46 protein-coding genes and 1 tRNA gene are annotated in these 44,102 nt (G+C 28.6%); 8 read left to right on the top strand and 39 right to left on the bottom strand.

What is annotated here, in order from left to right; genetic code table 11:
* Window positions 1–18: 18 nt before the first annotated feature.
* From A9758_RS01450 to A9758_RS01415, 8 genes are all read right to left on the bottom strand, one after another.
* On the bottom strand, window positions 19–564 hold the full coding sequence (locus A9758_RS01450) for an adenylate kinase family protein (protein WP_069776318.1): 546 nt from the start codon (window positions 562–564) through the stop codon (window positions 19–21).
* A 51-nt stretch (window positions 565–615) separates the two neighbouring features.
* On the bottom strand, window positions 616–1,812 hold the full coding sequence (gene thrC, locus A9758_RS01445) for a threonine synthase (protein ID WP_011406186.1): 1,197 nt from the start codon (window positions 1,810–1,812) through the stop codon (window positions 616–618).
* Between the two features lie 420 nt (window positions 1,813–2,232).
* Window positions 2,233–3,042 (bottom strand): DUF4064 domain-containing protein, encoded by an 810-nt coding sequence (locus A9758_RS01440; RefSeq protein WP_011406185.1) that lies wholly within the window; start codon window positions 3,040–3,042, stop codon window positions 2,233–2,235.
* Window positions 3,043–3,155: 113 nt separating this feature from the next.
* Entirely contained in the window at window positions 3,156–3,359 is a 204-nt protein-coding gene (locus tag A9758_RS01435) for a hypothetical protein (protein ID WP_011406184.1), read from the bottom strand.
* 14 nt (window positions 3,360–3,373) lie between these two features.
* Window positions 3,374–3,961: a TIGR00267 family protein gene (locus A9758_RS01430; RefSeq protein WP_011406183.1), complete on the bottom strand. Its 588-nt coding sequence runs from the start codon at window positions 3,959–3,961 to the stop codon at window positions 3,374–3,376.
* 36 nt (window positions 3,962–3,997) lie between these two features.
* The gene (gene hmgA / locus A9758_RS01425) at window positions 3,998–5,206 is read right to left on the bottom strand and encodes a hydroxymethylglutaryl-CoA reductase (NADPH) (RefSeq protein ID WP_011406182.1); all 1,209 of its coding nucleotides are present in this window, start codon (window positions 5,204–5,206) and stop codon (window positions 3,998–4,000) included.
* A 191-nt stretch (window positions 5,207–5,397) separates the two neighbouring features.
* Window positions 5,398–6,264, bottom strand: coding sequence for a succinate--CoA ligase subunit alpha (gene sucD, locus A9758_RS01420; RefSeq protein WP_011406181.1), 867 nt, complete (start codon window positions 6,262–6,264; stop codon window positions 5,398–5,400).
* 249 nt (window positions 6,265–6,513) lie between these two features.
* Complete coding sequence (locus A9758_RS01415; protein ID WP_011406180.1) at window positions 6,514–7,239, bottom strand: hypothetical protein; 726 nt, start codon at window positions 7,237–7,239, stop codon at window positions 6,514–6,516.
* Window positions 7,240–7,424: 185 nt separating this feature from the next.
* On the opposite strand from A9758_RS01415, the gene A9758_RS01410 reads away from it, so the two are divergent.
* Both A9758_RS01410 and A9758_RS01405 read left to right on the top strand, forming a co-directional pair.
* The gene (locus tag A9758_RS01410) at window positions 7,425–8,768 is read left to right on the top strand and encodes a Mur ligase family protein (RefSeq protein WP_011406179.1); all 1,344 of its coding nucleotides are present in this window, start codon (window positions 7,425–7,427) and stop codon (window positions 8,766–8,768) included.
* The gene (locus tag A9758_RS01405; RefSeq protein ID WP_197735079.1) at window positions 8,764–9,492 is read left to right on the top strand and encodes a type 1 glutamine amidotransferase; all 729 of its coding nucleotides are present in this window, start codon (window positions 8,764–8,766) and stop codon (window positions 9,490–9,492) included. Before A9758_RS01410 ends, A9758_RS01405 begins: the two co-directional genes overlap by 5 nt.
* A gap of 47 nt (window positions 9,493–9,539) precedes the next feature.
* Here A9758_RS01405 and aroC read toward each other — a convergent pair whose 3' ends face one another.
* From aroC to uvrB, 7 genes are all read right to left on the bottom strand, one after another.
* On the bottom strand, window positions 9,540–10,637 hold the full coding sequence (aroC, locus tag A9758_RS01400) for a chorismate synthase (RefSeq protein WP_011406177.1): 1,098 nt from the start codon (window positions 10,635–10,637) through the stop codon (window positions 9,540–9,542).
* A 16-nt stretch (window positions 10,638–10,653) separates the two neighbouring features.
* Complete coding sequence (locus A9758_RS01395) at window positions 10,654–11,307, bottom strand: hypothetical protein (protein WP_011406176.1); 654 nt, start codon at window positions 11,305–11,307, stop codon at window positions 10,654–10,656.
* Between the two features lie 11 nt (window positions 11,308–11,318).
* Window positions 11,319–12,026 (bottom strand): type I 3-dehydroquinate dehydratase, encoded by a 708-nt coding sequence (gene aroD / locus A9758_RS01390; RefSeq protein ID WP_011406175.1) that lies wholly within the window; start codon window positions 12,024–12,026, stop codon window positions 11,319–11,321.
* Window positions 12,027–12,264: 238 nt separating this feature from the next.
* Window positions 12,265–12,338, bottom strand: a tRNA-Thr gene (locus tag A9758_RS01385).
* 21 nt (window positions 12,339–12,359) lie between these two features.
* The gene (locus A9758_RS01380; protein ID WP_011406174.1) at window positions 12,360–13,139 is read right to left on the bottom strand and encodes an MBL fold metallo-hydrolase; all 780 of its coding nucleotides are present in this window, start codon (window positions 13,137–13,139) and stop codon (window positions 12,360–12,362) included.
* 180 nt (window positions 13,140–13,319) lie between these two features.
* Window positions 13,320–16,187: an excinuclease ABC subunit UvrA gene (gene uvrA / locus A9758_RS01375; protein WP_011406173.1), complete on the bottom strand. Its 2,868-nt coding sequence runs from the start codon at window positions 16,185–16,187 to the stop codon at window positions 13,320–13,322.
* Window positions 16,188–16,190: 3 nt separating this feature from the next.
* Window positions 16,191–18,140, bottom strand: a complete 1,950-nt coding sequence (gene uvrB, locus A9758_RS01370) for an excinuclease ABC subunit UvrB (RefSeq protein ID WP_011406172.1) — start codon at window positions 18,138–18,140, stop codon at window positions 16,191–16,193.
* A 156-nt stretch (window positions 18,141–18,296) separates the two neighbouring features.
* Here uvrB and uvrC point away from each other — a divergent pair, with 156 nt between their 5' ends.
* Entirely contained in the window at window positions 18,297–20,099 is a 1,803-nt protein-coding gene (gene uvrC / locus A9758_RS01365; RefSeq protein ID WP_048059711.1) for an excinuclease ABC subunit UvrC, read from the top strand.
* A gap of 5 nt (window positions 20,100–20,104) precedes the next feature.
* Here the strand turns inward: uvrC and A9758_RS01360 are convergent, their stop codons facing one another.
* From A9758_RS01360 to A9758_RS01345, 4 genes are read right to left on the bottom strand one after another with little or no spacing between them, the layout of a single operon-like run.
* Complete coding sequence (locus A9758_RS01360) at window positions 20,105–20,782, bottom strand: 4Fe-4S double cluster binding domain-containing protein (RefSeq protein WP_011406170.1); 678 nt, start codon at window positions 20,780–20,782, stop codon at window positions 20,105–20,107.
* Between the two features lie 3 nt (window positions 20,783–20,785).
* Window positions 20,786–21,358 carry a hypothetical protein gene (locus tag A9758_RS01355; protein ID WP_011406169.1) on the bottom strand — a complete coding sequence of 191 codons (573 nt, stop codon included), beginning with the start codon at window positions 21,356–21,358 and terminating at the stop codon, window positions 20,786–20,788.
* 11 nt (window positions 21,359–21,369) lie between these two features.
* Window positions 21,370–21,930 (bottom strand): hypothetical protein, encoded by a 561-nt coding sequence (locus tag A9758_RS01350; protein ID WP_011406168.1) that lies wholly within the window; start codon window positions 21,928–21,930, stop codon window positions 21,370–21,372.
* A gap of 19 nt (window positions 21,931–21,949) precedes the next feature.
* Entirely contained in the window at window positions 21,950–22,495 is a 546-nt protein-coding gene (locus A9758_RS01345; RefSeq protein WP_011406167.1) for a flavodoxin family protein, read from the bottom strand.
* A gap of 197 nt (window positions 22,496–22,692) precedes the next feature.
* On the opposite strand from A9758_RS01345, the gene A9758_RS01340 reads away from it, so the two are divergent.
* Window positions 22,693–23,217: a YIP1 family protein gene (locus A9758_RS01340; protein WP_011406166.1), complete on the top strand. Its 525-nt coding sequence runs from the start codon at window positions 22,693–22,695 to the stop codon at window positions 23,215–23,217.
* Window positions 23,217–24,026 (top strand): hypothetical protein, encoded by an 810-nt coding sequence (locus A9758_RS01335; RefSeq protein ID WP_011406165.1) that lies wholly within the window; start codon window positions 23,217–23,219, stop codon window positions 24,024–24,026. The genes A9758_RS01340 and A9758_RS01335 overlap by 1 nt, the downstream gene beginning before the upstream one ends.
* Window positions 24,027–24,114: 88 nt before the next feature.
* Here A9758_RS01335 and A9758_RS01330 read toward each other — a convergent pair whose 3' ends face one another.
* Window positions 24,115–25,143, bottom strand: a complete 1,029-nt coding sequence (locus A9758_RS01330; protein ID WP_011406164.1) for a M42 family metallopeptidase — start codon at window positions 25,141–25,143, stop codon at window positions 24,115–24,117.
* Between the two features lie 232 nt (window positions 25,144–25,375).
* Here A9758_RS01330 and A9758_RS01325 point away from each other — a divergent pair, with 232 nt between their 5' ends.
* Both A9758_RS01325 and A9758_RS01320 read left to right on the top strand, forming a co-directional pair.
* Complete coding sequence (locus tag A9758_RS01325) at window positions 25,376–26,482, top strand: hypothetical protein (RefSeq protein ID WP_069776316.1); 1,107 nt, start codon at window positions 25,376–25,378, stop codon at window positions 26,480–26,482.
* A gap of 162 nt (window positions 26,483–26,644) precedes the next feature.
* Complete coding sequence (locus A9758_RS01320; protein ID WP_011406162.1) at window positions 26,645–27,340, top strand: diphthine--ammonia ligase; 696 nt, start codon at window positions 26,645–26,647, stop codon at window positions 27,338–27,340.
* Window positions 27,341–27,362: 22 nt separating this feature from the next.
* Here A9758_RS01320 and A9758_RS07625 read toward each other — a convergent pair whose 3' ends face one another.
* The 5 genes from A9758_RS07625 to A9758_RS01295 form a co-directional block, all read right to left on the bottom strand.
* Window positions 27,363–27,668: a hypothetical protein gene (locus A9758_RS07625; protein ID WP_232048231.1), complete on the bottom strand. Its 306-nt coding sequence runs from the start codon at window positions 27,666–27,668 to the stop codon at window positions 27,363–27,365.
* Window positions 27,607–28,365: an AAA family ATPase gene (locus A9758_RS01310; RefSeq protein ID WP_011406160.1), complete on the bottom strand. Its 759-nt coding sequence runs from the start codon at window positions 28,363–28,365 to the stop codon at window positions 27,607–27,609. The genes A9758_RS07625 and A9758_RS01310 overlap by 62 nt, the downstream gene beginning before the upstream one ends.
* A gap of 20 nt (window positions 28,366–28,385) precedes the next feature.
* Window positions 28,386–29,126: a phosphopantothenate/pantothenate synthetase gene (locus A9758_RS01305; RefSeq protein ID WP_011406159.1), complete on the bottom strand. Its 741-nt coding sequence runs from the start codon at window positions 29,124–29,126 to the stop codon at window positions 28,386–28,388.
* A 129-nt stretch (window positions 29,127–29,255) separates the two neighbouring features.
* Window positions 29,256–30,587 carry a preprotein translocase subunit SecD gene (locus A9758_RS01300; RefSeq protein WP_011406158.1) on the bottom strand — a complete coding sequence of 444 codons (1,332 nt, stop codon included), beginning with the start codon at window positions 30,585–30,587 and terminating at the stop codon, window positions 29,256–29,258.
* The gene (locus A9758_RS01295; protein WP_011406157.1) at window positions 30,574–31,425 is read right to left on the bottom strand and encodes a protein translocase subunit SecF; all 852 of its coding nucleotides are present in this window, start codon (window positions 31,423–31,425) and stop codon (window positions 30,574–30,576) included. Before A9758_RS01295 ends, A9758_RS01300 begins: the two co-directional genes overlap by 14 nt.
* Window positions 31,426–31,848: 423 nt before the next feature.
* On the opposite strand from A9758_RS01295, the gene A9758_RS01290 reads away from it, so the two are divergent.
* Window positions 31,849–33,273, top strand: a complete 1,425-nt coding sequence (locus A9758_RS01290; protein ID WP_011406156.1) for a Mur ligase family protein — start codon at window positions 31,849–31,851, stop codon at window positions 33,271–33,273.
* A 13-nt stretch (window positions 33,274–33,286) separates the two neighbouring features.
* On the opposite strand, the gene A9758_RS01285 is transcribed toward A9758_RS01290, so the two are convergent.
* From A9758_RS01285 to A9758_RS01220, 14 genes are all read right to left on the bottom strand, one after another.
* Window positions 33,287–33,775, bottom strand: a complete 489-nt coding sequence (locus A9758_RS01285; RefSeq protein WP_011406155.1) for a hypothetical protein — start codon at window positions 33,773–33,775, stop codon at window positions 33,287–33,289.
* 14 nt (window positions 33,776–33,789) lie between these two features.
* Window positions 33,790–34,257, bottom strand: coding sequence for a flavodoxin (locus A9758_RS01280; protein WP_011406154.1), 468 nt, complete (start codon window positions 34,255–34,257; stop codon window positions 33,790–33,792).
* A 1-nt stretch (window position 34,258) separates the two neighbouring features.
* Window positions 34,259–34,729 (bottom strand): flavodoxin, encoded by a 471-nt coding sequence (locus A9758_RS01275; RefSeq protein WP_011406153.1) that lies wholly within the window; start codon window positions 34,727–34,729, stop codon window positions 34,259–34,261.
* 320 nt (window positions 34,730–35,049) lie between these two features.
* Complete coding sequence (locus tag A9758_RS01270) at window positions 35,050–35,511, bottom strand: flavodoxin (RefSeq protein WP_011406152.1); 462 nt, start codon at window positions 35,509–35,511, stop codon at window positions 35,050–35,052.
* Window positions 35,512–35,519: 8 nt separating this feature from the next.
* Window positions 35,520–36,548 (bottom strand): N-acetyl-gamma-glutamyl-phosphate reductase, encoded by a 1,029-nt coding sequence (gene argC, locus A9758_RS01265; RefSeq protein WP_011406151.1) that lies wholly within the window; start codon window positions 36,546–36,548, stop codon window positions 35,520–35,522.
* Window positions 36,549–36,575: 27 nt separating this feature from the next.
* Complete coding sequence (locus A9758_RS01260) at window positions 36,576–37,457, bottom strand: ribonuclease HIII (protein ID WP_048059708.1); 882 nt, start codon at window positions 37,455–37,457, stop codon at window positions 36,576–36,578.
* 40 nt (window positions 37,458–37,497) lie between these two features.
* Entirely contained in the window at window positions 37,498–38,394 is an 897-nt protein-coding gene (gene argB, locus A9758_RS01255; protein WP_011406149.1) for an acetylglutamate kinase, read from the bottom strand.
* A gap of 22 nt (window positions 38,395–38,416) precedes the next feature.
* A complete protein-coding gene (gene argJ, locus A9758_RS01250; protein WP_011406148.1) occupies window positions 38,417–39,613 on the bottom strand; it encodes a bifunctional ornithine acetyltransferase/N-acetylglutamate synthase in 1,197 nt (398 codons plus the stop codon).
* 104 nt (window positions 39,614–39,717) lie between these two features.
* The gene (locus tag A9758_RS01245; RefSeq protein ID WP_011406147.1) at window positions 39,718–40,101 is read right to left on the bottom strand and encodes a hypothetical protein; all 384 of its coding nucleotides are present in this window, start codon (window positions 40,099–40,101) and stop codon (window positions 39,718–39,720) included.
* Between the two features lie 17 nt (window positions 40,102–40,118).
* On the bottom strand, window positions 40,119–40,538 hold the full coding sequence (locus A9758_RS01240) for a hypothetical protein (RefSeq protein ID WP_011406146.1): 420 nt from the start codon (window positions 40,536–40,538) through the stop codon (window positions 40,119–40,121).
* A 16-nt stretch (window positions 40,539–40,554) separates the two neighbouring features.
* Window positions 40,555–41,769 carry a hypothetical protein gene (locus tag A9758_RS01235; RefSeq protein WP_011406145.1) on the bottom strand — a complete coding sequence of 405 codons (1,215 nt, stop codon included), beginning with the start codon at window positions 41,767–41,769 and terminating at the stop codon, window positions 40,555–40,557.
* Complete coding sequence (locus tag A9758_RS01230) at window positions 41,770–42,810, bottom strand: hypothetical protein (RefSeq protein ID WP_011406144.1); 1,041 nt, start codon at window positions 42,808–42,810, stop codon at window positions 41,770–41,772. It abuts the gene before it with no gap.
* Between the two features lie 108 nt (window positions 42,811–42,918).
* Window positions 42,919–43,650 (bottom strand): metallophosphoesterase, encoded by a 732-nt coding sequence (locus tag A9758_RS01225; RefSeq protein ID WP_011406143.1) that lies wholly within the window; start codon window positions 43,648–43,650, stop codon window positions 42,919–42,921.
* A 1-nt stretch (window position 43,651) separates the two neighbouring features.
* Entirely contained in the window at window positions 43,652–44,029 is a 378-nt protein-coding gene (locus A9758_RS01220; protein WP_011406142.1) for a nascent polypeptide-associated complex protein, read from the bottom strand.
* Window positions 44,030–44,102 lie beyond the last annotated feature (73 nt).

Below are 44,102 nucleotides of genomic sequence, written 5' to 3'. Positions count from 1 at the left end.
TATTAAAAAAATAAAAAATTAATCAAGATATGTGAAGTAATCTCCAAGAAAATCAATAATACCTAAAGGATATTCTATCTTTTTATTAATGATATCTATCAATATATCTGCAACCTCATCTGGTGTTAAATTAGATGTTTCCACTTCTTGAACAATATCTCCATAAGTTTCATAACTTTCACTTGTACAAACACCTAAAATCTCAGCACTAACATTCTCTTTAACCTTTTTTTCAGGCCAATTACGACTATCTAATCGTTTTTTAAGAATATCAGGATTACATCTTAAAACAACAACCATATCACTACTTGGATAGTCTTGTGCTAAATGTCCTTCAAATATAAGAAGATTATCACCACATTCTTTTCTGATTTTATTAACAATAGGAATCATTTCAATAGTATCAACTATTTTATATCCTCGTACTTCATCAGTACCTAAAGTTAAATCATAACTCTCAAGTAAACTATTAATACTAATTAATTTAGCATTAATTTTATTCTTTAATATTTTTGTTACAGTAGTTTTACCTGTACCTGGAGTACCTGTAATTATAATCATCATAATAATCAAAAGATTTTTTTTTTAATAAAAAAAAGTGGAAGTTATATGAACTTATAATGTTCTTATAACATTTCTTATTTCATTAGGATCTGATGATACAGGTGTTGGATCTTCACATGCATCTATTGCTACATTAGGATCTTTTAATACATGTCCTGTTACAATACATACAACACGTTCACCTTTATCAACATCACCATTTTCAACTAATTTTTTAAGTCCTGCAATACTTGCAGCAGATGCTGGTTCTACACCAATACCCTCTGTTCTTGCAAGATATTTTTGTGCATCTAATATTTCATCATCAGTTACTGTTTCTGCAGTACCATTAGATTCTTTTATTGCTCTCATAGCTTTTACTGAACTTACAGGCGCTCCTATTCTTATAGCTGTTGCAATAGTATCTGGATTTTCTACAGGAGTTACTGTGTCTTCTCCTGCTTTTACTGCATTTGCTATTGGTGCACTGTTAACTGCCTGAATACCTGTCATCATAGGAGTATCTTTAATGTATCCTGCATCTCTAAATTCAGTTATACCTTTCCATATTGCAGATATGTTTCCTGCATTACCTACAGGTAATATTACTCTGTCTGGTGATTCCCATCCAAGATCATGTACTAATTCAAATCCAATAGTTTTTTGTCCTTCTAAACGGAATGGATTTATTGAATTTAGAAGATATAATTCACCATCTAATGCTAATTCTGTTATGGTTTTTAATGCATCATCAAAGTTTCCATCAATTGCAAATACTTTTGCTCCATGGAACATTGCTTGAGCTAATTTTCCTAAAGCTACTTTTCCTGATGGTAATACTACTGCACATTTAAGTCCAGCACGTGCAGCATATGCTGATAGTGAAGCTGAAGTGTTTCCTGTAGAAGCACAACCAACCATATTTACTCCAAGATCTACTGCTTTTGTTGTACCTACACTCATTCCCCTATCTTTAAAACTACCTGTTGGATTTGAACCTTCTACTTTAACATAAAGGTCTACACCTAATTCTTTACCTATTTTTTCACATTTACAAAATGGTGTTCCACCTTCATCTAGACTTACTCTATTGTCAGCATTTACTGGTAAGAATTCTTTGTATTTCCAGATATTATCTCGTCTATTTTCAAAAGTTTCACGTGGAATATCTTCAACTTCAGTTTCTACTTCAAGAATTGAACCACATGTACAGTTATATATTATTTCATCATCATCGTATTCTTTTCCACAAGAAATACATCGTATCATCTAAATTCTCCTTTTTAAATTCATCTAATTTAGTAATATTTATTATTACTCAAAAAATATTTCATTTAATTATATATTTATTTTAAATATAATAAATTATTTTGCTTAAATTCATGTAAAAATAGTGATATTATTTTAATTAATAAGTGGGTATAGGGATGTGTGTATAGAGGTTTTTTTTAATATCGGTAAGTGGTGATGTGATATTAATTTACGGTATACGTTAATATATGTCATTATATTTTTTTTGGTATTTGGACAACTATACATATCACCTATACTATTATTGATATATAGGTAATCTTTTATAAAGATTATGCTTTAAAAGTAATCAAATTTACTTGAAAAAATGAAATTAGAATAAAAAATAGGGAAAAAAATAAAAATATTTTAAAAAAATAAAAAATAAGTGAATTTTTTTTAATTTATTGTAACATTGTGCACATAAATTGCATCGTTAGGATTTGAATTTAGAGCATCATCATAGAAATATAATTCTGCACGTACTGGTACATTCTTTGAATTACTTGTCATGGCAGTTCCTGAAACCTTAATTATCTGATCTTTTTGTGGATTATTCATATTCCATACAAGTGGACTTTTACCAATAATAGCATTATTTGAATCATAGAATATAACTTCCATTTGTAGATACTTATAATTCATTGAAGATTTAAGATCACATGATACCTTATACATTGAATATCCTTCACTTTCAATAGCTACATTTGATACTTCAAGTGATGATGCCTTCTGTGAAATCTCCATGTCATGACTAATATTTCCACCAACGCCTACAAGTAAAATAACAATAAATGATACTAAAGGTATTATCCATAGACGTGAATCACTTTTAATTACAGGTACTTGTGGAATATTATCCTTGTTTCCAAAATAATGTATATTATTTGTTTGTGAAATTGTAGGTTTTATCTTATCTTTTTCCATCAATGCAACTACAGCTGCAAGTACATAGAATATGCAGCCAACTACACCATACAAACTAACTCCAATTAAAACACCAATTCCAGCAATGATATACTGTGCAATTGCAACTCTATAATCCTTATTGAATAACCATATACCAATAAGACCTAAAATTCCCGAAATAAGTGCTATTGAACTATTGGTCATTAATTCGGAAGCAAAACCAGATAAAAAATATGCAATAAACCCACCCATAACTCCAAAAATAAATCCTAGAATAGCAAAAATTGGATTGAATTTCAATTAGTACACCTCCTATTCTCTTATTTTTTTTTATTATTAAAAATAGATATGATTATTTCATTATATTAATATTTTTATATTAAAAACAAGACTCAAAAAAGAAATAGAGGAGATTATAAACTATTAATATCAATATGTTCTTTATCTATAGACTCAAGTTCATCATCACAAATAGTATTTAATACTACTTCATCAGCATCATACTGATTTACTAATTTCTTAAATTCCTCATTATCAGGTTTATTATCTGCTTGATAATATTTATCATTTATAATTACTTGTTCTTTAAGTAAAACAACATGGTATTTATATATCATTAGTTACACCTAATTTATCCATGACTTCCACCTATTAGATAACTTATAATTACTATAAGAACTCCAACTGAAATAATTTTAATAGCAGATTTAACCATACTTTCCTTGGATATTTTTCCAAGATAACATCCAAGTACTGTTAACATAGTAAAACATACAATTAATGTTACTATAACTGCCGAATAAATATCACCAATTAAGAAAAATGGTATTGAAGGTATAAATGAACCCATGAAACTTGCACTACCATGTGTTAACATACTCATATATACACGATATTTAGCTTCTTCATGAATAATAGTATCATCTAATGAACGTTCATCTAACATCATCCTAGATTCAAGATCTCTAATAATTTTAGCTTCTTCAGCTTCCTCACCAATATATGAACCAAAACCATTGGATAGAGCTATAGCAATCCCACCACTAAGACCTGTTATACCTACAGTAACAGGATTTACTGCACCTCCAGAGTTCATACCGAGTATTGCTGCTGTTAGAGATATACTCAGCACTGTTAATATCCCATCAAGTGATCCTAATGCAACATACCTACTCATTGCAATATAATCTTTAATAATTTGTTTTAATGTTACTTTCATATTTAATCTTACTCTTAAATTTATTGTATTCTTGATTTATCTACCTAATTCTTCATGTGCACGAGCCAAATGACCTGCAGCTAAGGCCCCAACCAATGATAATTCTCCTGCAAGTACAATTCCTGCAACAATAGATGCATATCTATTGACTTTATTAGAACCTTTAGCATTAAGTAAATTTAATGACTCAACAGCTGTTTCAAGTCTAGTTCCACCACCAACAGTTGCAACTGGTAAATCAGGTAAAGTTACACTGAAATATAAATCTCCATTATCATTTTCAGCAGAAGTTATACCAAGACTTCCCTCTACCACATGTGCAGGATCTTGTCCTGTCGCTAAAAAGATTGCTGCCACCATGTTTGCATAATGTGCATTATAACCATAACTTCCAGCAATTGCAGAGCCTACTAAGTTTTTAGCATAATTTACTTCAACAATTGCATCTGTTGTAGTTTTTAGTACTCTTTCAACAACTTCTTTAGGTACAATTACTTCTGCCACAACACTTTTTCCACGACCTTCAATAAGATTTACTGCAGATGCTTTCTTATCTACACAGAAATTTCCACTTAAAGCTATGATATGAATATTATTTTCTTTTTCTATAAGATCTAATGCTTTTTGAGTAGCAATAGTTACCATATTCATACCCATACTATCTCCAGTTTCATATACAAAACGTGGATATACAAATCTTCCCACTATAGCAATTGGATCTATTTTAAGTAATTTTCCATGATTTGTTGTTGACTGTGCAACTTCTTTTATTTTATCAAAATTATCTTCTATCCATTTTTTCAATTTATTAGCATCATGAACAGATTTAGTTTTAAGAACAGGAGCTCTTGTCATTTGATTTGAAAGTATTGAAACATTACATCCATTAGAACGTCTTATAACAGAACAACCCCTATTTACACTAGCAAGTAATGCACCTTCAGTTGTTGCCATAGGTACATATGTTTCAATATTCTCTTCATTATTATCAATAACAATAGGTCCAACTACACCTACAGGTATTTGAATAGTTCCTATAGGATTTTCAATATTTTTCTTAGCAGTATCTGTCATGTCAATAGAATATTTGGATATGTGTTTAAGTTGTGTGCCTGTTTTTATTTCAATATATTTTCTTCGTATATCTGCTGCTTCATTTGCTGTTTTTGTATATTTTTCAATTTCAAATATTCTGATTTCGCCAGAATCTAATTTTTCAATTATTTCATCTTGAGTTAAATCCATGAAAATGCACCATCTAGAATTGTTGTTAATAACAATATTTATTTATTCTAATATAATAGTGTAATTATTATTTTATAATTTATAGTCTATTATAATTATTTTAAAAATAAGTTATGATTTTTTAGCTATTGAATAAAAAAAGAATTAAAATGTAATAAACACCACAAGAAGTAGTGTTATTGAATTTGAAATTATTCAGTAATCTCATTAAGTATTGTTACTATATCTGAAGGTATATCAGCCACATGAACTCCATAACTTTTAAGTAGTTCCTTTTTATTTTGAGCAGTACCATCAGTTCCTTCAATAATAGCTCCTGCATGCCCCATTCTTTTTCCAAGAGGTGCAGATACTCCTGCAATAAATGAGATTATTGGTTTTGTTAAGTTTTCTTGAGCATATTTTGCAGCTTTTACTTCAGCTATTCCTCCAATTTCACCTAACATAACAATTTGTTCAGTTTCTGGATCATTTTCAAATTTTTCTAAGATATTTGTAAAACTTTCACCAGTTACAGGGTCTCCCCCTACACCCACAGCAGTACTTAAACCATAACCTGCAGCACTTATTTGACTTGCTACTTCATATGTTAAAGTTCCACTTCTAGATACTAATCCTACTTTTCCTTTTTTAAATATATGTGTTGGCATTATTCCAAGTTTTCCAACACCTGGTGTTATAATTCCAGGAGTATTTGGACCAATTAAAGTAGTATTATGTTGTTTTGCATATTCAACAATTTCCATTGAATCATGAATTGGTAAATGTTCTGTTATAATAATAACCAAATCTAATTGACTTATTGCTTCAAATGCTGCATCTTTTACAAATGGTGCTGGTATAAATATAATACTAGCATTGACCTCAGGATGTTTTTGTTTAATTTCCTCAATGGAATTATATACTGGTACACCATCAACTGTTTGTCCTGCTTTTCCTGGACTTGTTCCTGCTACAATATTAGTATTGTATTCCACCATTTCTTTTGTATGAAAACGTCCCTGTTTTCCAGTGATTCCTTGAACAACTGCTTTTGTATTCTCATCTAGTAATATCACAAATATTCCCCTTATTTTATTTTTCTTTATTAATTTGATATTATATTTAATGTTCTTCAAAAATAAATTTTTTTAAAAAAATATATAACTCATATTTCATAATTAATCTATTATTTGTTTTTTTCTAATATTAAACATTTCTACTGCTTAAATTATGTATGTTCTATAATTTTTATAAAAATTATAGTAATAACTTATTTTAATATAATCTATAAATTATAACAATGAAGTTTTTAATTTAATACTCATTTATTTTTCAAGAATTCTCATTTTATAACTTAAAGGTTGGGCTAAATCAATTATATTTCCATTCATCAATGCTGTAACAGAACAAATTACACTTCCAGGAATTACATTTGCAGGAGTATTACGCCTTACAAGATATGTGTTTTTATTTCCAAGTATTGCTCCAACCATAGCTCCAGCTACAACTCCCACCTGTTCAACATTTTCTACTGATGCTAATACAACAGGATCATCTGTTTGACTAGATACATATCCAACACCTGGAATGTGTTGTATATCATTAACACATCCACCACCAACATCTCCTACAAAGTCCATGCCCTTTGCAGCATCTATTGCTGATTTTGCTACCTTATCAACAAATGATTCACCACAATATGTATCAAAACCTATGATAATTGCATCAGGTAGATAATTTGGATTTAAATCTATTATTCCATAGGATATTCCTTCTCCTGCTTCAGAAGGCGTATTACCTACACCATCTAAGTCATCAAAACCAAGTGCATTATCTTTTAAAACTTGATGTATTGTTTTATTAACATTCTCTAAGTTTTCATCACGTGTTACTGCAGTAATAACAATATCATCACCTGTTATGTTGGTAAGTTTAGCTAGTTGAGCTTCTTTTTCTATCTTGTAAAGATCGTTTTCTATACTTTTTATTAATTCATCAGAGCATGATATATCATTATCTGAAATATCAATACCAAAAGAAACCATTTTCATATTACATCCCCATAAATTATTATCATTATTATCTATTTTTTAAAATAAATATTAAGATTATGATATTAATCTAAGAAAAAATAATAACATATATTAGATGACAAAAATAAGATAATATTAATACCTTGATTAATTTTTAGATTTAAAAGAAGAAAAAAATTAATAAAAAAAATGGATTGATAATAATGGGTAATATTTTATACAATATTAAGAAAGACATTGGACTGATTACTGGTAAATTAGTACTAAAAGCACTGAATATGACCAATAAATCTGGAACAGCCTTACCTGGAAATATTGCTCTAAAAATTCATAAAGAGATACTAAAAGATATAAGAAAATCTGCTGATACAATAATACTTATCACAGGGACTAATGGAAAAACCACAAGTAACAATTTAACTAATCATATTTTAAGAGATGAAAATATAGTATTATCTAATCTTATGGGTGCAAATATGATTCAAGGTATTGTTAGTTCATATATTAAAGATACAAAAGATCATTATGATTATGGAGTATTTGAAGTAGATGAAGGATCAATGCCTAGAGTAATTAAAGATTTAAAACCAGATTATATTCTAGTAACAAACTTTTTCAGAGACCAGCTAGATAGATATGGAGAAATAGAAGAAATAGTGGATGAAGTAAGAAAGAGTATAAAACAAGTACCTACTGCTACTTTAATACTTAATGCAGATGATCCATATGTTAATACCTACACAAAACTTGAAAATGAAGTTGTAAAATATTCAGTTAAATCAGATGATTTGGAGGGTAATAATTTATGTCTAAAAAACTGTCCATTATGTGGTTCTAAACTAGACTATAAAACATATAACTATGGAAATCTAGGAGAATATGAGTGTGCTAAATGTTTATTTTCCAATGGAAAACGTGACTATATAGTTCAAAAACATATAAAAAAAGAGAATAAACAAGAAATAACTCTTAAAACATATGATAACATTATAAATATTACATTTCCATACATTGGAACATATAATACATATAATGTATGTGGAGTCTATGCATTGTGTGATACATTGAATATAAAACCACAAATAATAGAAAAACAAATGGCTAATTTCCATTTTTCACTTGGAAGAATGGAAGATATGACCTATAATAATAAAACAATAAAAATTGTTTTAACTAAAAATCCTATAGGTCTTAGTGAATCTATAAAATTAATATCCAATGATAATCAGAAAAAATCCATTCTACAAATATTAAATGATAATCCTGCAGATGGACAAGATACATCATGGATTTGGGATGGTGATATGACTATAAAAAATCAGGATACAATATTAAACTACTATTGTAGTGGTATACGAGCGGAAGAAATGGCTTTACGTGTAAAATACACCGAAGTATCAGAGGATAAAATAATTATTAATGATGATTTTAAAAATGCTATTGATACTGCAATAGAAGATGATGTTGATATATTATATGTTCTACCAACATACACTGCTATCTTCAAAACAAGAGATTATATTGAAAAAATAACAAAAGGAGATTAATATGGAGCTAAATTTATTTCATATGTATCCAGAACAACTAAATTTATATGGAGATACTGGAAATATTCTATGTTTAAAAAATAGATGTGAAAAACGAGGAATTGAAGTTAATTTATATAAATTTTCCAAGGAAGAAAAATATGATCTATCACTGGGAGATATCTTCTTTATAGGTGGAGGATCTGATAATTCACAAGAAATTGTGTATAATGATTTTCTAAATTATAAAGATTCATTTAAACAAATAATTGAAGAAAATAAAGTATTACTTGCTGTTTGTGGTGGATATCAATTACTTGGAAAAGAATATATTAATAAAAATGGTGATAGTCTTCCAGGACTTAATATATTTGATTATACTACTGTTCATAGACAAAATAGAATAATTAACAATATTATTCTTGAAACAACAATTGATATTACTCCAAAAACAATTGTGGGTTTTGAAAATCATGGAGGTAGAACCTACTCTAACTACACACCACTAGGAAATGTTCTTGTTGGTAAGGGAAATAATGATACTGATGGTGTTGAAGGTGTAGTATATAAAAATTACATTGGAACATATCTACATGGACCAATACTACCTAAAAATCCACATGTGGCAGATTATTTAATATTAAAAGCTCTTCAAAATAAGTATGAAGTGGAATCACTTGAAAAACTAGATGATACCATAGAATACTTGGCTCATGAGAAGTTTTTAAAGTTATATAATAAGTAAATACCACAACTTTTATTTTTCTAAAATAGATCTATTTTTAAAATATTTTAATTTATTTTATCAGGATGAATATATCCTGCTCTTATCATGTGATCTGCAAGTACCATGTTACATACTGCTTCTGCAACTGTTGTTATTCTTGGACAGATACATGGATCATGTCGACCTTCTATTTCTATAGTGGAATTTTCTCTTTTTTCTAAATTAACAGTATTTTGTATTCCACTTACTGATGGTGTTGGTTTAACAGAAATCTTTAAAATAATTGGCATACCATTTGTCATACCACCAACAATTCCTCCAGCATTGTTTGTTTTTGTCTGAATTTTATTATCTTCTATGTAGTATTCATCATTCATTTCATGTCCTGTTAATGTTGAACTTTCAATACCACATCCTACTTCAACAGCCTTTACTGCTCCAATATTCATCAATGCCTTTGCAAAGTCCCCATCTATCTTATCAAATACTGGTTGACCTAAACCTACAGGTACATTATCAATGATTATTTCTACTTTTCCTCCAGTACTATCTCCCCTTTCTTTAAGTTTTAGAATTTCATCTTCCATTAAAGTAGCAACTTCTAAATCTGCACATCTAACATTATTCTTTGTAATATTTTCTTTTATAGTATTTAATGTGAATTTCTTTGTTGAATGTATGTTATGAATCGATGTTACATGGGCTGTTGTTGTTATGTTATGTTGTTGTAGGAGTTTTTTACTTACTGCTCCTCCTATTACATGTCCAATTGTTACTCTTCCACTTCCTCTTCCTCCACCACGATAGTCATAATTTCCAAATTTTTCTCTCCAACAAAAATCGCCATGTCCTGGTCTTGGATTATTTTTTAAGTTATCATAGTTTTTACTTCTTTGGTCTTTGTTAAATATTATTGCTGTTATTGGTGTTCCATCTGTCATACCATTGAATATACCTGATAATATTTCTACTTTATCTTTTTCATCTCTTGATGTTGTTAAGTTACTAGTTCCAGGTCTTCTTTTATTTAATTCATTTTGAATATCTTCATTTGATAGATTAAGTCCTGCAGGACAACCATCAATTGTTGCACCTAAAGCTTTTCCATGACTTAATCCAAATGTTGTTACTTTAAATATTTCTCCTGTTGTATTTGCAACCATTGTTTATTCTCCCATTTTAATCTATTCTATTTTCATCTAAATATGTTACTGATTGTTTAATTGACTCATTAACATTAGGTATATGTTTTTCTAGAAATGTTAGCATTTCTTTTATTTTTGTATCCTCTTCAACATTGGAAGTTATGTGTTTTATATCTGTTGAAGATATCCAATCATCAATCCAATCTTGATGTACATGTATTAATGGATAAATTGTATTTTCTTCATATGTATCTGTTATTTTATTTCCAGATAACATTAAATGAATATATTCACTTGAAAAATCATCTAAACACTTAGAGCTTACAATTATACTATGCTTTGTAGGTGTGTGTGCTATTTTTATTCCATATTTTCTTTTATATGATTCTAAAACTATGTTTAATACTATATTTTTAGCTGTTGGAGTATTATCTATATATATTTCATCCTTTGGTTTTATCTGATTTTTAATAGTTCTTGATACTTTAACACATATCTTTTGAAAAAGCATAGATCTTGTAACTGATATATTTGAATATAAACAGTTGAATTTCTCTTCTTTTTTTCTAGAAAACTTGGAAAACTTTGAATTATTAATATAAACATGTTCATTATATAAACTAATATATCTTGTATCTACACCAAGATTATTTAATGTTTTAATAATCTGCCTATCCTTTTTATTCATATAAATCAATTCTAATAATTTTTTAATTTTTTAAGAATATCTCTTGTTGTTTTAACATCAAATTGGCCAGGAGCTGATTCATCAGTTATTGCTGTATATGTTACAGGAGATCCTAATATTGGTCCAAGTATTCTTGTATATGAACCTAGTTTATCCATAGAAATACCAATTAAATCATCATATTCCATAAGTAATCTTAATAAAACATAAGTATCCTCAATATTTAATGGTTTAACAGCAATTTTAGCTATATCTCCTACATTCAATGCACTATTTACAACATTCTCCAGATATTCAGAAGATGGTGTTTTTTCAAAATTATGATATGATATAATTGTTCTATTAGCATTGTCTATAACTTCTTGTCTAAGATTTTCATTGGTAGATAATTCAATATCTGTATATTCAACAAGAGATGCATTATCCATCAATATTTTAATTCTATCCTCTTCTGTAGATGGAAAATATCCTCCCTCATACTTCGTTCTATTTGTTAATATAATTGGAATATCTGTAACATTCCTTATTTTTTCAATGATAGAAGTTGCTTTTTTCGAAGTAATATTTTCAATAACATCCAATCTTAATTCAATATAATTAACATCCAAGTCTACTGCTTTATCTAATGTTTTAAATATGTCTTTTTCATTAGATTCAATAATTGAACCACAAATTTCAGTAATAATTTCTCTCTCCCCTTCTAATAAAAAAAATATCATAATTTAGTTATAATAATAATCTATTTTTTAAAACATAAAATATTTAAGAAATTTCACAATACTATCAATTTAATAACCTAATATTTTTTTAGTTAATTTTTAATTTAAATCTACAATATATCAAAAATTACATAATTAGTTATATAATCACTTTAAACAGGGAAAAACTACCATTATGTATACTTATAAAACAATCAAACATATTATAAAATAAATATCCTTTAAAAAAAAGTTTATAAGCCCTGAGGGGGATTTGAACCCCCGATCCCCTGATTACGAGTCAGGTACTGTTCCTTGCTGAGCCATCAAGGCAAAAAAAAATAGAAAAAGAAGTTATGATTCAAGATATTGATCAAGATTCATAGTAAGACCATCAGTAGCTGCAATTGTTCTGACACCAGTTTCTTTAGTAATAGTTCTTGTATTTTGGAAAGGATTATTCATAATTAAATTCACCCTAAGATGTGTCATAATAGCTATTTTTGGCTGTACTTCTTCAATTAATTGTTTAAAGTCCCTTGTTCTTAAGTGACCTTTAATTTTACGTTCTCCTTCTTTAATTACATTTCCAATCAGAACATCAGCATCCTTATGTTCTTCAGCTAGTTCTGGGAAGTATTCAGTATCTGAAGTATAATTTATATTAAAACCTTTATAATTTATATTAAATCCAACACATGTTGGATCTCCATGTTTTGTATGAATACCCCTTATTTTCAAATTTTCATGTTTAATTTCTTCTTCTGGTTTAAGAACACTTACTTTTGGTTTACTTTGATGATATTTTGAAATACTTGGACCTAAGTCACCATGTCCATTAATAACACTATCACTTCCAATAACATGTCCTGCTTTTCTTGTCATTCCTTGTGTCATTGCTTCTATTAATACTTCTGCATCAGTATAATGATCTGTATGACAATGGCTTATGAGAATTAAATTTAACTTACGAGGATTTAATCCATATTGATGTGTTCTTACAAGTGCTCCAGGTCCTGGATCTACATGAATATTTTTACCATCTATATCATCAATTCTGAAACCACCAGTCATTCTTTTTTGACTGATTGTAGCAAATCTGCCCCCACCAGTTCCTAAGAATTGAAGTTTCATTGTATCTCCTTTAATTTTTCATTTAAAAAATCTATAAAATATATAGTTTTATCTATATAATATTTTAATTTAATAATCTTATAAACTTATCTATATTTCTTATAAATATGATATTATTTTTTATTAAACTCTAAATTAAAGTATAATTGAACAAACTTAATTCAAATATATGTATGAGGTTTATTCAAGCATTGGCTTAAGATAAATACCTGTATAAGTATCTTGTTTAGCTATCTCTTCAGGAGTTCCCTCAGCTATTAGCCAACCTCCACCATTACCTCCTTCAGGACCTAAATCAATTATATAATCTGCAGTTTTTACAACATCAAGATTATGTTCAATAACAACCAATGTATTTCCCTGATTCCTAAGTTTTAATAATACCTTTAATAATCTGTTAATATCATCAAAGTGAAGACCTGTTGTTGGTTCATCTAGAATATATAATGTATTGTGTGTATTTTGTCTACTTAATTCCTTAGCTAATTTTATACGCTGAGCTTCTCCACCAGATAATGTTGTTGCTGGCTGACCAAGTTTAACATATCCAAGTCCAACATCAACCAGGGTTTGTAATTTTCTTTTTATCTTAGGTATGTGTTTGAAAAACTCTAATGCTTCACTACTTGTCATTTCCAGTACATCATTGATATTTTTACCTTTATATCTAATATTCAATGTTTCTTGATTGTAACGTTTACCACCACATACTTCACATGGAACATATACATCTGCTAGAAAATGCATCTCTATCTGTACAATTCCATCACCAGAACATGCTTCACATCTTCCTCCTTTAACATTGAAACTAAATCTTCCAGGTTTATATCCATTCTGTTTTGCTTCTGGTGTTTGTGCAAATAATTCACGAATATATGTGAATAATCCAATATATGTTGCAGGATTTGAACGAGGTGTTCTTCCAATAGGTGACTGGTCAATTACAATGATTTTATCAATATTTTCAGAACCTATAATCTTTTTATGACATCCTACTTTATCTTTATGTTTATTTGTAAGAAGTTCATATAATCCAAGATACAATATTTTATTTACAAGTGTACTTTTTCCAGAACCTGATACTCCTGTTACACATATAAATTTACCCAATGGAAATTCCACATCTATGTTTTTAAGATTATTTTCACTTGCTCCTATTATTTTTATTGATTTTCCATTTCCTTCATGACGAGTTTTTGGTACTGGTATTTTCTTAGTTCCAGATAAGTACTGTCCTGTTAATGAATTCTCATTATTTTTAATTTCATCAGGTGTTCCCTGTGCTGTTACAATTCCTCCATGATCCCCTGCCCCAGGTCCTATGTCAATAACATGATCTGCTTCAAGTATTGTTTCCTCATCATGTTCTACTACAATCAAAGTATTTCCAAGATCCCTAAGATGTTTTAATGTTTCAATAAGTTTCATATTATCTCTTTGATGTAATCCTATGCTTGGTTCATCTAAAACATATAAAACTCCAACTAATCTACTTCCAATTTGTGTTGCTAGTCTTATACGTTGAGCTTCTCCACCAGATAATGTACCAGATGACCTGGCAAGTGTTAAATAGTTAAGTCCTACATCATTTAGAAATGATAATCTTTCTCTTATTTCTTTTAGTATTTCATGTCCAATAAATTCCTGACGTTTAGTTAATTTAAGATTTTCAAAGAACTCCTTTGCCTTAGATAAAGATAATTTTGTAACATCAGCTATATTCATATCTCCAACAGTAACTGCTAACATTTCTGGTTTAAGCCTATCTCCATGACATGTTGGACACTTATTTAATGTCATATATGAATGTATTGCTTTTCTTCTGTATCTTGATTTTGTTTCCAGAAATATTCGTTTCATATATGGAATTACTCCTTCAAATGGTTTTGTAACACGTTTTTCCTTATTATTTCTAATAAATGAAAATGTTATATTTTCACCATTACTTCCATATAATATTACATCCTTATTTTTTCTAGATAAAGTATGGTATGGTACATCTACTTTAAATCCATAGTGTGTTGCTACCCCTGCAAGTATTCTATTGTAGTATGTTTCTGTACTTGTAGAATTACTCCAAGGTTTAATAGCACCTTCTCTTATTGATAAGGTTTTATTTGGAACTATTAAATCTTCATCTATTTCAAATGTACTTCCTATACCATTACATGTTGGACATGCAGCTTGGGGATTGTTAAATGAAAACATTCTTGGACTTATTTCTAGGAAATTTATTCCACAATCTGGACAGGCTAATGCTTCACTATAGTATTGATCTGGAATGGAATTATCATTATTTGCTACTGTAACTAGTCCTTCACTTATTCTAAGTGCATTTTCCACTGCTTCAACTAATCTTCTACGGAAATTTTCATTATTTGCTACTTTTAATCTGTCAATTACTATTTCTATTACATGTTTTTGATTTTTATCAAGTTCTATTGTTTCATCTAAGCTTTTAATCTCACCATCAACACGTACTCTCACATATCCCTTTTGTTTATATGTGGAAAATATCTTCTTATGCATTCCTTTCCTATTTTTCACAACTGGTGCTAGTATGTATATCTTTTCTTGATCATTGTTTTCTATTATTTCTTGTGCTATTTGTCCTGGTGTTTGTTGTGATATTTCCTTTCCACAGTTATAACAATGAGCCACACCTATTCTTGCATATAATAATCTAAGATAATCATAGATTTCTGTAACAGTACCTACAGTGGATCTGGGATTTGATCTAGTGGTTTTTTGGTCTATTGATATTGCAGGAGATAGACCTTCAATGTAGTCTATTTCTGGTTTTTCCATTTGTCCTAGAAATTGTCTTGCATATGCTGATAGAGATTCAACATATCTTCTTTGTCCTTCAGCATAGATTGTATCAAATGCCAGTGATGATTTTCCAGAACCACTAAGTCCTGTTATTACCACGAAGTTATCACGTGGTATTGTAACATCAATATTTTGAAGATTATGTTCTCTTGCTCCTTTTATAATTATTTTTCTATCTTTTATAGCTCTATTTCTTATTTCTTCCTTGGATTCCATTATTTATTCCTCTTTTAATTCCATTATCCTATCTCTTAGTTTTGCAGCCTTTTCAAAGTTAAGATCTTTTGCAGCTTGTTTCATTTCTTTTTCAAGTTCTTTTATTATTTCATCAATTTCATCTGTTGTAATATTATCAATTTCTTGAATATCATCAACTTTCTCTTCAATCTTTTTATCTTTAAGTTTACGTACAACACTTCTAGGTGTAATATTATGATCATTGTTATAGGCAATTTGTATTTTACGTCTATGTTTTGTTATATTTACAGCATTTCTTACAGAATCTGTTATATTATCAGCATATAATATTACTCTACCATTAACATTACGTGCAGCTCTACCAATAGTCTGTATAAGAGAAGTTTGAGAACGTAGGAATCCTTCCTTATCAGCATCTAAAATAGCAACTAGTGCAACTTCTGGTAAATCCAATCCTTCCCTTAGAAGATTTACTCCAACTAGACAATCAAAGTCTCCACGACGTAATTCATCAATAATTTCTGTTCTTTCAAGTGTTGAAATTTCTGAATGCAAATATCTTGCCTTAACATTCATCTTAATATAATAATCTGTTAAATCCTCTGCCATCTTCTTAGTTAATGATGTTACAAGTACTCTTTGATTATTATCTACACATTTTCTTATTTCACCCAATAAATCATCAACTTGATTTTTTATTGGTCTTACAATAGGCTCTGGATCTACAAGGCCTGTTGGCCTAATAATTTGTTCCACCTTATTTTTACTTCTTCCTAATTCAAATGCTGCAGGTGTTGCTGAAACATATAATACTTGATTTTGTGCCCTCATAAATTCATCAAAACGAAGTGGTCTATTTTCCTTTGCACTAGGTAATCTAAAACCATACTGTATTAGATTTTCTTTTCTTGCCCTATCTCCCTCATACATTCCACGTATTTGAGGTACTGTTACATGTGATTCATCAATAATTGTTAGATAATCATCTGGAAAATATCTTAGTAATGAGTATGGTGTTTCACCCCATTTACGACCATTCATGTGCATGGAATAATTTTCTATTCCAGAACAGTAACCAATTTCTTGTAACATTTCCATATCAAAGTTCGTTCTTTGTTCAATTCTTTGAGCTTCAACATATTTTCCTGTTGCCTTAAATGTATCCACTCTTTCTTTAAGTTCTTTTTTTATGTTTGCTATGGCTGTTTCTTGTTTTTCCTTTGCAATTACGAAGTGTTTTGCAGGAAATATGATCACTTTTTGTAATTCTTCAATAATATCCCCTTTCAATGCATCTATTTTGTAGATAACATCTATTTCATCACCCCATAGTTCAATACGTAGAGCATAATTTGCATTTATTGGAAATATTTCAATAACGTCCCCTCTAACTCTGAATTGTCCCCTTATAAATTCAATATCATTACGTGAGTATTGCATTTTCACTAATTCTTTAAGAATATCTTCCCTTGATATTTCTTGTTGTGTTTGTAGTGTTAGTGTAAATTGTGCATAATCTTCAGGTGAACCTATACCATAGATACATGAAACACTAGATACTACAATTACATCATCTCTTGTAAGTAATGATTGTGTGGCAGAGTGTCTTAATCTATCAATTTCCTCATTAATAGCTGATTCCTTGTCAATAAATGTATCAGTTTGTGCTACATATGCCTCTGGTTGGTAGTAATCATAGTAGCTAACAAAGTATTCCACTGCATTATCTGGAAAAAATTCTTTAAATTCCTCATATAATTGAGCTGCTAATGTTTTATTATGTGACATTACAAGTGTTGGTTTGTCTAATTGTTCAATAACATTTGCCATTGTAAAAGTTTTTCCAGAACCTGTTACTCCTTCAAGTGTTTGTTCTTTAATTCCATCTTTATAATGTTCAACAAGTGATTTTATTGCTTTTGGCTGATCACCTAATGGTTTATAATCAGAATATAAATTGAATTTTGACATAATAATAATTCTCTTAAAACTAATTGATAACTTTTATACATAACACAATATAATAAAGTTAGTATAATATATTTCATATATAATATATCTATTAATAAATATTAGATGTTTATTATTTATATATTAAAATAAAAAAAAAATGTGGAATTGTGAATTATGTCTATGAAACTAAAAACACCTGATGAAGTACCTCAAAAGCCTGGTGTATATATTATGCACAATAAAGAAGATGAGGTAATATATGTTGGAAAAGCTAAAAAACTTAAAAGTAGACTTCAAAGTTACTTTAGAGATGAAGACAAACTTGATAGACCAAAAACTCAATTTCTTATGAGGCATTTTTCATACTTTGAATATATTTTAACAAATACTGAGAAAGAAGCTTTAATTCTCGAAGCAAATCTTATAAAAAAATACCGTCCCCATTATAATATAAGTCTTAAGGATGGTAAACAATACCCCTATATTAAAATAACTAATGAAGACTTCCCAAGAATATACATTACAAGAAATATAGTAAATGATAAAGCATCATATTATGGTCCATATACTGATAGTACACATGCAAGAGCATTTATTGATTTTTTAAATAAGAACTTTCAAATAAGAACATGTAAACATATGGATGGACCTTGTCTAAATTATCAGATAAAACAGTGCAGTGCTCCATGTGTTAATTACATATCACAAGAAGAGTACAACAGAAATATTCGTCGTGTTAAATTACTTCTTCAGGGAAAATATAAAACCACAATCAAAAAACTCAAAAAGGACATGAATAGATATGCTAAAAATATGGAATTTGAAAAGGCAGCCATGCTACGAGACCAAATTGATACTATTAAAATTACCCTTGAAAAACAAAATATTCAACCAAACCAAGATGTTAACCAAGATATTATTGGATTTGATCATAACAATGAAGAAGCAGCTGTTGTAATATTATCTGTTCGTAGTGGTAAAACAAATAAAAAAGATGATCTTGTTCTAAAAGGAATTAAAGGATTTAGTGATAAACAAATAAGAACAGAATTTATTAAACAATATTATTCTACTGCACCTCTTCCTGATGAAATTATATTAGAAGATGATATTGAAGATAAGGATGTTATTGTTGAATGGTTAGAAGAAAAAGCTAACCATAAAATAAAAATTACAGTAGCTACTGATGGTCATTATATTACCCTTATTAAAATTGCCAAGAAAAATGCTCATATTAGTTTAACAGAAAATACTAAAGAGGAAGAAAATCCTCTTCTAACTCTAGAGAAGTACCTTAATCTACCCCGTCTACCATACCATATTGAAGCATTTGATATTTCAAATATTTCTGGTATATATGCTGTAGCATCAATGGTTGTATTTGAAAATGGAAAACCTGCAAAGAAGATGTATCGTAAATTTAAGATGAATACTCCCGGTCCAAATGATTTTGCAATGATGAAGGAAGTAATCACAAGAAGATACTCCCATATATCACCTAATAATACAAATAATACATCAGATTCACTTAGTATTCATCCAGATCTAGTGTTAATTGATGGAGGTAAAGGACAGCTTGGAATGGCTGTTGATGTATTTAAAAAACTAAATATTACAGATGTTCCTCTTGCAGGCCTTGCAAAGAAATTTGAAGAAGTATATCTTCCAGGACAAACAAATCCAATAATTCTACCAAGACAATCCTCAGCACTACATCTTCTTCAATATGTACGTGATGAGTCACATAGATTTGCAATAACATTCCATAGAAAACTTCGTTCAAAAGCATTTACAAAATCTATTCTTGATGACATACCAGGTGTTGGTAAAAAAAGAAAACAAGCACTCTTAACACATTTTGAAAGCTTAGATAATATTTATAATGCAAGTTTTGATGAAATATGTCAAGTAAAAGGTATTAATCAAAAATTAGCAAAAACAATTTATGAAACACTAAAAGAGGATAAAAAAGAATAAAAAAATCATATTTTATTCCCATATGGACATATATATAAACACATACCACATACTGTTGGATGTCCCTCTTTTTTTCTACTTTTAATATAATCCCCACATTTTATTGGACTGTATGATTTGCGTGGATTATCTAAGTTAACTATTGCTCCACCAGGACATGCTTTAACACATATATTACAATCCCCACATAATGATTCCATAACATTTCCTGTGTATTTACTAAGTGGAGCATCTGTTATAATTGTTGACCATGTGAGTCTTGGACCATATTCTCTTGTTGTTAAGAGATTATTTTTTCCAATCCAACCAATTCCTGCAAGTTTTGCACTGGCTTTATTACTAAATCTAGTCTTTAGATGTATATCTTCATATTTTTCCAATTCATTTAATATTACACAGTTATATCCTAAATCATGAATATAATCCTCAACTTTATGGGAGATACCAGATATTCTTTTAAATGAATTAAAGTATTCATTTTGATATTCTTCTGCTATATCATCATCATTATATGATAAGGGTATTTTAGATACAATCTCTTCATTTAATCTATGACCTATAACAATTGCATATGGATATTTACATATATCTTGACCATATGTTTCAATTAACTGTTGACTATCTTTTCTAAAATCTGCAACTCCACAAACATCACTTAATGATTTAACATAATCCATTAACATAATTTAACACCTTGGAGTAAATCCTATTATTATAGTTCCAATATCTTCATCATGTGGTATGTTATAGTAATCTTTTATATAATGATCTGTTTGTGTTGATGGAATGGCCACTACAAGACTTTTAACTGTACTGTCTATGTCTTTGTTAGTTATAAAATCACTTGTTTCGCCCTCCATTACAAAGAATTGTTTCTGATTAGGCATTCCAATATTAGTATATGTTACAAAATTATCTGATAAGAAGTATACACTAGGATCATTTCTTAATTCTTCAAGTTCTTCTTCATCCGTTATTGTTTCACCTACAATATCACCATTTTCTGTTCTAAGTGTGAAAGTTGAGTTATCACTTTTAATTTCTCTTTTATGATTAGGGTCATGTTTTTTAATCAATACCAAAGCTTCTTCTTCATTAAATGCATCTTCCATACCTTTATTTATAAATGGTACCAATTCATCTAATCTTTTCATTTCACATTTTAAAACTTCTTTTTTAAAGTCATTATCTATTAACTGTGAAATTAGTACTCCATCATCCTCTTTTAACATTGAAACTATTTCATATTCATTATCCATAAAATCATTCCCTACTTATTAAATCCTATTATTAGTGTTGTGATTTTTTCTTCATGTGGAATGTTATAACAATCCTTAATATAACCATCAGCCTCAGTAGATGGTGCTGCAATAATCATCTTACTAACAGCACTTCTTAATCTATCCTCACATTTAAGCATACCTATTGTTTCAGATACTACAAAAAACTGTTTTTCTCCTGGAACTGATAGATTAGGATAGGTTGGAAAATTATCAGATATAAAATATACTGAAGGATCTTGTCTTATTTCTTCCAATTCCTCAGGATCATATATCTCTTCCCCTATAATTGTACCACTTTCTGATTGTAGAGTTAATGTAGGAATTAATTCCTCAACAGGTAGTGTGATATTTGTCTTATCTTGAATAATAACAATAGATGAATCTAAATCAAATGCTTCTTGTAAACCCTTATTAATCAATGGTACCATTTCATCTAATCTTTTCATTTCTAATTTAATAACTTCCTTTTTCATTTCATCAGTCATAATATCTGATACTATTATGTTACCTTCATTTTTAATAATATCAAATAATTTATCTTCTATCATATGTACCCACCATTATAAATTATAGATTTAAGCCTATATCTCTTGCTTTTTTATAAACATCTTCACTATCACCACTTGAAGGCTTATTTCCACCAACAGACATTACTTCTACAACATTAAGACCTATTGATTCGAAAATCTTTACTCTAGAGTTTATATATTCATCATATGTTCCTGTAGGTGCACCATACGTAAATACTATTACAGCCTTCTGATTTCCTTTTAATTGATTTGAAGTATTTTTAGTCATTGAATAAAACCTATCCATAAATATATGACCTTGTGCATTTATTTCTCCAAAATAATTCGGTGATGCAAATATAAAACAATCAGCATCCTCTACCTCATCCATTATTTTTCTAAAATCATCATTTATTACACATTTACTTGGTTTTTCAGGATTTCTACATCCACCACATGCTTGACAAGGTTTTATATCAATTTTATCAACATAATATATTTTATTTTCACCATTATTTTCATTAATTCCTTCTGTAATTGAATCAACAATTTTTCTACAGTTACCTTCCATTCTTGGACTTGCAATAACAGTTATAGCTTTCATATTTATCACCTTATATGTTTAATTATATCAAACAGGAACCTATATAAACTTATTCTATATTTAAAAAAAAAAGTTAAATAATTTATTTTACTCAAATTGATAATTATCATACATTTAAACTTTATTTTGTATAAATAACATACATAAATCCTTTTAAATAATAAAATATTTATATTAATCAGTATAAATTTTAAAATATGAAAACTAGAATTATTGACTTTTTCACAGATTGTGCTAAAGTTATAACAGCCCCAGATGAACTTTTTTACCTAAAAAGTCAGTATAAAAATTATGAGGGAGTACTTACTTCAATATTTTTCACTGCATTTCTAGGTTTAATCTTAGGTATATATTTAAAAGATATAATAGTAACAATTGGTATTATAGTGTGTGCAATCATACTTGTACTATTAAATAATATCATTCATTCTATTATTACAAGTATCATAGCAAGAATACTAGGTGGTACTGGAAATTTATTAAATCTATTTAATTTAATTTCATATACAAGTGTACTAGACATATTTTTCATATTTGTACTTAGTATATTTTCATTTAAACCATTGATTTTCATACCAATATATATACTAGTTTCATTATGGAAACTTGTTATAAATACTTTGGCTGTACATAGTGAATATGAACTTGGATATGGAAGATCCTTCCTAGCAGCATATGGAATAATAATATTAATTATAACCATACTAATGGGGGTATTATAATGAATCTTGAAAAAATTGGTGGAATAATAATAATACTCATATTAATATTATCTATTGGACTAACTGTATATAGTACAACATTAAATCCTACTACAGCAGATAATAGTAGTAACAAAAGTGTAACTAATATAACACTTACTGAAAATCAGTTAATAGATGAATTAAGTAAAAATGATACACCTACAAATATATCAGTGGTAAATCTTAATATTAAACAAAAAACTGGATCAATAGATATTAAATTTGCAGATAGTGATAATATCTATAATATAAAATCAAAAAATGATGCAAATACTAAAACAGATGTAACATACACATCCAATCCAGATGGAAGTTTAGATGTTAATGTTAACTCAAAAGATGCAGAAAATGAAATCATACTAAGTAATAAATACACATATAACATAAATGGTCAAATAGTCTCTGGAGCAGTAATTACTAATTCAACAGCAAATAGTAAGATCAATTCAATGAACTTCAACAACACACTTGGAGCTTATGTATTTAATTTAAATGGTGGAAGTATTAACAATGTAAATGTTGATTTAACACTTGGTGGTATAAGTATTGAAGGTACACCTAGTGGAGAAACAACTATGACATCCACTGTTACAATAGGTGGAGTAGAATTAGACTTAAATAAAGATGTAGCAAATATCAATTCACATATTGAATTAGGTGGAAGTAATATTAAAAATAACCCAAGTAATACTGAATATATTACATACACATCCCCCAACTATGATTCATCAAATGATAAATTCAATTTAAATAATGATATAAAAATTGGTGGATTAAATATGGAATAAATTCACTAAAATTCCCCTTCCAACTTTTTTTTTGAGAATAAAATATGATAATAGTATTTTAATTAAAAAAATAGAATAAAAAAAGATTTTATAATCTTTTTAAGAATTCAAGTATGAGTTTTACTGTGTCTTCTAAATCTTTTACATTTACAACACTAATAGGTGTGTGAATATATCTTGAACCACTTGATAAAGTTGCAGTTGCTATACCTTCACGAGTAAGGTGAATTGCTGTTGCATCAGTTGTTCCACCATCACCTACTTCTATTTGGTAATCAATATCAGCAGCTTCAGCAGCTTCAACTAATAATTTTTTCATCATAGGATGAGTTAATAATCCTCTACCACTAGCATCAGCAAATGATATTACAGGACCTTTTCCTGCTTTTACAGGAGCATCTTCAGGTTTTACTCCAGGATGATCTCCAGCAATGGTTACATCTAATGCAATAGCCATATCAGGATTTAACTTGAATGCTGATGTTTTAGCTCCTTTTAATCCTACTTCTTCCTGTACTGTTCCAACACCATATACTGTTGCATCACAATCTGTTTGTTTCATTACTTCTGCCATAACAGCACAACCTACACGGTTATCTAATGCTTTACCCATTACAAGATCGTTTAAACATTCTTCAAATTCAGTATGGAATACAACAGCATCTCCAATAGAAACAAGACTTTCTGCTTGTTCTTTGTCTTTAGCTCCAATATCTATAAACATATTTTTGTATGGAATAATTTTTTTAGCTTCAGCAGCACTTGTAATATGAGGTGGTTTGGAACCAATAATACCAGGTACTTCACCATTTTCTGTTTGTACATACACTTTCTGATTTAATAACATTTGATCGTTGATTCCACCAATTTTAACAAATCTTAAATATCCATCATCATCAATGAAACTTACCATAAGACCAATTTCATCCATATGTGAAGCTAACATTACACTAGGTTTTCCTTCTTTACCTTTATGGGTTGTTATAAGATTACCCATAATATCTGTTTCCATATCATCAACATGATCTTTTAATTCATCTTTTAAGATTTCACGTACTTCATCTTCGAAGCCTGAAATTCCACAAGCTTCAGATAATTTTTTTAATAAACTTTTCATAGTATAACCTCGTTTTTATTGGGTTTTATATTCTTTATAATTAAATTAATCTATTTTTTTATACATTTTCTGTATATATAATATTATATTTACTTATATTATATAATGAATTTTATTAAAGAAAAAAATAATAAAATACTAATAAGTTAATATATAAAAATCTTAATTGAATAATTAAAAAATATGGAGAAAGAATCATTTTATTCTTTTTTTTGAGAGAGTGGATTAAAACATGGATGTATTAACAATAATAATAATGTTGATATTGTTTATTCTAGCCATGATATTTATATTTTCCACGGCACTTTTAACACCATACATTGGTAAAAAGAATTTTATTTCTGTACTAATGTTAGGTCTTGTAGTGGGACTAGTTGGGGGAGCATTCCTACTATCACCAATAGTAGATGATATTCCTGATTTTACCCGTACAATAGTGGAAGAAAGTGTTGAAGGAACAGATTTAATGGAACTAGATCTATCAACAAATGGAAATCTAACACAAATTATAGAAAATATATCTTCAATAACTGGAGTTCAGAATGTTAGTTATGAAGGAATTACTATAAAAATCAATGAAAACTTCGCTACTGATAATGATAGGGCACGTTTTATCAATAACTTAAATAATAGTAATGAAAACATAAGTAATGTTGAAGATAGAGGTGAAAAAGAATTCTTTGTAAGAATAACTGATGGTGGAGACCCTCAAAGTGTACTTACAAGTATTTATCAAACATTCAGTTCAAACACATATATTCACCTTAGATACACATCAATGAAAGCAAATGCAACAGTTGCAGCAAATAATATTACGAAGATAATGTCAGCAGTAGGAAATAGTGGTGCTGTAATATTAAATGTAACTGGTCCAACAGAGGATCAAATTGCAACTATTAATAAATATGTTCCAGATAAGACAAATGTAATATTAATCTCAGGTATTCTTGGTGTGGTTGTTGCTACTGTAGGATTCTTTATAGACAGTATATTTACGTTTACTTCTAAAACTAAAAAGAAATCTAGAAAAACTTCACCTAGAGATAAAATTAAGAGAAAAACAGTTCCAAGAACTAATAAAAAATCATCGAAAAGAGATTCAATAGATATTTTTAATGATTCATTTGATAAAAGTTCAAAACAAACAATTGGATCAAATAAAAATTTCAAACAATTAACAGAATCAGACTTAAAATCAAAAAATAACTCAGATTCAAATAGAAAGAAAAAAGTATCTGGAATTTTTAGTGGAATAAATAAAAATAATAAGAAAGATGTGCCTAAAAAAGGTTCTAATACAAATGGAACATCTAGAATTAGACCAAAAAGAAATGATTAAAAACTATAAAAACCACTTTCATTACATTTTAATCCAAACTTTTTTTTAAAAAAATACTAAAATCATGAATCTAAAAAAAAACCTTTTTTTTATAGAAAGATTAATTACTTATTTTGTTTTAAATGTATATAATAGATAATATTAAATTTTAGAGGTTAATATATGAAGTCAGTTATTTTATATTCTGGAGGAAAAGACAGTACAATGGCCCTATATCATGCACTGGAAAATGGTGATGATATTTATGCATTGATTACAATGGTATCACGTAACAAGGAATCATACATGTTTCATGTTCCTGATATTCACATGGTTGACTACTGTTCTGCAGCCATGGAAATTCCATCCATTGACATATCCACTGATGGTATAAAGGAAAAAGAACTAGATGACCTTGAAGGTGTTTTAAGAAGAGTTAAACAAAAGGGTGTTGAAGCTGTATATACTGGAGCACTAGAATCAGTGTATCAAAAATCCAGAATAGAAGCTATCTGTGAAAAACTAGATTTAAAGGCAATATCTCCACTTTGGCATATTAATCCAATTGACTATATGAATCAACTAGTAGATTTAGGTTTTGAAATTATAATAACAGGTGTTGCTGCATATGGACTGGATGAAAAATGGTTAGGACAAAGAATAACAAAAGAAACAATAAATAAACTTGAGAAATTAAATGAAAAATATCATGTTCATCCAGCTTTTGAAGGTGGTGAAGCTGAAACACTCGTTCTTGATGCTCCAATATATGATAGACGTATAGTAATTGATGATGCTGAAATTCTTTGGAATGTTGATAATGGAATATATAACATTAAAAAAGCACATCTTGAAGAAAAATATGATTATAGTATTTAAATAATTATCTAAAAAAAAGAGTTTAAGATGTAATCCATTTTATTATACTATCTGGATTACTAGTTTCTATTAATACCTCAATATCATCTAATGGAGACATGTTTTCATCTATAATATGAAATTTATTATGAAAAGCAGCTTGTTTATTAACATAAAACAGTAACCTACCTTCTGTTTTATTTTTATTTAATATATTAACAGTCACTTCTTCTAATTTATTTGTTTTAACAAGTTTATGTATATTATCCAACAAAGTAACATCACTTTCAATGAGTATTTCCTTGTCTGTGGTGTTTATTGTTATTTTTTCGGGGATTATGTTTTTTATACTGTTTTTTACCTTGTTTATATCTTCTGTTAGATTTATTTTTGTTTTTATTTTTACTGATGTATTTTTTATTATTTCTTGGTTTAAGTTCATTTAAAATCAGAGCTCTCACATTTTTTTTAAAGATTTGAATTGGACCTTCATTTATAAGCATATAATCAGCAAGGGAAATAACATTACCAATACCAAATTTTAATTCCCTATTATCTCTTTCTTTAAATACTTTATAATCCGTTGAATCATCGTTTCTTTTTCTTCTTTTGAGTCTATTAAATCTTGATTGTGGATTAGAATGAATAGCTATTATTTTGAAGTTTTTAAAATGTTTTTTAAAATATGAAACTTCCTGTGGACTTCTTAATCCCTCGATTATGTAGATATCCTGTTCTATTTTTCTATATTTCTTCGGTGTTTGATTGTTTGTATGGGTATTGTACATTTTTTTTACTGTTGTTTTCTGATTATATCTATTTTTTGAATAGTTTTTTATTTTCTGAACACAACGATCTGCAACTACATTATTTCCATATTTTTTTCTAAGATTTACTGCAGCAACTCCTGTTGAACATCTATTTCTTTCTGCTTCTTCACGTATAACATCCCCCATACTTATTGTGTAAATTCCCTCTTTTTTAGCTATACGTGAAATAATACTTTTACCAGAACCTGGAAGACCTGTTACTCCAAAAACTTTCAATATTACTACTCCTTCTTGTTTTATTCAAATCTTTTTATAATATCCTTTATTGCTATATTTAAATTAGTTTTATTATTAAATAGATCTATTTTTTCTTGGATGTCAGTTTTATCATAGTTTTCATATTTTTTTACAGATTCAATTAATGCCGGTATTACTCTTACAATATTATCTACTATTGTTACTGTTGATGTTTGTGCTGTTCTAGATAATGGATTTAAATCAACACTTATTATGTCTTTACCTAAATCATATAGTTTTTCTGCTCTATCTCCATCTTCTAATGGAATAAAAACTAAATCTGATTTTTTAATACCTTCAATACTCACAGGTGATCTTGGACCATTAAGATTAGGAGTGTCTATAAAATCATCTTCATCAGTACCTAAAATTTCTTTCACACCCAAATCCTTATATACTCTTTCTATATTTTCTATTCGTTCAGGTGTTCTGTAATATAAATTAATTTCTACTGGAATATCCAATAATTCTGATAATTTAGCTATATCTTCACTTACTAAAGCTGTAGTATTACCATTTACACTTAAAACTGGATGTTTTCTTGTTAAAAAATAGCATGCTGCTACATCAATAGTATTTTGTGAGTTGGGAGTTGTTTTTTCACCAATTAAATAATCAAATGTCTCTCCACGTCCATGAGCTATCATACCAGAATCTGCAAGGATTCCATTTTCATGTGCTTCTACAATTTTTTCTCTATATACTAATGATTGATATCTAGGATGATCTTTATTTAACATATAATAAGATAAGTACTTTCTAATATTTAGAAGTTTAGTATATATGTGGAAAAATTTATTGTTTAATATTAATTAGAAAAAATAGAATGTAAATATTTGAAAAAATAAGAATTATAGAGAAGAATATTCTTATCTATTTTTTTCAGCTTCTTCTCTTGCAATGGTTTTTCTACCTTTTTTCTTATTTCTTTTAGTTTTTTTACTTTTACCAGATGAGGTAATATTTATTTGATCTTTAGGACTTTTAATAAGGAATGTTTCCATATAATCTGCAAACACAGGTCTTGTTATAAATATACCTACTATTACACCAACAACAGTTGTTACTGCAAAACCTGTAAGCATACCAATACCTGTTGCTCCTCTTGCAAATCCTATATAAGCTAAAGGTAACATTGCTGCTATTAATGTACCTGCTGATGCATATACAATGAAGAATGCATTTTTAATACGTGATTTAACTATGTTTTTTCTTTCACTTTTATCACGTCTTGCAAGTACTTCATCTGTCATTACAATTTGGTCGTCTACACCTGTACCAATAGATGCAATTATACCAGCAATAGCTGCTAAATCTAAGTTCCAATGTGTTATTGAAGCAAATCCTAGAATAATAATTAATTCTGATAAACTAGTTATTACAATAGGAACTACCAATGATGGAGATTTATATTTAAATGATACTACTGCTACAATAGCCAGTAGTGCAAGTAATCCTGCAACAAGAGAACCTGTTTCAAATTGTGAACCTAACTCTGCAGATACACTATTTACTCCACTAATTGCTAGTTTTACAGGTAATGCTCCTGATTCTAGAACTGTGTGTATTTCTGTTGCTTGTTCTTGTGCTTTTTGTTTAGATTGTTCTCCACCTGAAACTTCTATATCAGTAGAACCCACACCATTTGCTAAACCTGCATCTAATTGTGGTGATGATATTAGTTTATCATCAAGATACATATCTACTGTAGCTCCAGCTTGACCTTTTGCTACATTTGCAAATTTATTTGCTGCTTCTGTTGAAACACTAAATGGTACTTTCCATCTTGTTCCTGTTACTTCTGCTGCTGATACTGTGGATATATCTGCACCTGTTAGAGCTGTTTTATTGTTTATTTTTGCTTCAAATTTACCAGGTGTACTTATAATATGTTTAACTTCATCAGGCTGCACACCCGCTATTTCAACGATAACATCCTGATCTCCACTTTGTCTTACTTGTACATCACTTATACCAAATGCATTTAACCTTTTATCTAATATTGCTGTTACTGTAGACATTGTATCTTGATCAACAGGTTTTTCAAGATGTAATTGTATCATTGAACCTCCTGCAAGGTCAAGACCTTCTTGAAGACCAAAGACTGCTACTGAAACAACACTTGCAATAAGTAATATTATCAGTAATAATGTTCTTGGTTTTTTTAGGAATTGTTTGGTGGATTGATTAATCGTGACCACCCCTTTCTATATGCCATTTAAGTATTCCTAGGTTCATAAGCCATGTGGATAATAAGTCTGATAGTAATCCAATGATAAGTACAGCAGATATATCTTCTAATACTTGAGCTGTTGGTATAAATACTTTTACTACAATAAATAATACAATCATAGCTGCTAATGTTGCAAATGTTAATGTTAAACCTGTTCTACAAGCATCTTCAGCACGATCATCTAAACTTCCATGTCTACGTTTTAATAGACGTGTAGTTAGTAGAATATCTGTATCTACACCATACCCTATAAGCATTAATAATGCACCTACACTAGCAATTGATAATGGTATTCCAAACAAGGACATACTACCAACAGCTATGGATAAGTTACAAACTGCTGATAATATAATAGCAAGTGAAGGTGTTAAATCTCTAAATACAAAGAATACAGTTACTGACATGAATACAAATGCAAATAATAATGCATAGTATATCTGTCCTAGAGCTGCATCACTAAGTAGAGCTCCTACACTTCTAAAGCTCAGAACTTTAAATTCACTACTAAATAGTTCATTAAATTGGCTCTGATCTACACTACCAGATATTGTTATTGTAGCTGTATTATCAGACATAGATGTTTTTACATCATTAATACCAAGTTTATCTTTAACAAGTTGAGTAACTTGTGATTGAGTCATTGGCTGATTAAGTTCAACTGTAACTAATGTTCCTCCTTTTAAATCTACACCTTCATTTAATCCGAAGACGCTTATATATAAAAGAGATAGAATCATTAATATCACTGGAATTAAAATCAGAGGTTTATGAGATTGACGTGTGATATATTTAATTATTTCTACCATATCACAACTCTCCTATCTGTGATTTTAATTATAATGCCTCCATATTTATTAAAAGTTTATTTTTAATAAAATATTAAATAAAATATCTAATTTCTGATATTTATTATATACTAAGTTTTATTTCTAAAACTATATAAAATTAAATATATTTTTATTAAAGATTTTTTTAATATGCTATTAACTAATTATTACTATAAATATCCAAGTTATTAAACTTGTTAAAAAACAATCAATACCTATTTAGATAAGTTACTTTATTACTCATTACCATATTCTTTAAATATAATTTCCAACCAAGTTATATTAGATATAAAAAAATACTATTCTTATTAGTTTTTTTAAGAATAAAAATATAACTTAAAAGTATCTTTAGTTATATTCATCTGAAAAAGTTTTTTTATAGAAAAAAAAGAGATAATGTTTATGAAAAAGGGATTAAAATACAGTTTAATGAAAACTGTGGGTTATTTATCATATAATTTATTAAAAATATTACCAACTGGTGGAAAAAGTTATCCTGGATACTTATTTCTAAGGTATGCAGGACTTGATTCATTAGGTAATTTAGCTAAGGAACAAATAAAAGATGGCTCTATATTAATCACAGGAACAAATAGAAAAACAACCACAACCACCATGATCATTGATTTAATGTCAAATGATGTTAATATATCTAAAAGTGTAGATAATAACACAATATATGCTCTAACAACAGCACTTCTTGCAAAAAAATCAGATATTGGTATTTTTGAATATGGAATTAGGGATTTGAAACATGGAATACCTGATGTAGTTGAAAAAAATATTAAACCAAAAGTTGTTGTGTATACAAATGTATCACGTGAACATACACAAGTACTTGGTGTTAAAAATTCATTTGAGGATTATGTTAAAGCAAAAACATTACTATCCAAGAATATGAAAGATGGAATAGTTGTTGCTAATGCAGATGATCCTATAATATGTAATATTGGTCAGGAAAAACAAAACGATGGTCATGTAGTTTACTATGGATTTAATGTAGATAATATTGAAGATGACACTGATGTTAGTGTGATGTGTCCAAAATGTAATAAACCACTTACATATTCACATAAATACATGAATCAAAGGGGAGTATATTCCTGTAGTTGTGGATTTAAAAGATGTGAACCTGATGTTAAAATAACAAAATATTCCATTGAAAATAATAAAAATATCATAACAATAGATGCTAATGTATATAATTATTTTGTAGATGAAAATATCTCATTTACTCTAGATTTAGAACTTCCACTATTTGGGGTTCATAATGTGTATAATGTACTTGCTGCAACATCAACTTATGCCTGTTTTACACCAAAACCTGAAAATATTGAAGAAAAACTAAAAAATTACTTTAATAATATTGATTTATCAATATTACCACCAGGACGTTTTGAAGTTTTAGAATATGCTGATAAATTAGTTGGTATTGGACAAGGAGATAATGGAGATGCCCTTAAAGTTAACTATGATTATATGAATCATTTTATTCAAGGAAATGATTATGAATTTATCTACTGTACTCCTGATTTAAATGAAGAAGAGATATTTGAAGATCATCTAAATATTCTAAAAAAAATCAATCCAACACATATAACAGTCATACCAGGACGTGTATCTGTAGATGTTGCTAAGACATATTACACTCAAATAAAAGATAATAATTTAAATGCATCATTTAAATCTATTGAATATGACTTTGAAAAAAGAGCTTCTGGTATTATTGATTCAATAAATGAAAGTGAATATAAATATGTTGTTGTATCAGGGTGTGGTGAAGAACATGATGTGTGGAATGTAACATTAAATAAATTAAAAGAATAATATATAAAATGTTTTAGATATAAATCTCTAAATCCAATTCATATAATACTTTTAATGTATTTCTAATTAATTCATCATTGGATTTATCATTTACTCTAACAATAAATGAATTTATTATTCTTCCACCCCTTATTTCAACTCGTTTTTTAAGTTCATTTAAAACACCTGTTCCTTGTTTTGAATTTGTAGTAGTGTAGATAATCACATCCTTATTTTTAAAGTTACAATTATCTATTAATGTTAATATGGCAGGTGATGGATTTCCACAAGTTGAAGGAGTACCCAGTAGTATTAGATTATAATTAGTAAAATCTATTACTTCTGGACTGATTTCTGTTTTATTTAAACATATTGCATTATAATTATTACGTATATTGTTAAAAAAACCATTTTTTCTTTTTAAATCTTTAATTTCAATAGAATCTGCATCTATCCTATTTGCAATAAATTCCGAAACAATTTTTATCTTATTATTTGATGAATATGTAACTAAAACAGACATGATAATCCCTTGAACTATATTAAATTTAAATCTTCTAATGCCATGTTAGTACAGTTAATTAATTTCTCTGTACCACCATTTGATATAATAGAAAATCTTCCTATAATATTACCATTATGTTTATTAACTAATTTAGTTAATTTTCTCATGGCAATTTCATCACCAATTCCTTTTGTTGTGGTGAATAATATTATATTCTTATTTTTGAAATCCATATTATCTATAATTTTCTTTATAGCAGGTGTTATACTTCCTAGCCATACTGGTGTACCAATGAAGATTGTTTCATAATAATCAATATCCACCTTTCTTGGTTGTATTCTAGATGAATCTAAGATATTTGGAAACAAATAATCCAGGATAGTTCTATGAACTGTAAAATCAGTTATTTCTTTTGTATGTGCACCTAATAATTTCTTTATAGTATTTGCAACTGTTAAAGTATTTCCAGATTTTGAATAGAATATTACAATACTTCTCATTTTATTTCCCCAAGTTTTTTACTATATCTTTAGTTAAGGATTCAATATCCCTCCCTTTTGTTATTATAGAAAAGGAATTTATTATTTTTCCACCTTTATCTTTTATTGTGGAATTTAGAGAATTCAATGCCTCTTTTGCACCATTTTTATTTAATGTTACAAATGTTATTACATTTTTATTTTCTAGGTTAATATTATCCAGTATTTGCTTTATTGCAGGAGTTATTTTTGATGCCCAAACAGGTGTACCAATATATACTGTATCATATTTATCTAAATCAATTGTTACAGGTTCTATTGTAGTACTATTATTTATCATAGAATCTAAAGTTCCTTTTATAAAACCTATTGCACCAGATCTATTAGTTTTATCTTTAATTTCCACTATATTCATATTTTTTTCCTTTGCAAGTGTCTGTGCAATAAGTTTAGTTCTTCCTGTTCTTGAATAGTAAATGATTATACTCTTCAAAAAGCATGCCTCCTTTAAATTATATTTTTTTTAGAAATTTATTTTTAATACTACAATTATTAGTTATACCTAAACTTGTATAAATAATACTCTTTTAGACATATAACTTTTAAAAACATGAAAAATAAATTTGAGAACACATAACAATTCTGTTTTAATGTTTTTAAACAAGATTATGTTGTTACTATGTTTATAATTATAAAATAGTTGGTGTTGTTTTGTATAATATATCTAATAAAAATTTATACAATTAATAGAACAAAAATAATTGTCATACACCCTTATTTTTCAAGAAAAATAGAAAAAAAGAAAAATTCTTTTTAATTTCTAATAGCTTTTAATGTTACATCAGTAATATCATCTGTTTTAGTTGCAATAACAAAAGAATTAACTACAATACCATCCTTATCTTCAATTAACTTCTTCATAATATCTACTGTTTCTTCACCACCACTACTCATCATTGTAGCAAAGAGTATGATATTTTTATTAGTGAAGTTATTTTGAGATATGAACTCCATAATAGCTGGTGTAGGTTTTGATGCCCAAACAGGTGTACCAATGTATATGTTATCATATTTTTCAAAGTTAACATCTTCATATTCTATTGATGTTTTTTTAGATCTTATTGCATCAAGCCCTCCACGAAGATAACCTATTGGTCCTTGTCTATTTTTCTTATCAATAACTTCCAATACATCAGCATCTAACTCATCTTTAATGATACTAGCAACATTTTTAGTTGTATTTGTTCTTGTATAATACACTACTAAATCTGACATATATTCACCTATGGATATAATCCTAATTCTTTAAGTCCTTCAGTTTCATCAAATCCAAACATGATATTCATGTTTTGAATAGCTTGACCTGAAGCTCCTTTTACTAGGTTATCTATTGCTGAGACAACAACAAGCTCATCTTCATCATCTAATGAAATACCACCTATTTGACAGTAATTAGATCCTCTTACACTAGCAAGTAAAGGTATGTTGTTATCTTTTAATACTTTTACAAATGGTTCATTCTTATAATAATCCATGTATAAATCATGAACATCACTAGCTGAAACATCATTTTTAAGTAGGAAACTATGATTTGTTGTTATTATTCCACGAATTACTGGTACAAGATGTGGTGTAAATGATACTTTAACAGTGCCTGTCCCAAAGTTTCTTAATTGTTCTCGTATCTCTGGTGTGTGCCTATGATTTGCTATTGCATATGGTTTTATGTTATCAGCACATGTAGGATAGTGTGTGTTGTTATTTGGTGATATTCCAGCACCACTTACTCCACTTTTACTATCTAATATTATTCTATCTACTAATTTATTTTCTACTATTGGAAGACTCGATAGTATTGCTCCTGTTGGGAAACATCCAGGGTTTGCTATTAAAGTTGCATCTTTTATTTTATCTCTGTTAATTTCTGGAAGTCCAAATACTGCTTTTAAATCTGGATGTTCATGTTTCATTCCATACCATTTTTCATATACAGAAACATCACTAAATCTAAAGTCTCCACTTAAATCAATGACACGAGCCCCATTATCCAAGTATTCTGGTACTAATTTCATTGATACACCATGTGGTAGTGCACTAAATACTACATCTGCATCTATATCTTTAGTATCAGGATTTGTGAATTTTAAATCTAAATCCTGCAGATTTGGATGAAGAGATGATAGGTCTTCACCATTATTTTTTCTACTTGTTACTGTGGAAATATTTACCCTTGGATGTCTTGTTAATAATCTAACTAATTCTCCCCCAGTATATCCACTTGCACCTATTATTGCAACATCTATTTTACTCATATTTTATACTCCTAAAAACCATTTTCTTTATGTGTATGGTTTAATATTTTTAAAGTGTGTTTTTGCAACTTTATCTATTATATCTTTTTCTATGTTTTTGGGTTTTATCTTTCTATTAATATTATATCTTTCTTCTATTTCTTTTAATGTTTTTTCATAATAATACTTGGCAATAATACTACTTGTTGCTACTGGAATATATTTTTCTCCATTAGTCTCTTGTATTACATCTATTTTTGGATTTATGTCAAGATACTGATTCATCTTCTTATAATCAAATTTATCAATAATTACAAGTACATCAGTTGTGTTAATTTTTGTAAGTAATTGATTTATTACCTTATAATGAAGATGTGCTAGTAGATGATTGAGGTTTTTGTTTTCATTTGTGAATTTAGTGTATAGTTTATTGTAGCTAAATGGTTTTAGAACTATTACTTCATATGTTATATTTAGTTTTTCTATTTTTTCATATAATGAAAATATTTCCTTTGTTGATAATTTCTTACTATCCTTAACACCAATACTTTTTAATTTTAAAATATCATCATTTGATGTACATACAGCACACACAACTAATGGTCCATACCATTCACCTTTACCAGTTTCATCAGAACCTATAATATACTGATACTTCTTCATAGAAATAGTATTATTATAAATAGAATTTTCATTTTTTCCAAATGAATTCTCTTTAAAATAATCCCTCTTTTCTAAAATATCATCTAAAATAGATAAACATCCCCTTGTATCATTATAAACAAGTTTACCAGAATTATATAAAACAAAAAAAACATCACCATCTTTAATACGAATACTCTCATATTGTTTTGGATTTAAATGATGAAATGTACTGGTTTTTTCCATAAAAGATTTAATTTCACTATTTGATAATTTAACTGATTTCATATAAACACTTGAAAAAATAATTAAAAAAAGAGATACATTATTATTCACGTACCATTGTACCTATTCCATGTTTTGTGAAGATTTCTAATAAAATAGAATGATTAAGTCTACCATCAAGAATATGAGCAGTTTTAACACCATTTTCAACAGCATTAATACAAGTTTCTACCTTAGGAATCATACCTCCAGTAATAATACCATCCTTAATAAGTTCCTTCAATTCATCAGTACGAATACGTCTAATCATACTCTCAGGATCATCAGGATCTGTTAAAATACCAGGAACATCAGTAAGTACAATAAGCTTTTCAGCATTAACCTCAGATGCAATAGAACCTGCAACAGTATCAGCATTCAAATTAAGAGTATTTCCATCATCATCAATTCCTAAAGGTGAAATAACAGGTATATAATTGTTGTTAGTTAAATCATCAACAAGTTGTTTATTTACCCTGTCAATCTTACCAACATAACCTAAATCAACTTCTAAAACTTCACCATTCTCATGTTTAACCTTAGTAAGTCCTTTTCTTGATGCTTCAACAAGATAACTATCTTTACCAGAAATACCAACACTCTTTCCACCATGGAATCCAAGTTTAGAAACAATTTCAGTGTTGATTTTACCCACCAAAACCATTTTAACAATCTCCATAGTTTCTTTATCTGTAACTCTTAAACCACCAATAAATTTAGGTTCTTTACCCATTTTATCCATGGATCTGGAAATTTCTGGACCTCCACCATGAACAACAATAGGTTGCATACCAACATATTTAAGAAGTACAGTATCTCGTGCTGTGGAACTCATAGCATTCTCATCAATCATTGCATGACCACCATACTTAATCATGATTTTTTTATTATGAAACTTTTTTATGTAGGGTAATGCTTCAATTAAAACATTACTAATATCGAATTGTTCTTGATCAACCATTATTTAAACTCCATTTAACTATTTATGTGGTGTATTCAGCATTAATCTTTACATAATCATATGTTAAATCACAACCATATGCAGTTGCACTATAACATCCATCATGTAAATCCAATTTAATAACAACCTCTTTTTTATTCATTATAACTTCTGCAGCCTCAAGTATTTCAGGATTAGCATATGTTGTTATATTACCCTTATCAACAATAACAACATTCTCACTACCTGAGCCAATACTAATAGAAACACAATCAGGATCAAATTCCACACCAGAATAACCCATAGCACAAATTATACGACCCCAATTAGGATCAGCCCCTGCAAGTGCTGTTTTAACTAAACTAGATGATACAACACTTTTAGAAACACATATTGCATCTTCTTCACTTTTTGCACCATTACATACTACTTCCATAAATTTAGAAGCTCCTTCTCCATCCTTTGCAATTTGTTTAGCAAGACTCATACATACATAATCAAGTGCTTCTTGGAAGTTATTATCATACTCTCCTTTAACTTCATTGGTACTCATAACAAGTACTGTGTCGTTAGTACTTTCATCACCATCAACTACAACCATGTTAAATGATCTTTTAACACTACTGAGTAGAGCTTCTTGAAGAATATCCCTTGAAACATCTAAGTCTGTTGTAATAAATCCTAGCATAGTACCCATATTAGGTGCTATCATTCCTGAACCTTTACAAATACCTGCAACCTTAAATTTTGTTCCATCATCTAATGTTGATTCAATAGCACATTCCTTTGGAGTAGTATCAGTAGTTAATATAGCATTACATGCATCATTTGCACATTCTCTACTATTATCCAATCTTTTTAGAGATTCAATTGCAACAGGCTTAATAATATCCATTGGCATTTGTCTACCAATAACACCAGTTGATGCTACTGCAACATCTTCAACAGGAATATTTAATGTATCAGCAACAAGACTTGCTAATTCCAATCCTTTTTTTATTCCATCTTCTTTAGTATAACAATTTGCATTACCACTATTTACAATAACTGCTGAAATCTTACCATTTTCCAAATGTTTTCTTGTAATATCAATAGGAGCTGCATATACCTTATTTGTTGTATATACTGCAGCTGCTGTTGAATTTTCATGGTACAAAACTGTTACACCATATTTGCCCTCTCTATATCCACTAGCTTTTATACTACTAATGGAACATATTCCATTTTCTAAAATTTTCATAAGTTCTCTTCTCCCTTAAAAAAAATTATTTAATAAAAAAATAAGTTTAAAATTGGGTGGTTATAAATTAATTTTTCCGATTTTTCTTATTCTTTAGATTATATTTATGCTGTTAAGTCATTATCTTTCTCATGTACAGAAGGGTTATGTTGATTAGTATTACTGTCTGTGGAACCACCACTAGGTTTAGATGGTTTAGTATTCTGATTATTATTGGATGATGTTGTTTTCGGTTTATTCTGTTGTTTTACAGATGCTTGTTTAGAAGTACTTTGTGACTTTGAATTTGATGATTGAATAGTATCATCTGTAGTTGATGTTGCATTTGTTTCATTTGTCATGTTTGTAGTGTTATTTGTCATATTAACTGTATCAGTTATGGTTGTGTTATTATCATTTGATGGAGATGATCCAGTAAATACTCCCACTACAATAGCACCTACAAGTATTACTGCTACTATTAACACTATTAAATTATTTTCCCTCATATTACTTCTCCAAAATATTATGCTATTAAGTCATTATCATTCTCATGTACAGAAGGGTTATCTTGACCATTAGGGTTTGTGTTACTACCTTGAGAACCACCACTCGGTTTAGATGGTTTAGTATTCTGATTATTATTGGATGATGTTGTTTTCGGTTTATTCTGTTGTTTTACAGATGCTTGTTTAGAAGTACTTTGTTGTGATGGTGATGATGTATACTTTGAATATGAATTAGATGATTGACTTTGATTTGACTGATTTAGTGTTGAATTATTTAAGTCATTTAGAGGATTGTCCTCATTACCTTGAAATAACTCTCCAATAGATAAGTTTGGTGCATCAAAACGAATAAATGATGCCCCTACAGATCCACATAACATTGCCACAACACCCACTACCAATACAAGAAATAACTTTGAATTAGTACTTGGATTCATAATTATTACCTCCCCATTAGTCTTTAATTGCCACCATAATTAATGAAACTATCATAGCTACTATTCCTAGCCATATGATATTTAAATTCCATCCTATTAAAGTTACTATAAATATGAATATAAATATACCAATTAAGGTTAGAGTTTGATTTGATAGGAAAGTTATTGCAGATCTTGTGAATTCTGTTGGAATATAGTATGCATATTTACCATTTGCTAAGTCAAACACTATAACTGGAGTATTTTCTCTTATTTTTATTGAATCAGTGATATGTGCATTTTCTGCAGCTTCACGTCTACTATTTCCTAATCCTACCCTTAGATTTAATCCATTATTCATAGCATACCATGCACAGTCAAGTCCTATTTTCAGTGCTGTTGATTTATCAGGATAATTAATTATTAAATCATCCCCACCAACACGGTATCCTTCTATTTTTCCATCACTTTCATTTTCAATATATGAGTTGATATCATTCATTATTTCTATAAGTTTATCTTTTCCATATCTTGAAATAAATCCTGTAGAATCTTTTGCATCAATGTACATGAAATTATCTGCTGGTACTGGTTTCAATTCAACTTTTTTAGTAGTTGGAACAGTTTCAAATATTACTCCATATTCTCCACCAAGTTTTGTAAATCCAACTCCAGAAACTTCTCCTATTGCAGCATTCATATCTATTGCCCTTTCGATAGATGCTGCTCCAGTCATTCCTATTGAACCACGTACATTTACCCCTTGTTTCATTCCAAGAGATATCATTTTAATAGCTAATCTTATTCCTTCCTTTTTTGATGGCATAAGAGCAACCATTTCTGTTTTACTTCTTTCAATGATCTTTCCATCAACTACTTCCACCATTTTTGCAAATGTTTCTATAAGAGGAGATGGTCTAAACAATTCAATATAAAGATATCTATCATTTCCCATGATAATATTACTTAGAAGTGCATATTCATTTACTTCATTTTCAGCAGGTTTAATTTCAATAAATTTCCTATTAAGTGGTAGATCTCTTTGGTCTATTTCTCTTTCTAGATTTTGAAATATTGATTTAGCATTTATTTGTGCAGGTTTAATTTCTACAAGCATTGTTTTTGTGAGGTTTATTAAAGAAACATACTCTGTTTCTAAGTCATTAGTTGCATAGTACTTTGTTCCAATACTAACAACTTTTTTATGTAGAAGTTGTGAAAATAGGCTTTTTAGAATCCTATCTAAAGCCATCTAATTTCTACCCCCTCTTTCTATAGAAATTTCAAATTGTCCAGGTTTTTCCATTAACATACTTGGTTTTACTGATACAATTGGGAATTTCCATGTTCCAAGTCTTGCTGCAAGTGTACTTGCAATATTTCTTGAATTATGTTTAATAAATGAGTAATCTGTATCATTTATTATTATATCCACATTATATGGTGATTCTTCAAGAATTTCATCAGAATATATTATATTCAATTCAAATGTTCCCGGTCTTGTAAATAGATCATTACGTACTGCTACTAGTGGGGAATGATCTAAGTTTAATTTGTTACGTACAGTAACTGCTATTGTTCCTGCATTACGTACTGCTTCCTTGTAATCTTTAGGATTTACAAGTACAAATATGAGAAAATCTGATTCATCTATATCTTCATCTACTAAGCTTACCATCTTATTTAATATTGGTACTTTAAGGAAGATATTTTCTAGTTTTGAATCTATTGCATTTTCATCCTCTTTACTTACCCTGTTTATTGCCTCTTGAGCTACAGATAATCCTGAAAATTTTCTATTTTTCTTAGATTTATATACATCAAAACCCCTTCTTTCAAATTCATTTAATGAATTTGAGCAGATTTTTTGTAGTATGTTTTTTACTTTCTTAGGAGGTGCTGGTTTACCTATTTGAAATCTACCATTTTTAACTCTGTATGGTAGACGTCTACTGTTAATATCTTGAAATTCATCCTGATAATCTCTAAAGAAGTCATTTGATAATATTTTAGCATCTTTCTCATAAGCTAGGTTTAATATATAATGATCTGCTATTGTACCTGCAGGTACTGGAAACACCTCTTCATTTTGGATCATTTCATTAAAGCCATCTTTATCATCAATTTCATGTCGTAATGGTGCATCAGATAGAACAATTGGTTCATGTCCTAGTTTTTTAAGAGTATTTATAGCAACTTTAAGAGTTTTTAAACTTGGAGTTACCTTTCCTGTTTCTTCGTTGGGTTGCTGTCCATAATATGCTACATTAGACCCATCAACAATTATTTTCAAAAGATCACCTTTTTTTATTCTATTTATTTTAAAATTTTCTAATTTATTTATTAATATATTTATATTATTTTTGATATATTTACTTTTTTAAATTATATGGAATTAGTGTTATGGATGTCTTAATGGTTTTATTGTTCCATTAGAATTATGTAACATTATTTCAATATACTGATTATTAATATCAATTACATTGTATGATGGACATGTATTTCCACGTAACTTCATAGATGAAACTGTTCCTGCAGTTGCAAATAGTGTATTATTCATCTTCCAAGCATGTGGTACATGTTTATGTCCTGATAATACTAAGTTTACATTGTTTTCTAATATTGTTAGTAAGATATCTCCTGCATCACTTAAAATATTTCTTTCCCTACCAGTATTTGGTATTGATATTATATGATGATGTAGTACTATTATGATAAATAATCCTTTTTCTTTTGCATCAGCTATTTCATCTTCCATAAACTTTTTTTGTAATCTACCAATCTTTCCATGTCCTAAATCTGGTTCACTACTATCCAAACCAATTATTTTTATTGCTTCTTCTTTTAATTCAAGTACACTGTATCTTTTACCGAATAATTCCTCAAATACTGTGTCACCAATGTTTCGTGCATCATGGTTTCCAGGAACTATCAATGTTTTCGGTTGTATTAAGTCTATATATTCCTTTGCTTCTATAAATTCCCTATAAAATCCTTGATCAGTTAAATCTCCAGATATTACTACGGCTGATGGTTGTATTTTGTTTATTTCATCGATTGTTTGAAGTAGAAGATCTTCTCTAAATTGAGCATAACCAGTGTGTAAATCAGAAATGTGGACAATCTTTGTCATTTTATGATAACCTCATAATTGCTTCTGCTAAGTCACCATTAGTTTCTTCAAGAACTTTTTGAGCTTCAGATTTTGATTTTCCAGTTTGTGATGCTACTAATTCTATATCATCATCGGATATTTCAGCTTTTTCTTCACTAGCAGAACTATCTCCACTTCCTTTTATTCTTTCTTCAGCTTTACCTGTTACTTGATAAGTTTTTTGACCCATTGCATTCATCATACTTACTTCAGCATCTTTTATAACAAGTTCTTTATCTTTAAGAACAATTACTACTTCTTCAACTCCTTTGAGCTCCTTCATGTTCATTCCCATTTTTTTCATTGTTCTTTCCATTTGTTTTAATTGTTTAGGATTTATTTTTCCACCTGGAAACATTATTAATTCCTCCATTTTAGATTATCTGTTTGAATTTGAGATTTTATTAATTTAAAATAAAATGAATTCATCT

The sequence above is a fragment of the Methanosphaera sp. A6 genome, from assembly GCF_001729395.1.
GTDB lineage: Archaea > Methanobacteriota > Methanobacteria > Methanobacteriales > Methanobacteriaceae > Methanosphaera > Methanosphaera stadtmanae.
This window is presented reverse-complemented; position numbering and strand designations above follow the sequence as displayed.

Bases quoted from the DNA above. Each gene is read 5' to 3' on its own strand.
- A9758_RS01450 (WP_069776318.1), bottom strand. From the start codon at position 564: ATGATGATTATAATTACAGGTACTCCAGGTACAGGTAAAACTACTGTA.
- thrC (WP_011406186.1), bottom strand. From the start codon at position 1,812: ATGATACGATGTATTTCTTGTGGAAAAGAATACGATGATGATGAAATA.
- A9758_RS01435 (WP_011406184.1), bottom strand. From the start codon at position 3,359: ATGATATATAAATACCATGTTGTTTTACTTAAAGAACAAGTAATTATA.
- A9758_RS01430 (WP_011406183.1), bottom strand. From the start codon at position 3,961: ATGAAAGTAACATTAAAACAAATTATTAAAGATTATATTGCAATGAGT.
- hmgA (WP_011406182.1), bottom strand. From the start codon at position 5,206: ATGGATTTAACTCAAGATGAAATAATTGAAAAATTAGATTCTGGCGAA.
- A9758_RS01415 (WP_011406180.1), bottom strand. From the start codon at position 7,239: ATGAAAATGGTTTCTTTTGGTATTGATATTTCAGATAATGATATATCA.
- A9758_RS01410 (WP_011406179.1), top strand. From the start codon at position 7,425: ATGGGTAATATTTTATACAATATTAAGAAAGACATTGGACTGATTACT.
- aroC (WP_011406177.1), bottom strand. From the start codon at position 10,637: ATGGTTGCAAATACAACAGGAGAAATATTTAAAGTAACAACATTTGGA.
- A9758_RS01395 (WP_011406176.1), bottom strand. From the start codon at position 11,307: ATGAATAAAAAGGATAGGCAGATTATTAAAACATTAAATAATCTTGGT.
- aroD (WP_011406175.1), bottom strand. From the start codon at position 12,026: ATGATATTTTTTTTATTAGAAGGGGAGAGAGAAATTATTACTGAAATT.
- A9758_RS01380 (WP_011406174.1), bottom strand. From the start codon at position 13,139: ATGAAACTTCAATTCTTAGGAACTGGTGGGGGCAGATTTGCTACAATC.
- uvrA (WP_011406173.1), bottom strand. From the start codon at position 16,187: ATGGAATCCAAGGAAGAAATAAGAAATAGAGCTATAAAAGATAGAAAA.
- uvrB (WP_011406172.1), bottom strand. From the start codon at position 18,140: ATGTCAAAATTCAATTTATATTCTGATTATAAACCATTAGGTGATCAG.
- uvrC (WP_048059711.1), top strand. From the start codon at position 18,297: ATGTCTATGAAACTAAAAACACCTGATGAAGTACCTCAAAAGCCTGGT.
- A9758_RS01360 (WP_011406170.1), bottom strand. From the start codon at position 20,782: ATGTTAATGGATTATGTTAAATCATTAAGTGATGTTTGTGGAGTTGCA.
- A9758_RS01355 (WP_011406169.1), bottom strand. From the start codon at position 21,358: ATGGATAATGAATATGAAATAGTTTCAATGTTAAAAGAGGATGATGGA.
- A9758_RS01350 (WP_011406168.1), bottom strand. From the start codon at position 21,930: ATGATAGAAGATAAATTATTTGATATTATTAAAAATGAAGGTAACATA.
- A9758_RS01345 (WP_011406167.1), bottom strand. From the start codon at position 22,495: ATGAAAGCTATAACTGTTATTGCAAGTCCAAGAATGGAAGGTAACTGT.
- A9758_RS01340 (WP_011406166.1), top strand. From the start codon at position 22,693: ATGAAAACTAGAATTATTGACTTTTTCACAGATTGTGCTAAAGTTATA.
- A9758_RS01335 (WP_011406165.1), top strand. From the start codon at position 23,217: ATGAATCTTGAAAAAATTGGTGGAATAATAATAATACTCATATTAATA.
- A9758_RS01330 (WP_011406164.1), bottom strand. From the start codon at position 25,143: ATGAAAAGTTTATTAAAAAAATTATCTGAAGCTTGTGGAATTTCAGGC.
- A9758_RS01325 (WP_069776316.1), top strand. From the start codon at position 25,376: ATGGATGTATTAACAATAATAATAATGTTGATATTGTTTATTCTAGCC.
- A9758_RS01320 (WP_011406162.1), top strand. From the start codon at position 26,645: ATGAAGTCAGTTATTTTATATTCTGGAGGAAAAGACAGTACAATGGCC.
- A9758_RS01305 (WP_011406159.1), bottom strand. From the start codon at position 29,126: ATGTTAAATAAAGATCATCCTAGATATCAATCATTAGTATATAGAGAA.
- A9758_RS01295 (WP_011406157.1), bottom strand. From the start codon at position 31,425: ATGGTAGAAATAATTAAATATATCACACGTCAATCTCATAAACCTCTG.
- A9758_RS01290 (WP_011406156.1), top strand. From the start codon at position 31,849: ATGAAAAAGGGATTAAAATACAGTTTAATGAAAACTGTGGGTTATTTA.
- A9758_RS01285 (WP_011406155.1), bottom strand. From the start codon at position 33,775: ATGTCTGTTTTAGTTACATATTCATCAAATAATAAGATAAAAATTGTT.
- A9758_RS01280 (WP_011406154.1), bottom strand. From the start codon at position 34,257: ATGAGAAGTATTGTAATATTCTATTCAAAATCTGGAAATACTTTAACA.
- A9758_RS01270 (WP_011406152.1), bottom strand. From the start codon at position 35,511: ATGTCAGATTTAGTAGTGTATTATACAAGAACAAATACAACTAAAAAT.
- argC (WP_011406151.1), bottom strand. From the start codon at position 36,548: ATGAGTAAAATAGATGTTGCAATAATAGGTGCAAGTGGATATACTGGG.
- A9758_RS01260 (WP_048059708.1), bottom strand. From the start codon at position 37,457: ATGAAATCAGTTAAATTATCAAATAGTGAAATTAAATCTTTTATGGAA.
- argB (WP_011406149.1), bottom strand. From the start codon at position 38,394: ATGGTTGATCAAGAACAATTCGATATTAGTAATGTTTTAATTGAAGCA.
- argJ (WP_011406148.1), bottom strand. From the start codon at position 39,613: ATGAAAATTTTAGAAAATGGAATATGTTCCATTAGTAGTATAAAAGCT.
- A9758_RS01245 (WP_011406147.1), bottom strand. From the start codon at position 40,101: ATGAGGGAAAATAATTTAATAGTGTTAATAGTAGCAGTAATACTTGTA.
- A9758_RS01240 (WP_011406146.1), bottom strand. From the start codon at position 40,538: ATGAATCCAAGTACTAATTCAAAGTTATTTCTTGTATTGGTAGTGGGT.
- A9758_RS01235 (WP_011406145.1), bottom strand. From the start codon at position 41,769: ATGGCTTTAGATAGGATTCTAAAAAGCCTATTTTCACAACTTCTACAT.
- A9758_RS01225 (WP_011406143.1), bottom strand. From the start codon at position 43,650: ATGACAAAGATTGTCCACATTTCTGATTTACACACTGGTTATGCTCAA.
- A9758_RS01220 (WP_011406142.1), bottom strand. From the start codon at position 44,029: ATGTTTCCAGGTGGAAAAATAAATCCTAAACAATTAAAACAAATGGAA.